At 53.5% G+C, this 57,671-nt stretch carries 54 protein-coding genes (2 of these 54 cut by a window edge); 22 read left to right on the forward strand and 32 right to left on the reverse strand.

Annotated features, from left to right (window positions below; genetic code table 11):
- The 3 genes from ACHZCX_RS05880 to ACHZCX_RS05890 all read right to left on the reverse strand — a co-directional run.
- On the reverse strand, positions 1 to 278 hold the start of the coding sequence (locus ACHZCX_RS05880; protein ID WP_319586307.1) for a DUF4382 domain-containing protein. The gene continues 559 nt to the left of window position 1, outside the view; 278 of the gene's 837 nt are visible here — the first part of the coding sequence; the start codon lies at positions 276 to 278; the stop codon falls past the left edge of the window.
- 189 nt (positions 279 to 467) lie between these two features.
- Positions 468 to 893: a hypothetical protein gene (locus ACHZCX_RS05885; RefSeq protein ID WP_319586308.1), complete on the reverse strand. Its 426-nt coding sequence runs from the start codon at positions 891 to 893 to the stop codon at positions 468 to 470.
- A 76-nt stretch (positions 894 to 969) separates the two neighbouring features.
- Entirely contained in the window at positions 970 to 1,407 is a 438-nt protein-coding gene (locus ACHZCX_RS05890) for a hypothetical protein (RefSeq protein ID WP_319586309.1), read from the reverse strand.
- Between the two features lie 237 nt (positions 1,408 to 1,644).
- On the opposite strand from ACHZCX_RS05890, the gene ACHZCX_RS05895 reads away from it, so the two are divergent.
- Together ACHZCX_RS05895 and ACHZCX_RS05900 are read left to right on the forward strand one after the other, a co-directional pair.
- On the forward strand, positions 1,645 to 2,028 hold the full coding sequence (locus ACHZCX_RS05895) for a HEPN domain-containing protein (RefSeq protein ID WP_319586310.1): 384 nt from the start codon (positions 1,645 to 1,647) through the stop codon (positions 2,026 to 2,028).
- A complete protein-coding gene (locus tag ACHZCX_RS05900; RefSeq protein ID WP_319586311.1) occupies positions 2,007 to 2,324 on the forward strand; it encodes a nucleotidyltransferase domain-containing protein in 318 nt (105 codons plus the stop codon). Before ACHZCX_RS05895 ends, ACHZCX_RS05900 begins: the two co-directional genes overlap by 22 nt.
- A gap of 12 nt (positions 2,325 to 2,336) precedes the next feature.
- On the opposite strand, the gene ACHZCX_RS05905 is transcribed toward ACHZCX_RS05900, so the two are convergent.
- The gene (locus ACHZCX_RS05905) at positions 2,337 to 3,269 is read right to left on the reverse strand and encodes a hypothetical protein (RefSeq protein WP_319586312.1); all 933 of its coding nucleotides are present in this window, start codon (positions 3,267 to 3,269) and stop codon (positions 2,337 to 2,339) included.
- A 438-nt stretch (positions 3,270 to 3,707) separates the two neighbouring features.
- Here ACHZCX_RS05905 and ACHZCX_RS05910 point away from each other — a divergent pair, with 438 nt between their 5' ends.
- Positions 3,708 to 5,249: a sulfatase gene (locus ACHZCX_RS05910; RefSeq protein WP_319586313.1), complete on the forward strand. Its 1,542-nt coding sequence runs from the start codon at positions 3,708 to 3,710 to the stop codon at positions 5,247 to 5,249.
- 99 nt (positions 5,250 to 5,348) lie between these two features.
- Positions 5,349 to 6,947: a hypothetical protein gene (locus tag ACHZCX_RS05915; RefSeq protein WP_319586314.1), complete on the forward strand. Its 1,599-nt coding sequence runs from the start codon at positions 5,349 to 5,351 to the stop codon at positions 6,945 to 6,947.
- A gap of 72 nt (positions 6,948 to 7,019) precedes the next feature.
- Here ACHZCX_RS05915 and ACHZCX_RS05920 read toward each other — a convergent pair whose 3' ends face one another.
- The 6 genes from ACHZCX_RS05920 to ACHZCX_RS05945 form a co-directional block, all read right to left on the reverse strand.
- Positions 7,020 to 8,204 (reverse strand): hybrid sensor histidine kinase/response regulator, encoded by a 1,185-nt coding sequence (locus tag ACHZCX_RS05920; protein ID WP_319586315.1) that lies wholly within the window; start codon positions 8,202 to 8,204, stop codon positions 7,020 to 7,022.
- Positions 8,204 to 8,947 carry a response regulator gene (locus tag ACHZCX_RS05925; RefSeq protein ID WP_319586316.1) on the reverse strand — a complete coding sequence of 248 codons (744 nt, stop codon included), beginning with the start codon at positions 8,945 to 8,947 and terminating at the stop codon, positions 8,204 to 8,206. The genes ACHZCX_RS05920 and ACHZCX_RS05925 overlap by 1 nt, the downstream gene beginning before the upstream one ends.
- Positions 8,925 to 10,937 (reverse strand): PAS domain-containing sensor histidine kinase, encoded by a 2,013-nt coding sequence (locus ACHZCX_RS05930; protein WP_319586317.1) that lies wholly within the window; start codon positions 10,935 to 10,937, stop codon positions 8,925 to 8,927. The genes ACHZCX_RS05925 and ACHZCX_RS05930 overlap by 23 nt, the downstream gene beginning before the upstream one ends.
- Positions 10,934 to 12,649 (reverse strand): fumarate reductase/succinate dehydrogenase flavoprotein subunit, encoded by a 1,716-nt coding sequence (locus ACHZCX_RS05935; protein ID WP_319586318.1) that lies wholly within the window; start codon positions 12,647 to 12,649, stop codon positions 10,934 to 10,936. Before ACHZCX_RS05935 ends, ACHZCX_RS05930 begins: the two co-directional genes overlap by 4 nt.
- Before the next feature lie 116 nt (positions 12,650 to 12,765).
- Entirely contained in the window at positions 12,766 to 13,524 is a 759-nt protein-coding gene (locus ACHZCX_RS05940) for a succinate dehydrogenase cytochrome b subunit (RefSeq protein ID WP_319586319.1), read from the reverse strand.
- Positions 13,525 to 13,909: 385 nt separating this feature from the next.
- The gene (locus tag ACHZCX_RS05945) at positions 13,910 to 14,650 is read right to left on the reverse strand and encodes a cyclic nucleotide-binding domain-containing protein (RefSeq protein WP_319586320.1); all 741 of its coding nucleotides are present in this window, start codon (positions 14,648 to 14,650) and stop codon (positions 13,910 to 13,912) included.
- Between the two features lie 3 nt (positions 14,651 to 14,653).
- Here ACHZCX_RS05945 and ACHZCX_RS05950 point away from each other — a divergent pair, with 3 nt between their 5' ends.
- From ACHZCX_RS05950 to ACHZCX_RS05985, 8 genes are all read left to right on the forward strand, one after another.
- On the forward strand, positions 14,654 to 15,010 hold the full coding sequence (locus ACHZCX_RS05950) for a hypothetical protein (RefSeq protein WP_319586321.1): 357 nt from the start codon (positions 14,654 to 14,656) through the stop codon (positions 15,008 to 15,010).
- Positions 15,011 to 15,173: 163 nt separating this feature from the next.
- Positions 15,174 to 16,766, forward strand: a complete 1,593-nt coding sequence (locus tag ACHZCX_RS05955; protein WP_319586322.1) for a hypothetical protein — start codon at positions 15,174 to 15,176, stop codon at positions 16,764 to 16,766.
- Between the two features lie 156 nt (positions 16,767 to 16,922).
- The gene (gene trpB / locus ACHZCX_RS05960) at positions 16,923 to 18,155 is read left to right on the forward strand and encodes a tryptophan synthase subunit beta (RefSeq protein ID WP_319586323.1); all 1,233 of its coding nucleotides are present in this window, start codon (positions 16,923 to 16,925) and stop codon (positions 18,153 to 18,155) included.
- A 48-nt stretch (positions 18,156 to 18,203) separates the two neighbouring features.
- Positions 18,204 to 18,980, forward strand: a complete 777-nt coding sequence (gene trpA, locus ACHZCX_RS05965; protein ID WP_319586324.1) for a tryptophan synthase subunit alpha — start codon at positions 18,204 to 18,206, stop codon at positions 18,978 to 18,980.
- Positions 18,981 to 19,151: 171 nt separating this feature from the next.
- The gene (locus ACHZCX_RS05970) at positions 19,152 to 19,316 is read left to right on the forward strand and encodes a hypothetical protein (protein ID WP_319586325.1); all 165 of its coding nucleotides are present in this window, start codon (positions 19,152 to 19,154) and stop codon (positions 19,314 to 19,316) included.
- Positions 19,317 to 19,577: 261 nt separating this feature from the next.
- Entirely contained in the window at positions 19,578 to 19,985 is a 408-nt protein-coding gene (locus tag ACHZCX_RS05975; RefSeq protein ID WP_319586326.1) for a hotdog fold thioesterase, read from the forward strand.
- Between the two features lie 95 nt (positions 19,986 to 20,080).
- Positions 20,081 to 21,259 (forward strand): PLP-dependent aminotransferase family protein, encoded by a 1,179-nt coding sequence (locus ACHZCX_RS05980; RefSeq protein ID WP_319586327.1) that lies wholly within the window; start codon positions 20,081 to 20,083, stop codon positions 21,257 to 21,259.
- A 17-nt stretch (positions 21,260 to 21,276) separates the two neighbouring features.
- Positions 21,277 to 21,570 (forward strand): hypothetical protein, encoded by a 294-nt coding sequence (locus ACHZCX_RS05985; protein ID WP_319586328.1) that lies wholly within the window; start codon positions 21,277 to 21,279, stop codon positions 21,568 to 21,570.
- Between the two features lie 85 nt (positions 21,571 to 21,655).
- Here ACHZCX_RS05985 and ACHZCX_RS05990 read toward each other — a convergent pair whose 3' ends face one another.
- The 4 genes from ACHZCX_RS05990 to ACHZCX_RS06005 all read right to left on the reverse strand — a co-directional run bounded on the left by ACHZCX_RS05990 (position 21,656) and on the right by ACHZCX_RS06005 (position 28,050).
- Positions 21,656 to 22,603: a J domain-containing protein gene (locus ACHZCX_RS05990; RefSeq protein ID WP_319586329.1), complete on the reverse strand. Its 948-nt coding sequence runs from the start codon at positions 22,601 to 22,603 to the stop codon at positions 21,656 to 21,658.
- A 103-nt stretch (positions 22,604 to 22,706) separates the two neighbouring features.
- Positions 22,707 to 24,041 carry a D-alanyl-D-alanine carboxypeptidase gene (locus ACHZCX_RS05995; RefSeq protein ID WP_319586330.1) on the reverse strand — a complete coding sequence of 445 codons (1,335 nt, stop codon included), beginning with the start codon at positions 24,039 to 24,041 and terminating at the stop codon, positions 22,707 to 22,709.
- A complete protein-coding gene (locus tag ACHZCX_RS06000; RefSeq protein WP_319586331.1) occupies positions 24,007 to 25,350 on the reverse strand; it encodes a TrpB-like pyridoxal phosphate-dependent enzyme in 1,344 nt (447 codons plus the stop codon). The genes ACHZCX_RS05995 and ACHZCX_RS06000 overlap by 35 nt, the downstream gene beginning before the upstream one ends.
- Before the next feature lie 156 nt (positions 25,351 to 25,506).
- Positions 25,507 to 28,050, reverse strand: coding sequence for a TIGR03960 family B12-binding radical SAM protein (locus ACHZCX_RS06005; protein ID WP_319586332.1), 2,544 nt, complete (start codon positions 28,048 to 28,050; stop codon positions 25,507 to 25,509).
- 243 nt (positions 28,051 to 28,293) lie between these two features.
- Between ACHZCX_RS06005 and ACHZCX_RS06010 the strand changes: the two genes are divergently transcribed.
- Complete coding sequence (locus ACHZCX_RS06010) at positions 28,294 to 29,688, forward strand: AMIN domain-containing protein (RefSeq protein WP_319586333.1); 1,395 nt, start codon at positions 28,294 to 28,296, stop codon at positions 29,686 to 29,688.
- Between the two features lie 3 nt (positions 29,689 to 29,691).
- Here the strand turns inward: ACHZCX_RS06010 and ACHZCX_RS06015 are convergent, their stop codons facing one another.
- The 16 genes from ACHZCX_RS06015 to ileS all read right to left on the reverse strand — a co-directional run bounded on the left by ACHZCX_RS06015 (position 29,692) and on the right by ileS (position 43,935).
- Complete coding sequence (locus ACHZCX_RS06015) at positions 29,692 to 30,501, reverse strand: hypothetical protein (RefSeq protein WP_319586334.1); 810 nt, start codon at positions 30,499 to 30,501, stop codon at positions 29,692 to 29,694.
- Positions 30,501 to 32,159 carry a tetratricopeptide repeat protein gene (locus ACHZCX_RS06020; RefSeq protein ID WP_319586335.1) on the reverse strand — a complete coding sequence of 553 codons (1,659 nt, stop codon included), beginning with the start codon at positions 32,157 to 32,159 and terminating at the stop codon, positions 30,501 to 30,503. The genes ACHZCX_RS06015 and ACHZCX_RS06020 overlap by 1 nt, the downstream gene beginning before the upstream one ends.
- An 89-nt stretch (positions 32,160 to 32,248) precedes the next feature.
- Positions 32,249 to 32,866 (reverse strand): dTMP kinase, encoded by a 618-nt coding sequence (gene tmk, locus ACHZCX_RS06025; protein WP_319586336.1) that lies wholly within the window; start codon positions 32,864 to 32,866, stop codon positions 32,249 to 32,251.
- A complete protein-coding gene (pdxA, locus tag ACHZCX_RS06030; protein WP_319586337.1) occupies positions 32,863 to 33,885 on the reverse strand; it encodes a 4-hydroxythreonine-4-phosphate dehydrogenase PdxA in 1,023 nt (340 codons plus the stop codon). The genes tmk and pdxA overlap by 4 nt, the downstream gene beginning before the upstream one ends.
- 9 nt (positions 33,886 to 33,894) lie before the next feature.
- The gene (locus ACHZCX_RS06035; RefSeq protein WP_394708768.1) at positions 33,895 to 34,281 is read right to left on the reverse strand and encodes a YraN family protein; all 387 of its coding nucleotides are present in this window, start codon (positions 34,279 to 34,281) and stop codon (positions 33,895 to 33,897) included.
- Between the two features lie 53 nt (positions 34,282 to 34,334).
- Positions 34,335 to 34,955 (reverse strand): ribonuclease HII, encoded by a 621-nt coding sequence (locus ACHZCX_RS06040; protein ID WP_394708769.1) that lies wholly within the window; start codon positions 34,953 to 34,955, stop codon positions 34,335 to 34,337.
- A gap of 260 nt (positions 34,956 to 35,215) precedes the next feature.
- Positions 35,216 to 35,563, reverse strand: a complete 348-nt coding sequence (rplS, locus tag ACHZCX_RS06045) for a 50S ribosomal protein L19 (protein ID WP_319588720.1) — start codon at positions 35,561 to 35,563, stop codon at positions 35,216 to 35,218.
- A gap of 138 nt (positions 35,564 to 35,701) precedes the next feature.
- A complete protein-coding gene (locus tag ACHZCX_RS06050; RefSeq protein ID WP_319586340.1) occupies positions 35,702 to 36,298 on the reverse strand; it encodes an RNA methyltransferase in 597 nt (198 codons plus the stop codon).
- The gene (gene trmD, locus ACHZCX_RS06055) at positions 36,261 to 37,040 is read right to left on the reverse strand and encodes a tRNA (guanosine(37)-N1)-methyltransferase TrmD (RefSeq protein ID WP_319586341.1); all 780 of its coding nucleotides are present in this window, start codon (positions 37,038 to 37,040) and stop codon (positions 36,261 to 36,263) included. The genes ACHZCX_RS06050 and trmD overlap by 38 nt, the downstream gene beginning before the upstream one ends.
- A 17-nt stretch (positions 37,041 to 37,057) precedes the next feature.
- Positions 37,058 to 37,594 carry a ribosome maturation factor RimM gene (gene rimM / locus ACHZCX_RS06060; protein WP_319586342.1) on the reverse strand — a complete coding sequence of 179 codons (537 nt, stop codon included), beginning with the start codon at positions 37,592 to 37,594 and terminating at the stop codon, positions 37,058 to 37,060.
- Positions 37,594 to 37,824: a KH domain-containing protein gene (locus tag ACHZCX_RS06065; protein WP_319586343.1), complete on the reverse strand. Its 231-nt coding sequence runs from the start codon at positions 37,822 to 37,824 to the stop codon at positions 37,594 to 37,596. The genes rimM and ACHZCX_RS06065 overlap by 1 nt, the downstream gene beginning before the upstream one ends.
- Positions 37,825 to 38,082 (reverse strand): 30S ribosomal protein S16, encoded by a 258-nt coding sequence (gene rpsP / locus ACHZCX_RS06070; RefSeq protein ID WP_319586344.1) that lies wholly within the window; start codon positions 38,080 to 38,082, stop codon positions 37,825 to 37,827.
- Between the two features lie 74 nt (positions 38,083 to 38,156).
- Positions 38,157 to 39,506: a signal recognition particle protein gene (gene ffh / locus ACHZCX_RS06075; protein WP_319586345.1), complete on the reverse strand. Its 1,350-nt coding sequence runs from the start codon at positions 39,504 to 39,506 to the stop codon at positions 38,157 to 38,159.
- A 149-nt stretch (positions 39,507 to 39,655) separates the two neighbouring features.
- Positions 39,656 to 40,603 carry an ACP S-malonyltransferase gene (locus ACHZCX_RS06080; protein ID WP_319586346.1) on the reverse strand — a complete coding sequence of 316 codons (948 nt, stop codon included), beginning with the start codon at positions 40,601 to 40,603 and terminating at the stop codon, positions 39,656 to 39,658.
- Between the two features lie 18 nt (positions 40,604 to 40,621).
- The gene (lspA, locus tag ACHZCX_RS06085; RefSeq protein WP_319586347.1) at positions 40,622 to 41,125 is read right to left on the reverse strand and encodes a signal peptidase II; all 504 of its coding nucleotides are present in this window, start codon (positions 41,123 to 41,125) and stop codon (positions 40,622 to 40,624) included.
- The gene (gene ileS, locus ACHZCX_RS06090; RefSeq protein WP_319586348.1) at positions 41,122 to 43,935 is read right to left on the reverse strand and encodes an isoleucine--tRNA ligase; all 2,814 of its coding nucleotides are present in this window, start codon (positions 43,933 to 43,935) and stop codon (positions 41,122 to 41,124) included. The genes lspA and ileS overlap by 4 nt, the downstream gene beginning before the upstream one ends.
- Before the next feature lie 310 nt (positions 43,936 to 44,245).
- Here ileS and ACHZCX_RS06095 point away from each other — a divergent pair, with 310 nt between their 5' ends.
- On the forward strand, positions 44,246 to 44,782 hold the full coding sequence (locus tag ACHZCX_RS06095) for a hypothetical protein (protein ID WP_319586349.1): 537 nt from the start codon (positions 44,246 to 44,248) through the stop codon (positions 44,780 to 44,782).
- Between the two features lie 32 nt (positions 44,783 to 44,814).
- Here ACHZCX_RS06095 and ACHZCX_RS06100 read toward each other — a convergent pair whose 3' ends face one another.
- Together ACHZCX_RS06100 and ACHZCX_RS06105 are read right to left on the reverse strand one after the other, a co-directional pair.
- On the reverse strand, positions 44,815 to 45,195 hold the full coding sequence (locus ACHZCX_RS06100) for a thioesterase family protein (RefSeq protein ID WP_319586350.1): 381 nt from the start codon (positions 45,193 to 45,195) through the stop codon (positions 44,815 to 44,817).
- A gap of 175 nt (positions 45,196 to 45,370) precedes the next feature.
- Positions 45,371 to 46,453, reverse strand: a complete 1,083-nt coding sequence (locus tag ACHZCX_RS06105) for a hypothetical protein (RefSeq protein WP_319586351.1) — start codon at positions 46,451 to 46,453, stop codon at positions 45,371 to 45,373.
- Positions 46,454 to 46,773: 320 nt separating this feature from the next.
- Here ACHZCX_RS06105 and ACHZCX_RS06110 point away from each other — a divergent pair, with 320 nt between their 5' ends.
- The 8 genes from ACHZCX_RS06110 to dnaE all read left to right on the forward strand — a co-directional run.
- Positions 46,774 to 47,376, forward strand: coding sequence for a molecular chaperone TorD family protein (locus ACHZCX_RS06110; protein ID WP_319586352.1), 603 nt, complete (start codon positions 46,774 to 46,776; stop codon positions 47,374 to 47,376).
- Positions 47,377 to 49,587: a molybdopterin-dependent oxidoreductase gene (locus tag ACHZCX_RS06115; RefSeq protein ID WP_319586353.1), complete on the forward strand. Its 2,211-nt coding sequence runs from the start codon at positions 47,377 to 47,379 to the stop codon at positions 49,585 to 49,587.
- Between the two features lie 58 nt (positions 49,588 to 49,645).
- Positions 49,646 to 50,446, forward strand: a complete 801-nt coding sequence (locus ACHZCX_RS06120; RefSeq protein ID WP_319586354.1) for a 4Fe-4S dicluster domain-containing protein — start codon at positions 49,646 to 49,648, stop codon at positions 50,444 to 50,446.
- 210 nt (positions 50,447 to 50,656) lie between these two features.
- The gene (locus ACHZCX_RS06125) at positions 50,657 to 51,751 is read left to right on the forward strand and encodes an OmpA family protein (protein WP_319586355.1); all 1,095 of its coding nucleotides are present in this window, start codon (positions 50,657 to 50,659) and stop codon (positions 51,749 to 51,751) included.
- A gap of 15 nt (positions 51,752 to 51,766) precedes the next feature.
- Positions 51,767 to 52,618: a MotA/TolQ/ExbB proton channel family protein gene (locus ACHZCX_RS06130; protein WP_319586356.1), complete on the forward strand. Its 852-nt coding sequence runs from the start codon at positions 51,767 to 51,769 to the stop codon at positions 52,616 to 52,618.
- Between the two features lie 153 nt (positions 52,619 to 52,771).
- Positions 52,772 to 53,692 carry a pentapeptide repeat-containing protein gene (locus tag ACHZCX_RS06135; protein ID WP_319586357.1) on the forward strand — a complete coding sequence of 307 codons (921 nt, stop codon included), beginning with the start codon at positions 52,772 to 52,774 and terminating at the stop codon, positions 53,690 to 53,692.
- A gap of 274 nt (positions 53,693 to 53,966) precedes the next feature.
- Positions 53,967 to 54,479: a hypothetical protein gene (locus tag ACHZCX_RS06140; RefSeq protein ID WP_319586358.1), complete on the forward strand. Its 513-nt coding sequence runs from the start codon at positions 53,967 to 53,969 to the stop codon at positions 54,477 to 54,479.
- A gap of 205 nt (positions 54,480 to 54,684) precedes the next feature.
- Positions 54,685 to 57,671 carry the 5' portion of a DNA polymerase III subunit alpha gene (gene dnaE, locus ACHZCX_RS06145; protein WP_319586359.1) on the forward strand. Its footprint extends 532 nt past the window's final position, so 2,987 of the gene's 3,519 nt are visible here — the first part of the coding sequence; it begins with the start codon at positions 54,685 to 54,687; its stop codon lies beyond the right edge, outside the window.

A 57,671-nucleotide genomic window follows, 5' to 3' on the forward strand; every position in this document is an offset into this window, starting at 1 on the left:
AGTGAATTTCCGCCGGTACTGTAGTCAAGCAGATTGACATGTTTCGCTGGGGTGAAAGTTTCAACTGTTTTCCAAGCTCCACCTGTACTGTGTACCTGCACAGAGGTTATATCGACATTTACTTCGCTTGCATTTAATGGAGCATCTATAAGGGCTACCCGCAAGGTTCCTGTGCCGTTACTTGCCGAACCACCGCCGCCTCCGCAGCCTGTGATCGTCCACAGAGAGACTGCAAGAACTGCCATTACGAGAATCATTAAAAATCTGTTTTTCTTCATTCTGATACTTCGACCTTCTATAACTCGTCTGGAAATAATACGCTTACATGATATTACTCATATGGTTATTGAGCTTCTTTGTAATCCATTTATCTCTCAGCTATTTGAGTTGCTTGTATGACTATTGTACCATATACAGCCGATAGCCAAACATATGATCGTTTGTTTCTTGTATCAGTCTGTTTTCGGTCATGCAAACTCTCTGATGTGCTGGATCAATTCCGGATAGTTTCTCATGTTGTCTGAGCTAATGCAGAAACTTTTCTTGTCTGTCTGGATCATATATCGTTCAGGATTCTTTCCTGCCGGAATGATCTCCATTTTAGTGATATCTTCAGGGTGAACGTCACTGTACCAGATTGAGCTGCGGACTATCTGCATCTTGTTAGGGTAAAATGTGATAAGTGTTACCCGCTTAGTAGATTCTCTGGCATTCACCACCAGTGCCCAGACGATTATCGCGTTTATCCCCCATGCGATCCATAATGCCGGTGAATTGCTATGTCCTTTCATCACCAGTTGAATTGTTAATGTGATGCATATTACTAAAACTGTAGCAGCGATAAAAACAAGTATCATCAGTCCGGGTTCTATATTGTGGATTGAAGCGCTCATCCATTCAGGATCTTTATGTGGTGGTCGAAGGCTGGGGGATTGATTGAGTAGTTTCAGGATGAACTCTGAGTATCCTTCAAGATAAGGTAGAACATAGATGTGGTCTATTCCCTGAATCGGAGTTTTTAATGTCAGTTGAGAGGCATTTATCTGATTCCACGGCATTGATATCAAGAGTGGTGTCCTTCAATGATGCGATCTGATCAATCGGAATCTCTGCATACTTTTGCTGCCCATGGAAGAGACGCAGAACCCCGGTATCGGTGATCTCAATGGCAGATGGTAGATCAGGGCAGTTCTTTGGCCGATAATATCGGATGACGCGGACTATCAGCCAGATGAGAGCTACAACCCACGTTACAGTAGTGATAGGTTCTATCCATGCAAGCTCAGGTAACTTAAAACTTTTAAATAAATCACGTATGATATGAGGAATGAATATGATCAGAATCAGCCAGTTAGTCGTGATAGGTTTTCCAAGCGAATATCTTCGGTTGCCGTATGAATATTTCATAACTACATCTCCTAAATGGATCTTCTTGGTTTTTGAATATATCTATTTATTCAATAAGAGTCGTGTCATTTCCTTCTCTGGCATCGAATAATATGATGTCATTTTCTAGCTTGCAGTGATGATTAACTATTGGCTGTGTTCCAATCTTGATTCACCCTAAATCGTAATAAAAAATGTTATAATATTTTACATAATAGAATATAATATGAATATCACTTTGAGTTAAGGTGGATTTTAGTGACCAACAAGACTTTATATTGGATAGAAATGGCAGAATATGACCTTGAGACTGCACGGGCTATGCTTCAGACTGGACGTTATCTGTATGTCGGGTTCATGTGTCATCAAGTTATCGAAAAAACGCTTAAGGCTGTGGTTGCAAACAATAATAAAATTCCACCATACATCCATAACCTTAGCAGACTTGCGGAAATATCTGGAATTTATATACAACTTGATGGCATCCAAAAAGACTTGCTTGATAGCTTGGAACCCTTAAACATTCAAGCGAGATATCCCGAAGATAAAGAGCGTCTTTTCCAGATGCTTGATTTTAAACGCTGCAGCGAGCTACTTACTCAAACTGAGGAATTATATCAATGGATAAAAGCTACGTTATAGAATGTGTTCGGTTATTTGCTGAGAAAGCCAGGCAGAATATGGATGTTCGGCAGGTGATCTTGTTTGGTTCATATGCCAGGGGTACCGCAACAGATTTGAGTGATATCGATGTTGCTGTAGTCACGAACACACCCGTTGATGACTGGCTGGAAGCCTCAACTAGTTTATTCAAGCTGCGCCGAGATATTAATCTATCAATTGAGCCGGTGTTGATAGAGCCATCTTCAGATCGAAGTGGTTTCCTTGCCGAAATTCAAAAAACCGGTGAATTGGTGTATGACTGCGAAACTCTTTAGCATTTTTCACATCTACTTGCGCATAGAAAAACTTGATGATTTGATGCCTGATTTCACTGATGGAAGATTGATCATAACCCGCGCATAAGGACCGACATTTGGCGCGACGTTTGCCGGTGATATCTTCTGAAGCCTTATGAACGATCTGCCATGCGGCATTACGATGACATTTGCTGATCGGAAGCTTGGTTTCTTACCGGCATATGCTCGAACCACTTTAGGCGTGAATGATGACTTTTGTATAGAGGCGTTTAATGGCGGCGTTGAGGGATCAACCAGTTCCCCGTAACGCATCAGAAAATTGTCGAACTCTACCTCTACCGGTTCGTGGGAGAATGCATAATTGTGGCTCCATGCGGTAAATGCGAAGTAGTAGTCGTCTGTGCTGAACTCGGCTGAGTATATCTCCACCCACTCGCTATCGACCAGAACTCCGGCTGTGAGCATGTTGCCCACTCTTGCAAACCTTAGACTGCCTGAGATATGGTTCGTTGGTACGCCTCCGCCGCCGATACCCCCATAGTCAGTGGCGTATGCCTCAATTGGACCGCTCTCAACTTGGCCGAAAGAACTCCTCTGTACGTTGGCAAGGCTGCCGGTATGTGCCGGAAAGAGTCCCATCCCAACGCGCACTCCGCTCCCCGAAGGCCATTCTGTGAGTGTGTAATCTATCTGGATATCAAAGTCACCTCTGAGGCACTTAGCTGATTTGAAACCGCCTCCAAAGGAATGCGGATCATCGGCTTCATGAGCGTCTGCCGGAATTGTAACTACTACACAGCCTGGAACCTCAGTTGCTGATGGTCCAATCCCGTCGATGAAAGTTGTCCAGAGGGTTGTATTCATCGCCCCGTCGTTGAAATCATCGACGATGGAACAGTGCCCTGTAACGGCTGCTGCGAATATCGAAAATGCTATTATGGCATACCGGATTACTCTATACATGATACATCCCCCTTGAACTAGTCTTCAGGTATATTGTGAAATGATGTTGATTTGCGGTTATTGTAAGCCGTATTATCAGAAATGTCAACATGTTTTTGTGGGAATAGCTTATAATCAGCATTTGCCGGTATTCAAAAGGTAGGTCCGAGATTTGTAGGTAAAATCTCTTCATGTTTCCAAGCCGTGTACCCTGAGTGATCTGCCCGCAGGCAGATTGTATCGAAAGGCACACGCGGGTTAGGTGACTGGATATCATCCTTCGATACATTCCCTGCGGCGAACACTCAAGATTAAACGGGTGATTGATATCTCTACTGATAGTAATTACCCACTTTATTGAAATACATTCAAATTCAAGTTATCAGAGAACGTAGACAAGCGGGATGAAGTAGAGTAAAATTGAGGAAAATATTTCCTCAATCCGTAAAGGAGACGAACATGAGCAGCGCATCTGCCGTACCGAATAATGGAACACCACAAACAAATGTCATACTAATCCTGGTGGATAGCTGCAACAGACACTATCTTTCTCCTTACGGTTGTAAAACAGTCAACACGCCTAACATCCAGCATCTGGCAGATAAGGGTGTGACATTCACGAATCATGTCATCGGATCGGCTCCATGTATGCCCGCTCGGAGAGAGATCATGACAGGGCGTCAAGAGTTCCTTTACAGAGGTTGGGGGCATCTGGAACCATATGATGCTCCGATTGCTCTGAGATGTCGTCAATCAGGCGCGGTAACTCAGATAGTGACTGACCACTATCACTACTGGGAGAACAGCGCGCATGGTTATCTTGAGCACTTCAACGGCTGTGAGATGATCCGTGGTCACGAGCTGGACTACTGGAAGACTGAGCTTCAACCCAGTGAACCTGAATGGGTGAAATCGATAAATGAATATCGTCCAGGATGGGGAAGCCAGTATTATCGAAATGTTGCCAAGTTTACAAGTGAAGAAGATTTCTTCTCGCCGAAGGTCTTTCGAAAAGCTGCGGAATGGCTGGATGCAAATCACAACCAGGATCGTTTCTTCCTTCACATAGAGAGTTTTGATGCGCATGAACCTTTCCATGTGCCGGAACCATATCGCTCGATGTATACCAACGACCTCAATCCTGAATATACATGCTGGCCGCCTTATCAGGATACAGACCAGCGCCTAAAGTTTTTGCAAAGCACATCGATGGCTGAGTTAGACTACATCCGAGCGCAGTACCAGGGCAAACTCACGATGGTTGACAAGGCTCTGTGTCAGGTTTGGGCGATGATGGACAAACACAATCTGTGGGATAATACTACCGTTATCTTCACCACCGACCACGGGCATGAGTTGGCAGAGGCGGTTCTGGATATCAATGAGTTTGATGATGATGCGCGCGATCATACGCTCCGAAATCCATTTGGGAAACAGCACCCTCATTATCTGAGTCATGCCAACATCCCTCTGTTGATCTGGCATCCGCACCTTATGAACGGCGGGAAGTCGGTAGATGCTCAGACATGCACAGTCGATATCTACAACACCGTGCTTGATGCCATCGGCTCAGGAGCATCTGCCGATGTCCACAGCCGTTCGATTCTTCCGCTCATGGCAGGTGAAAAGCAGATCAGAGATCTGACATACTGGGGTACATTCGGAGAGGGTATCTGCTGTACAGACGGAGAGGATGTTCTGCTACAGGGATGCAACTCCAATGCGCCGCTCAATCAATATTCCACAATTATGTCCTGGCCTTGCGTAGATGCCAAAGCCGGGACGTTCATTCCCGGCGTCGACTGCCCGGGGTGGCAGATTCCGATCAACTATCGGCATGATTTCCCGTCGATTCTGTATAAGCGTAACGACCCATTGTTCAACGAAACCAACATCATTGATGCTGAACCCGAAACCGCTGCCAGCCTGCGAAGACGTCTCAAAGATCGCATTACTGAGGATGGTTGTCCGCCTGAACAGTTCGATCGACTGGGCCTCTGAGTTATGCAGAGATCAATTGTGCTTGATTAGTCTGATTTCCATAATTATGCCATCACCTTATTTATTAAACTCAAAAATATCAATTATAAAGGCTTATGTATGCATTCATGTGATTCGAAAAAAGAGGAGTTGCCGCTTCTAACTCAAGAACAAACGCATAATCGAACTAACGCAGTGCCTTGGATTATCCTGGCGTGTGGAGCACTTCTCTGGGGTGTTATTGTTTACTTCACTCGTTTTCAACTCGAAGATGCGTTGATTACCTATAGATATTCAGCGAACCTTATCAGCCATAAAGGGTTTGTCTTTAATGCTGGTGAGCATGTTTTAGGAACAACCACTCCTCTTGCGACCCTCATTCTTGCCATGCTATCTACTCCCTTCGGACCGCGTTCTATCGTACAAGTTGCAACTGTGGTCATGCCGATTTTCGGCCTCATGTCTGGACTAACCGCCTACTTTGTGCTGAAAGATCGTTGTATCTCTGTCGCAGCCGCAGGTACAGCGATGTGTTTCCTCTATATGCACCTGGCTATGATACGAACAGGAATTGGAGGAATGGAAACGCCTCTTGTATTGCTCCTGATGGGATTGAGTTTATGGGCATTGGGTCGGGAGAAGTATGCTGCAATGGGAGTGTTTTGCGGATTGCTAATGCTTTGTCGGATTGATGGCGCTATCTGGACATCGATTATAGTGTTAGCAGGATTACTGAAATCTCGGCGTAAGATTGCTATCTCAATAGGAACAGCATTCATTGTTGTGCTTCCATGGATTGTCTTTGCTACGATATACTTCGGTACATTCTTACCAAATTCAATGCTAGCAAAGGCTGCAATACGTCCGGGAAGAGAACATCAACTGTTGAATAGCCAATACATACTCACAAATGTGCTTTGGTATGTAAAAGGAACAAGATATTACGGCAGTATGTGGCTTCTACCTCTATGGCTTGGACTCTTTGCAGTCGGTACACGTAGATTATTCAAAGAGAGTCCGCATGAATTATGGCCGATTGCAATATTTCCGATTTTTTATACATTGGTGATGTATGCAGGCCGCGCTCCAAGGTTTGAGTGGTACCTTCTCCCAATTACTTATTGCTGTATGATACTTGCAGGTGTAGGCATAGTTGAGATATTTCAATGGATCAAAAGATGGCTTCCTGTTCGTACCAGGATTATGGTTTCTGCGGCGCTTATCGGAGTTGTGGTTGTTACATACTGCTCTTGCATCGTTCCATCAATAATCAGACAGATGTCGATCTCTCAGCGCAGGGAGGACAGCGCAAGAAAAGGGATTGGTTTGTGGCTGAGAGATAATACTCCTGAAGATGCGGCTGTTGCGATGGAAGCGATTGGTTATCAGGGATATTATTCTGAGAGAAAAGTCATAGATTTTGCGGGGCTCGTAACCCCCAAGACCGTCGAGTTTAAGAAGCAAACCGCGATGAATGGAGAAGTTTTCGACTCAGTATTGCAGTTCTTCAAGCCCGACTATATTGTGCTTCGCTCATTCGAAGTTGATACCAACAAGCACTTTAATGGCGGACCTCTTTTCCTGACGCACGGTAAAGAGCAGGAGTTTCATCAGATATACCGCGAAGTAAAACGATATACCGGTGTCAGTAATAATCCGATGAGTCTATCTAATCTTACGGTTTTCAAGCGTGTTACAGATAAAAGATACAAGCTCTAATGTGTAAATTAATTTCATACTGCTCTGTAATTCTAAGCAATTGTGCTGATAGATTCTGTTTGATTATAAGCTTTATGATTTTACCGCACAAACATTGGCTGTACTTGAATCAACCGGTAATGCTTCCGCAGGACCGTTGACAGGTATGCTAAACCAGAACGAGCTCCCTTTGCCGACTTCACTATCTACACCGATGGTACCGCCGTGTGTTTCAACTGCCAGCTTGCAGAAAGTTAGTCCTAGTCCGGTTGAGTATTGCCGTTGATTCTGCTGCGATTTTACTTGTCCGAATTTCTCAAAGATTCTTCCCAGGCTTTCTTGCGGGATTCCCGGGCCGTTATCCTGGACATATACACGCACACATGTCTCTCCTGCTTCTATTCCAATGGAAATGCTGCCGTCATCCGGGGTGAACTTCAATGCATTGCCCATCAAATTCTGTATAACTCGAGCGAGTAGTTTAGCATCGCCTTGTATAAAAATCGGATCTTTTGGCTCTTCGAAAATGAATTGCCGGTCTCCGCGCAGGGATTCAACTTTACCCATCACCTCTCGGATGATCTCAATCATATTGCATTCACCCAGATCGAGAGTCATCTCTCCGGCTTCCATTTTGCTGACATCCAGTAATGAGCTGGCAAGTTCGATTAGACTCTCAGTGGCATCTGTCAGGATGTTGATATACTCTTTGCCATCCTTTGACATTGTTTCTCCTTCTACCATGTCCAGCAATTGTAAAAAGCCTTTCATGCTTGTTAAAGGAGTGCGCATATCATGTACGACCATATGTACCAGATTATCTCTAAGTTCCTCAAGCTGATGAAGTTGATCGTAGCTTTCTTGTATCACTTTCTTTTGTCTGTGTAGCTCCAAATGGGCTGCCACCCGTGCTTGGACTTCTCTCAATTGAAATGGTTTGGTTACATAATCAACCCCGCCTGCTTCGAACGCTTTTACCTTATCCGCAGTTTCGTTCAACGCGCTGAGGAATATCACCGGGATTTCTGACAATTCGTCATCCATCTTCAAGCGCTTACATACTTCATATCCATTCATACCCGGCATCATGACATCAAGCAGGATCAGATCAGGCAGGTCGTGCCTGGCTGTCTGTATTGCGAACTCTCCGTCAGAAACTGACCTCACTTTATATCCCAATCCCTTTAGCATTCCTGTTAGAAGGAGCAGGTTTGCTGGAGTATCATCAACAACGAGAATACTGGGTATAGGCTGTGAATTCATTAACGTGGTTTCCATTATATTGTAACTCCTGCTTTAAGTGCATTCAGTAAACTTTGATAATCAAATGCCTCTAGATAGTGTTTGAGTTGCTGTGATTTTTGCCTGTTATATTGTCTGACTTCTTCAACCAGCAACAGCAATTGGTCATGGTCTGCGTCGATTGCTGCTTCCTGGAGACGGTAGATCAAATCACTTGGTATATCCGTCATGACTTCCGGAGCGACTTCTGAAGCAACCTGTTTCTGGATATTCGATGTTCCTGTTGGTGCATCATTTGTTGTAAGTGCTAGAGCTTCGTTTAGTGTCTCCATAAATTCATTCACTTTTATTGGTTTAGTGAGATATCTGAAGAATCCGGCTTCGAGGCCTTTTTCAATATCCCGCGGCATTGCATTGGCGCTGAGGGCAACGATAGGGATGTGTGCTGTTGCTGGGTCATTGTGTAGAATTTTCAGGACTTCAATTCCGCTGATGTCCGGCAGATTAATGTCCATTAGGATCATCTCCGGCATAGATGTGCGGGCAATCTCGATACCAAGATACCCGGTTACCGCAGTCATCAGGTGAAGATCAGAACGGCGTCCGATAAGTTGCTCAACCAGCTTCATATTGGCAGGATTGTCTTCTACATAAAGCAGATTGTGTTTCTCAGTGCCATTTAACGATTGTTGTTGGTCGGTTGAAGTGGTTTCATCTTCACCCGCTGCTAATCGAGGAGCCACATCTGCAGCCAGCTCAAACCAGAATTCGCTTCCCACCCCCTACAGTGCTTTCCGCACCGATTGTACCACCCATCAGTTCTATTAATCGTTTAGCAACTACGAGGCCGATACCAGTGCCTTCCTCGCTTCCGCCTTCCTGTCCAAGACGATTGAACGGTTGGAACAACTGATCCAGCATTTCCGGAGTCAATCCTTCGCCTGTGTCTTTGACGCTTACACGTATGCGTTCCGGTGCGCTGGTAAAACAATCTACGACGATACTACCATTCTCCCGGTTGTATTTAATCGCGTTTGAAAGAAGGTTAATGAGTACTTGTTTTACTCGGGTCAGATCGGCATGTACAAAGTAAGGGATATCAAGCGGCGGGAACATCATGCTGATTCCGCGTTCTTGCGCTTTTGGTTCTATCATGCCACGGCATTCGAACATGACTTCGGCGAGTGATACCGGCTCTCGCGACATCGGTACCTGTCCTGACTCGACTTTCGCGAGATCGAGGATCTCATTTATCAGTTTCAACAGATGCCATCCAGCCTGAAGGATTTGAGATATGCTTTCCTTTTGAGAAATTGTTGGCTCAGGTGAATCGGATTCCATCAATTGAGCAAAACCCAGAATTGCATTTAACGGACTTCGCAGCTCATGGCTCATACTGGATAGAAAATCTGATTTCGCTAGATTTGCTTTCTCTGCCGCAGTTTTAGCACTCTCCAGCTCCACATTGTTCTCTTTTAGTGTTTGCTCAAACCGTTTCAACTCTGTAACATCACGAGCGGCGGCAAATACCCCTTGCAGTTTTCGATCGCGGTCATAGAAGGTGGTTGCATTATATGATACTACTGTCTCTTTACCATCCCAGGCACGTACGGTGAGTTCGTAATTTGTAACCTTTTTTTCGCTTAATACCAGTTTGATGCTTGCCTCTGCTCTTGCTGGATCAGTGAAGTAGTTCTTAAATGGCGCCCCTATCAGTTCATCACGGGTGAAACCGGTGAGAGTCTCCATCTGTTTGTTGACATCAGTTATAATACCGGATGGATCTGTAGTCATAATCGCATCAATGTTCGATTCAAATAATGAACGGGTATAGAATTGTTGATCACGAAGGCGTTGATCGAGTAGCTTCTGTTCTGCCTCTACTTGCTTGCGTACGGTATTGTCGGTGCCAATCAACAGATAACCGATGATTCCACCCTGGTCATCGCGTAATGCTGTAACTGATACAACTGCCGGGAAACGGCTGCCGTCTTTGCGGATATATGTTAATTCGTAGATGTCTTCAATCTCACGTGAAGCCTTAAATACAAGCGCTTCAAAACCCGGCGCAATTGGAGTATTAAATTCTATACTAAGTTCTTTGGCTCGCGATATTACTTCCTGGGAATCGGAAATGTCGGCAGGGGTGATTTTATCTACTACTTCGCTGGCTGTATATCCGAGCATACACTCAGCGCCGACATTGAATATCTGTATAACGCCTTTCTCATCGGTTGCAATACTTGAGAAGTTGGCACTGTTGAAAATCGCGTTTTGCAGAGCGCCTGCTTGAAGGAGCGCCGCTTCTGCCTGCTTGCGTGCAGTATTGTCGGTGCCAATCAACAGATAACCGATGATTCCACCCTGGTCATCCCGCAATGCCGTAACAGATACCACTGCCGGAAAACGGCTGCCATCTTTGCGGATATATGTTAACTCGTAAATGTCTTCAATCTCGCGGGAAGCTTTGAACACCAGAGCTTCAAAACCCGGTGCTATTGGAGTATTAAAATCAAGACTCAGTTCTTTAGCCCGTGTTATTACTTCTTGCGAATCTGAAATATCGGCAGGGGTGATTTTGTCTACAACTTCGATAGCCGTGTAACCCAGCATGCGTTCGGCACCGACATTGAATATCTGTATTACGCCTTTTTCATCAGTGGCAATACTTGAGAAGTTGGCACTGTTGAAAATCGCATTTTGCAGAGCACCTGCTTGAAGCAGCGCCGCTTCTGCCTGCTTACGAGCAGTATTATCGGTGCCAATCAATAGATACCCGATGAAAAGTCGGCGACACGTCCAGCACGCTCGAGTGACTGGTTGAGTTCCTGTCCGGAGCCAGGCACGATGACGTTTTCCCAGAATTCAGCCCGAATCTCTGGGATTCTCTTCAGAGCCAGTTCCAAGCCTTCCTTGTTTCGTGCCATACCGCAGTTGTCCCACATAACCTTACCCAGTTCTTTGTGGAAATGATCAACTGTCTGGCCGCCCTTACCACTCTTGGTATTTTTCAACAGCTTGGCGGTTTGATCCTTTACTTCGTTGACAGAAACATCAAACGCTGGATCGTTGGTACTGGTCGGTACCGGTGGGACGGTAGCTAGGTAATTCCCGATAGTGTACGGGATAACGAAATAGCCGTCGGCCAGGCCCTGCATCAATGCGGAAGCGCCCAAGCGGTTAGCACCGTGATCAGAGAAGTTGCATTCACCCATGGCATAACAACCCTTGACGGTGGTCATCAGCTCATAATCAACCCACAATCCACCCATGGTGTAATGAATCGCCGGGTAGATCATCATTGGTTCCTTGGTGGGGTCACTGTCGGTGATTTTCTGATACATGTGGAAAAGATTGCCATATTTCCGCATGATCACATCGAGACCGTCACGCTTGATTGCATCGGAAAAGTCCAGATAGACGCCGAGTTTGGTTTCGCCGACACCCTTACCTTCGTCGCAAGCTTCCTTGGCGTTGCGACTGGCCACATCGCGGGGCACGAGGTTACCAAAGGAGGGATATTTGCGCTCCAGGTAATAATCACGCTCGTCCATCGGAATATCGGCAGCTTTTCTAGTGTCGCCCACTTTCTTTGGAACCCAGACGCGTCCATCGTTCCGCAGACTCTCGCTCATGAGGGTCAATTTGGATTGAAATTCGCCATGAACCGGGATGCAGGTTGGGTGGATCTGGACGAAAGAGGGGTTAGCGAATCCAGCTCCTTTTTTGTAGGCACGCCAAGCGGCGGTGACATTACATGCCATGGCGTTGGTGGACAGGAAGTAGACGTTGCCGTAACCGCCGGTCGCAAGAACAACCGCATGCGCTGAATATTTTTCGATCTCACCGGTTATCAAGTTGCGGCAGACGATGCCCTTGGCTACGCCGTCGACGACAACGAGGTCCATCATTTCCCGGCGGGTGTACAATTTCACCTTGCCGGTGGATACTTGTCGCATCATGGCGGTATAAGCACCGAGCAACAACTGCTGTCCTGTCTGGCCCCTGGCATAGAACGTACGGGAAACCTGGGCACCGCCGAAGGAGCGATTGGCCAAGGTACCGCCGTATTCACGGGCAAAGGGAACGCCCTGAGCTACACACTGGTCAATAATATTGTTGGCGACCTGGGCAAGACGATAGACGTTTGCCTCACGGGCGCGGAAGTCGCCACCCTTGATGGTATCATAGAACAGACGGAAAATGGAGTCGCCGTCATTCTGGTAATTTTTGGCGGCATTAATGCCACCCTGGGCAGCAATGGAGTGGGCGCGGCGGGGGCTGTCATTAATGCAGAACGATTTAACATTGTACCCCAGTTCGCCCAAGGAGGCGGCTGCTGAAGCGCCTGCCAGACCGGTTCCTACGATGATAACTTCGTATTTCCGTTTATTGGCAGGGTTGACGAGTTTGTTGGAAAAACGGCATTTGTCCCATTTTTCGGCCAGCGGTCCTTCAGGTATCTTTGAGTCAAGCTGCATAGTCGTTTCTTTTTGCTGTAGGTGAATAGGAATAAAGCTTGTTAAGAAGATTCTTGCCCGAGCAGTGCTGACACATTGCGAGAACCTTCAATCGTCTCTTGTAGAACGTTACCGTATCAGAGCAATTGATTCCGAGAGATGACCATGAGGAAGGTGATCAACAGAAATACTCCGCCCATGATACCTGCCAGTGCCCAGGTAACCACGCGCAGCGGATAATCGTATTTCGGATGGCTGATTCCAAAGGTCTGAAGCAGTGACCAAAAACCATGGCTGACGTGGATGAAAAGAAGACAGATGCCCGCACCGTAAATCAAGGTAAAGAACGGGTTGTTCAACACCTGGGTAACAAAATCAGAAATCGTTTTTACCGCAGTTTTTTCAACAAAGTGAAAGTTGGCGAGGTGAATGAGGATGAAGAGAAAAATAGCGGCACCGGTGTACGGCATGGTTTTGGAAGCCAAGGTGCGGCCGCCTGCACTGGTCTCGACGGCATATTTTCCACCTCTGGCCTTGCGGTTCTCAAGGAAAAGAATAACGCCGGTGATGACGTGGAGAAAGAAGATTGAGTAGAGCCCGATTTCAAAAATGGGGACGAAAACGCCTAAGGAGTGCAGATGATGCGCGTAGGCATTAAACGCGCTTCTCCCCCAGAAAATTGTACTGTTGCCTATGGTATGGACGAGCAAGAACCCGCCCAGCATAAACCCAGTAAAAGCCATGATGTACTTTTTGCCCAACGAAGATCGAAAAGTTTGAATGAACCACGACATAATTACCATTCCTGAATGAGAGTTAAAAAGAGTGAAACAGTTGATACGACTGGTAAAACTATAATCAGATTCAAAAAATGTTCGAACTGAACGGTCATTCATTAACAGTCTGTTGTCTCTCCTGTCAAGGAAAAAAAGTCCTTGCAGACAAGGTCATTTCCCCCTCGCCGAAGCACCATTTCACCACGACTTGTTCCTGTTGTGCAAGATAGGCAACAAACGGCTCGATTTACCTGAACCGCAGGGGCTCTGTCAAAAATAGCTCCCAATAAAAGCGTGATTGAAAGCGCTCCTTGAGCATCTACTATAGCAATCCTTTCCAAACGGGCACAAGTTGCATAACAACACTGTGCCGCTTGTAAGAAATCTTGTCAGCACCAAAAGGACACCATAGGGGTTGCCGCCGCTTTCTCTCAGGAAAAAGCGGCAGGGACGTCAGGATAAAAATATGTGGCGCGCGGAAAGGATAAGGGCAAGAATGCCCCTATCAACTGACCTGGGAAGCGGGTCGTTCGTCGATGCGCTGGAGCCCTTCCATGAGCAATTTCATGAAGTACCCGATCTCGGGGGCATCGAAATCTTCGGGAGGAAGCCCGGGGGTGAATTTAAATCGTCCGTTTTTCTCCCGGAGCACCTCAAAAAAAGCCGACTCGCCCTTGCTGCCGGCGTAACTTGCCTTGATCAAGGCGCCTTGACGCAACGAAAAACGAGCCGTGCCCTTCTGGAGTTGGGTGATCGTAAGAATACCGGTCTTGTGGTTGCTATTAAGGGTTTGAAAAAGCGCTTCCGGGGGAATCTCTTCCAGTTTACCGATCATACCCGAAGCGTAGTCGTCCGACCGCACCCTGTTTGAGTCGGTCAACCGTTTGGCCATCAACCGGGTAAAATAGGACTGGAGCGAAGGATACTTATGTAAAATCGTCTTGAAATGCTTATTTCCGATATATATGAGTTGGCAATCGGTGCTCGCCTGAACAGTAGCGCCGACATTTTCCTCGCAGATCAGACTCATTTCCCCGAACACCTCGCCTCGCTTGAGGGTGGAGATGGGGATGCCGGCATCGTTGAGGATATCGACCTGCCCGGTGACGACAATATAAAAGTGGCCACCAGGATCGCCCCGGCGGAGAATGATATCATTTTTTTTGCAGTCCCGCAGATTGAAGTACTTAATAACGTTATTGAGATTGTTCTGATCGATGTTGCGGAAAAAAGCAAAATTGCTCAAGAGATGAAAGATACCACCCAGATGGTTGCCGATGTTATCGGGTTCATCCTCTTCATGCATGGCTCGGAAATGTTCCAGCCGGATAGAGCCTGTGCAACCGGAGCAAGAAAGCATGCAGTCGGGAATCTGGTCGGCCCGTTCGTATTCAATGATAATTTTGGTCAGATCACCGTTGAGTATTTTGCAACTGCCACGGTTGGGGGGAGAATGAACCATCGTGGTGTTGATAAAGGAGTTTTCCCCGTTGCTTTCCATACTGATGGCGATTCCGGAAATTTGAAAAACATCACCATACCGGAAGAGCGGACAGTGCCTGGTTTCACAAACGCGGAAGCTTATTTTGGGAAAACCCATCAATAACTCCTGAAGATCATACCTGAAAAGATTTTAAACATTGATTGTTCGTCGCATAGTTTATTGAGTATTATGCTCGAAATGCGCCGGGGAGACAAGGTATTCCTGCCGGTCATCATTCGAGCGCCGCAACGCTGCTTCAAGAGCACTCTTGCCAAGGAATCAACCCATGTTACACACATCGATAACCCCGGAAGGCCGGTTTCGCGTCGGCCTGCATACGCCCTCGTATACAGTCGCAAATCTGCGCGAGCACGATCATCCTTGCGCCCTTGGATGTCTTGTCGATGGCACTGCCATAGACAACCGAGACAATTTCCCCATAGAAGATATCACCATTGGGACGGGCCGGCCGATCTATGAGATCTGTAACCCCTTCCCTTTTCGCGGGTGCACCTTTATCGATTCCGGCTGGGCCAACGCCAGAGCAGCCAAACCGGGCTTGATACGAATACATCCGCCCCAGGCTGTTTCCTTGCGGTCTACACTCGGCCCTCACTGCCCGCCAGCTGCCGTACGCGAGATCATCACCCGCTTGCCGCTACCCCTGCGCTATGAATTGGCGGCGACCTCCACTGATCCCGAGGAGTTGGTCTGGCTGGCCCAATCCTGCTGCCGGATGCTGCCAAATGAAGACGGCGCTCCCACCGGACTGCAATACATCGAAACAAACGGTCAATACCGTGCGGACATCGACGATTTCGAGTTGTTTGAAACCATTGCCAACAACCCGCACCTGCCCGATGCCTATAAAGAGGTCATGGTATTGCGCCCCGGAGTGCAGGGCAACAGCGAAATCGTTGGCGATTATCAAAGGGCCGACACCGAGGTGCTCGAGTATCTGCGCGGCAACTCCTATATCCCCTGGGGCCACTATGCCGCCAATTTTGCCCATACCAGTATCCGCTACCGGATTGCCGATTTATCGGCAGAGGATATGACGGGCTTGCGGCATCTCTTTTATCAGCGCATCTTTTTCACAGTCGCTGAACACTTGGGGATACCTCCTGCCATTCGTCGCCGACGGCTCTCTGGGGAAGAACTGGAAACCCTTCGCCAGGGTATCCTCAAAAAAATGGCTGAAGATAACACCGGCCTGGAATTCTTGGCCACTCTCTGGGGCTGGAATTTCGGCTATGATTTTTCCGGATCCGGCTACCGCCTGCATGCTTCTCACCAGATGATCCACCAGCAATACGCCATGGTGCCGCAATGGGTGAATGATGTCCAGGACGGCCGGATCCCGGCCTATTGCTGCGGCGACCTGGTGGCGGATGTGCTAGAGCGTTACCACCACGAGTACCATTCCGACTTCTTTACCGATTACCTGCGGGCCATTGCCAACAACACTCGGACCGACAGTGGCGCGGGCGAGCGGTCGCTGGTCATTTGGCGGGATGCCAACGTGCTGCTCTTTGTCCCCAAAGCCCAGGTCTCCCAGTGGGAAATCCAACTGATGGTCACCGCCGATAGCGACACCGGGCCAGTGGGCAACGTGCTCGAGGCAGATGCGACGGTACGGAAGTCGCTCGACACCGGCATCCTCAAGGCACAGCAGGTATTAGCAAGGTTAGGGGCCACAATGGTCACCTCAATCGAATACTCCAAACGCATTGGCGTGGCCAACGGTCAGCGGCTCTTGTATGCCTTTCTCCCCAAATTGCCCTGGTCAATGGGAGCCTTCAGCGAGGCACAGGGACGGTTTATCCTGGGGCATTATCCCGAGGATTTTGCCGAAGCCTGCCGCCGGCAACTGGTTTGAGGCGGCTTTCCCGAGGGCCTTTCAAGAAAAGAACTGAAGAATGGCCGCCGACGTGCTACTATATGCCGGTTGTTTTCCCAAAGGTAAGCGAGGCCGTCGTCGCCTTGCGCCGGGATAATTCGAGGTACGAACGATCACTCAACGGACAGAACAAAGATGAACAAAGGATATTACGGACAATGGGGCGGGGCTTTCATCCCGGAAGTTCTTTATGCAACTTTTGCCGACTTAAACCGTGCCTATGAGGCTGCCCGCGCAGATGCCTCATTCTGGCAGGAGTATGTCGATCTCATGGGCAATTATTCCTGCCGGCCCACGCCACTGACCTATGCGGAAAACCTGACTCGTCATCTGGGTGGCGCTAAGATCTACATCAAACGCGAGGATCTCAACCACACCGGCGCCCACAAGGCCAATAACGTTATGGGCCAGGGACTGCTCGTTAAACGAATGGGCAAAAAACGGGTGATCGCTGAGACCGGCGCCGGCCAGCATGGCGTAGCTACCGCCACCATGGCTGCCCGTTTTGGCTTTGCCTGCACCATCTACATGGGCGAGGAGGATGTCGCCCGCCAACGTCCTAATGTCTTCTGGATGGAGAAGCTCGGGGCCACGGTCGTGCCAGTCACTGACGGCTCACGCACCCTTAAGGATGCCATGAACGAGGCCTTCCGCGATTGGGTCACCTCCATGGACGACACCCATTACGTCATTGGTACAGTCTGCGGTCCGCATCCCTTTCCGGAGATGGTGGCCTGGTTCCAGTCGATCATCGGCATTGAGGCCAAAAAACAGATCCTCACGCAGCACGGCCGCATGCCGGACCGCGTCTACGCCTGCGTCGGCGGCGGCTCCAACGCCATGGGCATCTTCCAGGGTTTTCTCGATGAGCCGCAGGTAGAACTGATCGGTGTCGAGGCCGGCGGCGAGGGCATTGCCACCGGCAAACACGCCTCCCGCATGGTCGAGGGCAGCGGGGCAACCGCCGGCGTGGCTCAAGGGTACAAAACCAAATTTCTCCAAAGTCCGGAAGGGCAGATGCGCGACACCCATTCCATTGCGGCGGGTCTCGATTACGTCGGCGTTTCGCCGATCCTCGCCGACCTGGGAGAAAAAGGCAGGGTCCGCTTTGCATCCGCCACCGACCACGAGGTCATAGAGGCCTTAAGCCTGGCCATGCGCACCGAGGGCCTCATCCCGGCTATGGAATCCGCGCACGCCTTTGTTCAGGCGTTCAAGGAGGCACCGGCCATGAGCAAGGATCAGGCAATCATCATCAACATGTCCGGCCGGGGCGACAAAGATATCTTCACCATTGCCCATGCCTTTGACGATCCCTCCTGGAAGGAGTTCATCGTCAAGCGGGCGGATCAGTACAGAGAAAAATGATCGGTCCGCCGTTGGGCGAACCGTTTTTTATCGAGGGGCAATACGTTCATGGATCTGGCAAAAGAACTGAAAAACCGGCTAAAAACCAAACCTATCCTGCTGATGACCCATCTGGTTTTGGGTTATCCTTCGCTGGCGGTCAACCGAGAGGTCATCCGGCAGATGACAACCAACGGGGTGGACTGCATCGAATTGCAGATTCCCTTTTCCGAGCCCATCGCCGACGGCCCGGTCATCCTCAAGGCCAATCAGCAGAGCCTAGAGAGCGGCATCAGCGTCGAGGAATGCTTTAGCTTCGGTCAAGAGATGGCGGCGGCATTCCCCCAGGTTCGTTTTTTATTTATGACCTATTACAATATCGTCTTCAAATACGGCGAAGAGGCATTTCTTCACCGGACCAAGGCTATTGGTTTTTGCGGCACGATTGTCCCAGATCTGCCGCCCGAGGAAGGGCAGAGCTACCTGGCCACCAGCAAGGAACTGGGACTGGCGCCGGTGCAGTTTTTCACCCCCACCTCCACCGATGAGCGGATGCGGGCGGTGGCAGCCCAGGGTGCCGGCTTTGTTTACTGCGTCGCCCGCCGAGGCGTCACCGGCAAACAGACAGCCTTTGACCACACGCTCGATCAGTACCTGAGTCGTTGCCGCCAGGCCACTGATCTGCCGCTGGCGGTCGGGTTCGGTATCAGCAGCCGCGAGGATGTAGCTCTCCTCACCGGCAAGGCCGACATGGCGGTGATCGGCACTGCCACCATTAAATTGGTCGACGCCCAGGGACCCGAGGCTGTGGGCCCTTTCATCGCCGGCTTGCTTGCCGGGGACTGAGGCTGGACATTATCGCTGTTAGCCATAAATAAATGATAAAATGTGGCTGTCGATACTGCAAAAAAGACCTCCTCGCTCCAATTTTATGGTTATTGATTTATTGCCTTCACTCATCATACAGGCGTTCAACTCACTACTGTGAAATGTACATTTACTCCTAGGAGAATGGAGATGGAAGACAAAGCGATTCAAGTGACCTGTCCCAAATGCGGCATAAAAATCAACAACACCGCAGGCTGGTTTAAGAAGCCGGGCAACTGCTGCCCCGGTTGCCAACTGCGTTTTAGTACCGAGCGGTTCAAAAAAGCAATCGACGCCGCAGAAAACCAGCCCTGAATATCAGGGTAACAAGCTAATTTTGTTGATAATTTAAAAAAATAGGCTTGCCATTGCACTTGACCGCTTGTCTTTGGCCTGCAAGCATCCTCGTTTAAGTTCGGCAGCAGGTGAGCTCAACCGTCGTGTGAACTCCTCAAGGTTGGTGTTTCACCAGCGAGCCAACCTCAGGAGGGTAATGGCACCTTATCGCTTCTCTTGTTTTTTTCATTGCCGCGTCTCCTTGGATCATTGACCACCAAACCTGGATATCCTCACACCATGACCAGCCCCGACATCGCTGCCCATATCCGCAAGGATTCTTTTGCCAACTGGCTTGGCGCCACCATTGAAACCATTGAACCGGGATACAGCCGGGTCTCGCTGGTGGTGACCGCATCGATGCTCAACTTTCACGGCATGACCCATGGCGGGTTAGTGTTCAGCCTCGGCGATATCGCCTTTGCCGCCGCAAGCAATTCCCACGGACAGACAGCGCTGGCCCTCAACGTGGCAGTGAGTTTTCTTCGGCCCACAGGTGTTGGCGATCATCTGGTTGCGGAAGCGAAAGAGATCCACCTGGGAGGGGCCACGGCGCTCTACGATATTGTGGTCACCGAACAGAACAGCCGGCAGTTGGTCGCCAAGAGCCAGGCCACCGTTTATCGCAAACGCGAATCTTTTGTTTGAAAGGTCAAGCCGGGCAACCTTAGGGTAACCGGTTTTTTCTCATCCAACCGTTCAACCTTGTACTGCCCGGTTTATCCGAGCCGTGAGGCAATCCCATGGAAAACGCCTTCTCCGACCGCATCACCGATGTTCCCAAGTCCTTTATCCGCGAAATTCTCAAGGTCACCATCGATCCCTCGATCATCTCCTTTGCCGGCGGCTTGCCCAACCGGCTCTTCTTTCCGGTCAAAGCCCTACAGCAGGCTGCCCATGACGTTTTCGAAGAGGCGGGCGACGAGATTCTCCAGTACGCGAACTCCGAAGGCTATCTAGGTTTGCGCCAGTTCATTGCCGACAGATACCGGCAGCAGGAGGGCCTGGATATCCCGGTGGACGACATCCTGATTACCACCGGCTCGCAGCAGGGGCTGGATTTACTGGGCAAGACCTTTCTCAACGAGGGAAACGACCTGATCATCGAGGAGCCCGGCTACCTTGGCGCCATCCAGGCCTTTGCCATGTACCGGCCCCGCTTCCACCCGGTCACGGTCAGCGAGGGCGGCATGGACATCACCGCACTCGGTCAGGTCCTTGGTGAACGGCAACCGAAATTACTCTACACTGTGACCAACTTTCAGAATCCCAGCGGCATCAGCTACAGCGACGAGAACCGGCGGGCGGTGGCCGATTTGGTGCGCGGCAGCTCCTGCCTGATCATCCAGGACGATCCCTACGGGGATCTCCGCTTTTCGGGAACCCGCAAGGTTTCGTTCAAGCGTATCCTGCCGGCGAACACGGTTCTGCTCGGCTCTTTCTCCAAAACCGTGGCCCCGGCCCTGCGCCTTGGCTGGCTGGTGGCACCGCATCCGATCATGGACAAGCTCATCATCGCCAAACAGGCCGCAGATCTGCACACCGACTCTCTGGCCCAGCGCATCCTCTACCGCTACCTCTGCGATAATGATCTCGACCTGCACATCGCTACCATCATCCATCAATACGGCAAGCAAAAGGAAGCGATGATCGGCGCGATCCAGCAATTTTTCCCGCCTGAGGTGCGGTACACTAATCCGGCGGGAGGGATGTTTCTCTGGGTGACCTTGCCTGAGGGGATGTCGTCGATGGCGCTTTTTGAAGCAGCCATCAAGAAAAAGGTGGCCTTTGTTCCTGGGACACCCTTTTATGTAGACCGCAAAGACAGTAACACCCTGCGCCTCAACTTTTCCTGCTCGGATGAGCCGACTATCGTCGAAGGAATCAAACGCTTGGGTGATTCAATCAAAAAACTCTATTAACCACAGGAGATACACAGATGCGCACTATCCAAAAAATAGCCTACACCTTCACAGGCATGGCCCTTTGTTCCATGATGTTTTGGGGATGTTCGGGAGATCAGGGGAAAAAGGAGGAGAAAAAAACAGTGACCGCGCAGGAGCAGATGGGCAAGGATGCCGCGCAAGCCGTGCAAAAACCGCTGGAGGAAGCCCGCAAGGCAGCCCAAGCGGAAACAGGAGCCGCCCAGGCCTTGAAAGATACGGCCCGTGACGCGCAGCCAGCTGCCCAGAACACCGGCGGCAAAGAAAAAAAGAAACTGGAAGGATGCTGATTTTCGCATAAACCGCACACGAGAAGCACGACGTTTCTCGTGTGCGTTCAGGAATCTCCAGGCTTACCGCCTTAACGATCTTCTTTCACAGCTCGACCGCAGTCAGCGCTTTGACCACCTCCTCCTGCTCCGGCGTCAGAGCCTTGGGAATTCGGACCGCAACCTTGACCAACAAATCGCCACGGTGACCGATGGGACCTGCGGGCAGACCGTGCCCCTTGATACGGAGTTTGGCCTCCTGCTGCACCCCGGCAGGCACCTTGACGTTGAATTTCTTGCCGTCCAGGGTGACCACTTCCAGAGTTGTACCGAGACAGGCCTCGCTGAAGGGAATACGATGCTCAACCACCAGATCATCTTCCACCCGTGTAAACACCGGGTGCTCAGCCACCTGCACCTTCAAGTACAAATCCCCGGCTGGGCCGCCCGATGAGGACACCCCGCCTTTTCCCGACAACCGCAACCGCTTGCCATCCTCGATGCCTTTGGGAATTTTAACCGAGACGTTCTGCGTCTGTCCATTCTGCCGCAGGCTGATGGTTTTTTCAGACCCGTGCAGCACATCCTCCAAGGAAACCGTCATCTCGTAGGTGAGATCGTTGCCCTTGACTGGTTGCGGTCCACAGCCGCCGCAGCCACCGCCACCGCGCATCCCGGCCTGACCAAAAATATTGTCAAAGGGTGAACCGCCGCCGGTGGACCGAAAACCGCTGGTGTGGAAGCCACCGTTGCCGCGTGCACTCCCGCCGAAGCCGAATCCGCGAAGGATATCGTTGAGATCGAAATTGCGGAAGATGTCCTCCTGGGAATAGCGCTGGCGGAAGCCGGCCGAACCGAAGGTATCGTATTGCTGCCTTTTTTCCGCATCCGAGAGCACGGCGTAGGCCTCGCTGATCTCCTTGAATTTTTCCTCGGCCTCTTTATTGTCCGGATTCTTGTCCGGATGATATTTGAGGGCCAATTTGCGATAGGCTTTCTTGATCTCATCGGCGGTGGCAGTCTTGGCGACGCCGAGAATTTGGTAGTACTCCATAATGGGCTGATTCACAAAAAGAAGGGTTGCTGGAAGGAAATCCCTGGTGCAGAGGACTATAAGATCTAAGTAGGCATTGTCTATTGACTCTGCGTTCGGACGGTCATTTTTCCGGCCTTATGCCGGATTTGACACTGACAGTTTGCTGACCGGGCGGGGGAGTTCGGGAAACGACTTGCCGCTTGAGTCGATCAAGCACAGCTGCCCGCTGATTGACCTGCTGATTGAGAAGGATAACAAAAGCCTGACCGTCGGGGAGATAACCGGCCAGGTTATAGACGCCGGTGAGTGTACCGGTTTTGACGGCCACATCGCGTTCCTTTTTCAAGAGTTCGGCTTGCGGCCGAAAGTGGGTCAGCAATTGAAGCATGGCCCGAACAGTGACACGGTTATCCCGTGACAGTCCAGCCCCCTCCACTTGAACGATGGCATCGGCGGCGGTGCTGCCGAGTTGCCGCATCAGTTCCTGGTGCACTGCTTGTTCGGCTTTTTTCCAGGTGGCCGGATAGCCAAACTGCTGGGCGCCGCAGGTCAAAAAGACCAGATTAGCCATAAAATTCGAGGAATAGTGGAGGGTGGAGCGGCTGATATCGGTCAATGTCTGGGAGCTGTGATGCGCGTACAAGAGCGATGCTCCCTGTGTGGGCACCGAGCGGATCCCGCCAAGAGCCGCCACCGGCACCCCGCCTTGTTGCAACAGGGCTCGAAAAAGTTCACCGGCGTATTGGGCCATGCGACTCTCGGCATTGCACCCTTGGGCACAGATGTTGACCCGATAGCGGCCAACCGGTCGTTGTCGCCCAAGTTCCTGCATAATCGGCAGGGTCGGGGTCAGGGGCTCGTCGGAGACAATGCGGCCGGCGGCGTCTTTTTTAATCGGCACGGAATTAAAATTGACGGACAACGGACCGACCGGAGCATCATAGGGGTTGTCGCTGTCTTCTTGACCGGGCACCTGCATGGTCAGGGCAAAGGTCGAAGTGTCGACATAGAGCGTCTGCACCCGCCGCAATCCCTTGTGCCGTAACTGCTCGACAATACCGCTGACCTCCTCGGAAAACAGGGTGGGATCACCAAACCCCTTGACGTACAGGTTATCGTGGCCGTCGAGATAAAATTCCGTGAGAAAGCGGTAATCCTGGCCGAGGATTGCCAGTGCCGCCGAGACGGTGGCAATCTTGAGTACGCTGGCCGGCACCAAGGCGCGGTCGGAATTGCAGGAATCGACGACCCGGCCGCTGGTATCGGCAACCCCATAGGCGCCCTGTGCGGCCAGATCGGCAATGGTGCGGCAGGTTGCACCAACCCGCCGCTCAACGGAGAACAGTACTGTCAAGAGCACAAGAGACCAGAGGAGGATGTGGCGCATCCTCCTCATCATCCCTGCCGTTGCCGCTTGGGTCTCAACCAACCTTGGGCAGGCGGGCAAGCGCGGCATCTATCTGTTCCTGCGGATAGGCGTAATCACTGAGTTTGCCGCTCAGATAGTTGTCATAGGAGGGCATGTCGATCAGACCGGTGCCGGAGAAATTAAAAAGAATGGTCTTCGGTTCATTGGGATCTTTCATGGCCTCGATGATCGCCCCGCGGATAGCGTGGGTAGTTTCCGGGGCGGGAATTATGCCTTCGGTTCGCGCAAAGAGGATACCTGCCTCGAAACACTCCATCTGGTGCACAGCTTTAGGGGTAACGATACCGTCACGGACCAGAGCCGAGATAATCGGCGCCATACCGTGGTACCGCAGTCCGCCAGCATGAATACCGGGTGGGACAAAATCATGCCCAAGGGTGTACATATAGAGCAGCGGGGTCATCATGGCCACGTCGCCGCAATCGTAGGCCAGCTTGCCGCCGGTCATCGAGGGGCAGGAGGCGGGTTCATAACCGATAAATTCTATTTTTTTGCCGTCAAGATAGTCGGGGACAAAGGGGGCTATCAGTCCAGCAAAGTTGGAACCGCCGCCGCAGCAACCGATGACCACATCGGGATATTCCCCGGCAATCTCCATCTGCTTTTTGGCCTCCAGCCCGATGATGGACTGGTGCAACACCACGTGGTTAAGCACCGAACCCAGCGCGTAGTTGGTATCATCGCGGCTGGATGCATCCTCCAGGGCCTCGGAAATGGCCATGCCGAGGGCTCCGGGGGTGTTGGGGTCACGGGCGAGGATCTCGCGGCCGGTCTTGGTGTCCATGCTCGGGCTGGCGACGACCTCGCCGCCGTAAGCTTGCATGATGAATTTGCGGTAGGGTTTTTGGTCGTAGGAGACTCGGACCATATAGACCTTGCATTCCAGGCCGAACTTGGAGGTGGCGAGGGCCAAGGCCGAACCCCACTGCCCCGCGCCGGTTTCGGTGGTCAGCCGTTTCACCCCTTCCCGCTTGTTGTAATAGGCCTGGGGTACGGCGGAGTTGGGCTTATGACTGCCCACCGGGCTCACACCTTCATTCTTGAAAAAGATCTTTGCCTTGGTGCCGAGGGCCTCTTCCAGCTTGTTGGCCCGCACCAGAGGAGAAGGCCGCCAAATCTTGTAGACTTCCATCACTTCCTGCGGGATCTCGATAAACCTTTCCTGGCTCATCTCCTGCTCAAGCAAGGCCATGGGAAAAACAGCGGCCAGCTTTTCCGGTCCCATGGGCTGAAGGGTCTCCGGATCGAGCGGTGGCTGCAGACCACCTGGGATATCGGGAACTACATTGTACCAGCTTGTCGGCATCTGATCTTCACGCAGAACGATCTTCTTCATGATTTCTCCTTTCTTGGCAAATGGTTAAAGGAGCGACCGCGTTTCTCTGGGCAAACGCCGGCACTCCTTGCAATCGTTAGAACCTGAGCTTTCCGGAATCGAACCGCCACCGGACAGGCATCAATCGGCATTATCTACAGTAATCGTGTAAAATTATCAAGATGGGGACACCATTTCCTTAACGCCGGTCTTCATTATCCGGACCAGCAAGGCCTCGCGCTCTCCAAAACCAAGGACCTTCTGCAGAATTTCCCGGGGATTGGCCCCCGGCTGCCCCTGATGACCGAGCAGCTCCAGCCGCAACAGCTTGCCATCAAACTCCATACCGGTTACCAAGGGCCGCAGATCCAAATCCTTGTGTCGATTCTTGCGAAATCGATCGATGACAAAGGATTCCCGCGTAAGAAAATCGGTTATTTTCTGCTGCACATCCTCCGGGTAGGATGGGGATTGAATCTCATAGCAGATGGCACTACTCATGGCTACAGAACGCGACGCGAGTGTGATACCGGTCACCCGGATGGTCGGGGGCATCTGACTATTAAGCAGGACAACGGCTTCTTCCACTGAAGCCAAGGGCCGAGCCAGGTCTATGGTCAAGGATTCCACCAGACTCTCGACCCCAACCGGCAGGGCCTGACTGAAGGAAACCCGAGGGGTCGGATTGAAGCCGCTGGAGAACAGCAGCGGCAGACCGGTGCGCTGCAGAACGCGGAACACCAGTTGCAGTAGTTCCAGATGGCCATAAAAGCGGCTGTCGCCCAAACGTGAATACTGGACCCGGTAGGTATATCCCGGCTGAGGCTGCTTCTTTTCCGGTTTCAGCGACGCCACCGGCCGCACCTCCTGCGGTGCAGCGGGTCGCTCATGGACCACCGGCCGAATGGTCTTAAAATCACAGAGACCGCAGCCCTGGCACCCGTGATTGCGGCAGTCCGGGGTATATTCCTGCTGCAGGGCCTTGGCATATTCAGCTTCCAGGAAGGAACGATCAACGCCGCTGTGCAGGTGCTCCCAAGGCAGGACTTCATTCACCTCCCGCCGGCGCAGATAGTCTTCCAGGTTGAGGTCGCATTCGGCAGCCGCCCGTCGCCATTGCTCGAGGTTAAAATGTTCGGACCAACTGTCCAGCCGGGCGCCGTTGCTCCACGCTGTTTCCAGCAAGCGCGACAACCTGCGGTCGCCTCGGGAAAACACGCCTTCCAGCAACGATTGTTCCGGATCGTGCCATTTGATCTTAAATCCCTGGCGGGGCAGCATCTGCTTCAACCGGTTGATCCGCCGTGTGGATTCTTCCAGGCTGATTTGCGGCTCCCATTGAAAAGGGGTATGCGGCTTGGGAATGAACGTCGCCACGCCGAGGTTAACCTGCACCGGCCGCCCCTTGCCCTGCCCTCCCCGATTACGGGCCTTCTTCGCCAAATCGACAATCGCCTCGACATCTGCTTCTGTTTCAGTCGGCAAGCCCACCATAAAATAGAGCTTAATCAGCTTCCACCCCAAGGAAAAAGCGTCGCGGCAGGTGTCGAGCAGGTCTTCCTCGGTGATGCCTTTGTTGATGACCTGACGCAACCGGTCGGTCCCGGCCTCTGGGGCAATGGTAAAACCGGTTTTCCTGACACGCTTGATCTGCTCCATGATTTCCGGTGTCAAAGTTCCGACCCTCATGGACGGCATGGAAACCGAGACAAAGTCATCGGCAAAACGATCCATGAGAGCGGCCATCAACTCACCCAGACAGGAAAAATCACCGGTGGAGAGCGAGAGCAGGGCCAGTTCCTCAAAGCCAGAGTGGGCGATCCCCTGATTGGCTAGCTCCATGATCTCGTCCAGGGTCCGCTCCCGGACGGGGCGGTAGGTTATCCCGGCCTGACAAAAGCGGCAGCCCCGGGTGCAGCCCCGCGCAATTTCAACTCCGAGCCGATCATGCACCGGTGCGACCACCGGCACCAGGGGGTGATACAGGTAGGGGGCGGCAGGCAGCTCCGGCAGCACCCTCTTGCTGACCGATTGGTACTCAGGTGACAGGGCATCGATGGCGGTGAGCCGACCGTGCTCGTAACGTGGCTGGAAACGCGAAGGGACATAAATTCCCGAAATTTGGGCCAACCGTTCAAGAACTGTCTCCCTCCCCCACTGCTCATCCTTGGCCTGCAAAACCAGATCAGCAATTTCAACGATAATCTCCTCGCCGTCACCAAGGACAATAGCGTCGAAAAATTCAGCCACCGGTTCAGGATTGAGCGAGCAGGACCCACCGCCTAGCACAAGAGGATGGTTCTCCGTACGCGCTTCGGCCCGCAGAGGCAAACCCGCCAGATCAAGGACAGTGAGAATGTTGGTGTAGCAGAGTTCATACGGCAAGGTGATGCCGAGGATATCATAGGCGGCCAGACTGACCTTGGCCTCCAGGGAAAAAAGCGGCAATCCCTGGGAGCGCAACTCCTGTTCCATATCGACATCCGGAACGTAAGCGCGATGAGCCGCCATCCGGTCCTGGCTATTGAGGATATGATAGAGGATCTGCAAGCCCTGGTGGGACATGCCGATTTCGTAAAGGTCAGGAAAAATCAGACAAATGTTCAGATCATCCGTGTCGAATCGGCTGCTAACCGCATGCAGTTCACCGCCGACATATTGACCCGGCTTGCGCACCAGAGGGAGAATCCGGCCAATATCGAGGGGAGTTGGTATAACCATAGCAAAAAGAATGACCTACGTTTAAAATAAGAGAAAAAGGGAATATCAGTTGTAACAATCTTAAATTCTTTATCTAATAACCGTACTATAAAAAATGGCTCGCCCGGATTGGGAGCCGGCGGATGGAAAGTGGTTTCTGGCCCGAGAGGCACAAAATACCGGCTCGATTTTTGCTAATTTCAAAAAAGTCCACAAAAAACTCAACCACACTCTCGTTCTCTCACCAAAATACCGGAAAGAAAAATGAAGAAAAAAATCATTGCCCTCGTCTCGCGCTCCTTGCTCACCCTGCTGTTGACCTGCGGTCTGGCAGCAGCCGACGACGCACCGCAGTTGCAGAAAGTCAAGCATACCATTCTCTCGCCTACGACCGAACAGGTGGTTCTGCAACTCAACGGCTCCTATAGTCCAAAAGTATTCACATTGAAAGATGAAACACCCCGGGTCATTTTTGATTTTGCCAACATGACCTATGGCCTGGAGGTCAAAAGTATCACCACAACCAACGGTTCGATCGTCAAACGGGTGCGGGTGGGCATGCATACCGACGACTCGCCGAAAACACGCGTCGTCTTTGATGTCGCCACCTTGCAAGGAGTAACCTATACCCAGAAATTCGACGAAAAGACCTCGTCCCTGGTCATCCAATTCACCGGACCGGAAAAGGTGGCCACCCAACGCAAGCCGCAAGCGCAGCTCACCGAGAAGGCCACCGAGAAAACGACCGAAACCCAACCGACTGCGGTTGTTGAGCCCCCGCAAGCACCAAGCGAAGTGGCACAGATCGACAAGAGTGTGCCGTCGCAGCCATCGGCTCAGCAAAGCGAGCCTCCCAACATTCTCACAGAACCAACCAAACAAGAACCGCTCCCGGGAACTGACCAACAGCCTGCACCAGCCGTTGAAGCAGCCGCGTCGGCAAAGCCCGATAGCCAAAAGACCGTGAAGAAAGAGGCTCCTGCTCCACAAAAGGAAGCGGAGAAGATCACTGCTGAAAAGAAAGCGGCGGAAAAACCCCTGCCCCCTCCGCCGGTTGAGGTAAAACCGCCAGAGAAAGCGGAGACCCCGCAAACTGCGGGCGATGCCAAACCTGCAGAAGCAGTCAAGGAAACCGCGACAGTCCCTGCAACAGATAAGAAGGGCGAGCAGAAAAAAGCCGAGACGGCGGCCAAGGAACCGGCGCGTCCCGAGGCGGCAGTGGAGCCCCAGGCAACAGCCAAGACGGAAACAACGCCGGCTGACAGCAAGAATAAAACCGAGACGGCAAAGACTGCCATCCCCGCGAAAACAGCAGAGGGACCACAGCTTGAATACGTCAAATTCGACGCCACCTCATCCAAAGGCGAGATGGTGGTGTTCAAGCTCAACGGTTTTCATCCTCCCACCGTGCATGGCGTCGAGGAAGGTATCCCCCGGGTTATTTGTGATTTCAACAACACCAAACTGATCGACTCGACCAAAAACCTGATCAAGACGGACGGTAAATTCGTCAAGATCATCCGCACCTCGAAAACCAAGAAACCAGAAAAGATCCGGGTGGTGATCGATCTTGAGCCGAACCGCAGCTATGACTTGCAGCAGGTTTTTTTCAAAGAGGACAATCTCTTCGTCATCATTGTCAATACGGTAAAAAAATAACCCTTAAGGAACCTGTTCGACCGTGAAGTGGGGAGGCGGCACCAGACGAAAGGCTGCCGCCCCTTGGGGGGTGTGAGAATAAATCTTTTCAACTTGGACGGTGAGTGTTCCGGTGATTGCCTCGCCGGTAATTCGCAAATGCCCCGGCCAGACATATCCGCTGGCAGGGTCTCTCCGGTAATCAGAATAGCGCAGCTCCAGGACCGTATCCCCCCGGGCATCAAAGAGTAAGCGCTGTTGCAGCTCTCCGCTGCGCCTGTCCAGAAAAGCATAATGACGCATCGATTGTTTGTCCTGCCAGTGGTACCAGAATCCCTTCCTTTCCACATCCTGCTCCAGCGTCACCTGTTGCGCCTCACCTTCCGGAATACATCCGCCCAAGAAACAAAAGAGACCTTCAGGCCCGACCGACTCTGGCACGTAGGAGTGCCAAAATTTTGAATCAGTCCCGCCCCGGTAGACGTGACCGATCCTGTTGTCAACCATGGTGAAGGACGTTGCGTCGGCAACGGCTAAAATGAGGGAGCGGCCCAATGGGTCGTTAGCGGCAAAGCGTAGCAGAGCGGGCCGCTGCAGCTGCACAGTTGCACTCACACTCCCTTTACTGCCCAGCACGTCCCAACCGAGACGGATGTCGGCATCGAGAGCTGGCGGTCGTTTGCTTGCAAGGAAGCCAGACCACAGGACTCCAGCCTCCTGCTCCTCGACCGGGCCGAGTGGCAAGGTTTTCGGCTGCTTGCCCGCACAGCCAGAGAGAACCAGCAGACAGCAGAGCGCCGGGAGCCAGAGACGGGCGATGATTCTCGTCCGCATCAATGGGTACCCTGCTTGTCCAGTATCTGAATTTTTTCCAAGATCCTTTTCTTTTCCTGCTCGTCCTCGTTAGAGAACTTGACCGCTTTTTTATACGTCTGCAGGGCTTCCCGCACCCGGCCACTTTCCAGGTAAACATCACCAAGATGCTCAAGGATGGCGGCATCGTTGGGAGAAAGTCTCGCGGCCGTTTCCAGCTCTTTAATGGCCTGTTCGATCTTACCGAGGCGGTAATAGATCCAGCCCAGACTGTCGCGGATATAGCCGTTATCAGGTTTGAGCTCGATCGCCCGTTGAATGTAGTCCAAGGCCTGATCGAGGTTGATTTTTTTCTCAGCCCAACTGAAACCGACAAAATTCAACGCCGCGGCATTGTCGGGTTTGAGTTCAATAATCTTCTCCATAATAGCCAGAGCCGCGCCGTGCTCGCCGCCGTTTTCGAGGATCAGGCCGTATTCATAGAGCAGATCTTCATCATCGGGAAAAAATTCAAGCCCCTGGAGCAGCACCTTCTTGCTCAGGTCCTCTCTTCCCTCCAATTGGTGCAGGGCGGCAAGCATGATGTACATCTCGGCATTGCTGCTCTCACCTGCACCGATATGCTTTTCCAGCAACAGCTTTGCCTCCTCCAACTTATTCTGCTCACGAAGAATGCGGACTTGCAGGAAGAGCGCGTCCGGATATTCGGGAGCCTTGCGATCGATCTGCCGCACCTGCTTCAACGCCCGGTTGTACTTTTCCTGTTGGACAAGGATCACTGCAAGAAAATACCTGGCCTCGGGCAGGTTTTCCTTTTCCAAGATTTTTTCGATAATGGCAATGGCCTTGTCGTAATGTTTCTGCTTGGCGTACAGTCGGGCAATGGTCAAATCAACCCGCCGGGGCTGATCGGCAAAAGACTTGAGGTTGTTCAGCTCTGCCAGGGCCTGGGCGTCTTTCTTCTGCAGCAGATACACGTGAATCAAGGCAACGCGGGCGCTCTCATTCTGCTCATCACGCTCGATGAGTGCTCCATAAAGGGCAGCCGCCTCGTCATAGCGCCCGACTTTTATATATAACTCACCCAATTCCATTTGCAGCTCACTCGACCAGTTGCGCTCCAAGGCCTTCTGGTAATGTCCCACAGCCTCATCGACCCGCTCCTGCACCTGGCAGAGTCGGGCCATGAGAATATGTCCAGGGTAGGAAGTTGGGTCCTGGGAGAGTATCCGATCCAGGAGCGGTCCGGCTTTGTGCGGCTGATCGGCAGCCAGATACATCTCGGCGAGCAGCAACAAAATAGCCGGATCGTCCGGATGCTGGTCACTCATCAATTGGTATTGGTTCATCGCCTCTGTATTCTTTTTCTGACGGAGGAGTACCTTGGCATACAACATTCGCATCCCGGTCTTGTCAGGGTGAACAGCCAGATAGTTGTGCAGCCAAATGGAGGCCTCGTCGGTCCGTTCCAACCGCAACAACAGAATCGGCACCTTCTCGCTGATTATTTCCGCTTTTTCATCACAGACCAAGGCCTTCTGATAAAACTCAAGCGCTTCTTCAAAACGGAGCAGCAACTCAGCGTGCCGGCCCCAGAGAAAATAAAAATAGGAACAGCCGTAATCGGCCTCGCTCTCTGAAGAGGGGGATACGGGCTTCTTCCGGAGCTGGTCAGTCACGGATGTATCGATTTTCGGTTGGCACCCGCAGAGCACGAGGGCACAACACCCCAAAGCAACGAGCAGCCGTTGACGGCAAAAGAAAGTCATCAAGAACATCGCACACCTTTGGTCACGAGCAGTTGCAAAATCGCCTCACGGATGGAGGAGTGCACCTCCGCCACCGGTCGAGCGGCATGAATGCGCACTATACAACCGTGAGGAAAGGATGCAAAGAGGGCAGCCACTTTTTCCAGTTGCTCCTGCTGCTCAAAATCATTGAGCTTCTCACCACGCAGGTCCCGGATCCGGGCCACGCTCTCCACCGGGGTTTGCGTAAGCAGCAGCACCAAATCCGGCTCAGGAGCAAAATCGTGCCGGGCGAAGATAGTTGCAGGGTCACAGCCGGCAGCCCCCTGGTAGGCTGCGGTGGAAAAATAGTAGCGGTCAGTGAGGACTATCGCCCCTTGGGCGAGGGCCGGGAGGATGCATTCCGCAACATGCTGCCGACGGTCCAGCAAAAACAGATCTAATTCCTGTTCCGGCGAGACCTGATTCCGGTTCTGGTAGAGAGCGCGGATCTGCTGACCATAGGGACCACTGGTCGGCTCCCTGGTTTCGACCACGACGCATCCCTGACGACGTAAATAAGCAGCCAGCAACGGCAGCTGCGTCGATTTCCCGGTACCGTCGATGCCTTCAAAGGCAATCAACAATCCTGTGTTCATAAAGCGCTCCAATGATCTCGATTGGCGACTATGGTTTGCGCCATGGACAGTGCGGCAGCCAAGCTTGAAGGGTCGGCCAGGTTTTTTCCGGCGATATCATAGGCCGTGCCATGATCGACGGAGGTGCGGACCAGAGGCAGCCCAAGGGTGACATTGACGCCGTCCTGAAAATGAAGGAGCTTAAAGGGAATGAGTCCCTGGTCGTGATACATGGCGATGACCGCGTCGTATTGCCCGGCGGCTGCCTTGTGAAAAATTGTATCCGGGGGCCAGGGGCCACTGATCTCCCCCTGACCGGAGGATGCCGCTATGGCGGGGGCGATGATCCGGGCCTCTTCATCGCCAAAGAGGCCCTCTTCACCACCATGGGGGTTGAAACCGGCCACTGCTATCCGGGGCGCGGCAATGGCAAAATCACGCTGCAGAGCGGCCCTAGTCATGGCAATACAATCCACAACCTCCTCTTTCGTCAGGAGATCGCTAACCTGGCGCACGGCTACATGAATGGTGACCAGCACTACCTTTAGGCGAGGACCGGCCATCATCATCCGCACCCTGGCGGTTTGGGTAAGGGCTGCCAGCATTTCGGTATGGCCCGGATACGGATAGCCAGCCAGCTGCAGGCTCTTTTTGCTGATCGGACAGGTAGTCAAGGCGCTGCAGTAACCGGATCGGATAAGCCTGACCGCCTCCTCTATGTACCGGCCCATGGCCCGACCGGTTGCCATATCAGGCTGGCCCCAGCGCACCGGCTCGGTCCAGGGAGCCCCCACCTGAAGAACCGGCAGCGTCCCTCTAGCAATAGGTTGACCAGGTTGCCAGGAGACAATATCCGTGGAACAACCGAGGCGTTCGGCTGCCTGACGCAGGACATTGCCGTCACCAACCACGACATACTGGCTTACTCGGGCTCTGGAGTCCCGGCAAAAAAGCCGACAGATGATCTCCGGGCCGATGCCCGCAGGACATCCCATAGTCACAGTCACTGGGGCCAAATTCTTCTTTGCTGGGCTCGTCATGACTCTTCCTTACAGTACAAAATCAAAAGCATTTTTCATGTGATCGATCACCGCCGGCCGATTGCCCCGATCAAGCAGGACCGCGATCACATCAAACCTGGCTGACGCTTCGCCTAATTGGTGAGTTTGGAGATATTCCTGGGCAATTTTTGAGAGTTGCCGCTGTTTGCGCGCATCAACCGCTTCAAAAGGCGTACCAAAAATCGTGGAATGACGGGTCTTGACCTCGACAAACACCAGCGTAGCCCCATCCCGGGCAATAATATCAACCTCACCGTATTTTTTTCGATAGTTTTTTTCAACAATTGCATAGCGTTTGCCGATCAGAAACTGAAGAGCAAGAGATTCACCGAGGCGGGCAGTGGTGGCTGTTTCATTTTTTTTCTTCAACAACACGGCGTTGCCTCCCTGCCCATTCAGTTCTTAAAAAGACGGTACCAGCGAGTCATTTACCACAATCCATGCTGGGTTGGTGCAGGGACTGGCATCTTAGCAGCGAAAAATTCAGCAACACCCCGAAAGGTCCGACGATGGAAAGGACATGGCCCGTGGCAACTGATCGCCTGCCGATGTTCCTTGGTGGGATAGCCCTGATGGCGATTGAAACCATACTGAGGGTAGTGGCGATGAGCCTCTGCCATGAGTCTGTCCCGGGTCACCTTGGCGATAATCGAGGCAGCGGCAATAGAGGCACTTTTGGATTCCCCTTTGACCAGGGGCAATTGATTGACCGCTACCGGGATCGTAAAAGTTCCGTCCACCAAGACGTACGAAGGCGGGCAGCCGTTGTTGGCGGCGGTGCAGTCGGCCAAGGCTCTTTTCATCGCCAGGAGGGATGCCTGAAGAATATTGAGTTCTTCAATTTCCCGAGGTCCGGCCTGGCCGACGCCGATCTGTGCACCATTGTGTTGGAGGACCTCAAAGAGCTGATCACGTTGCCGGCTAGTCAATTTTTTGGAATCCCGAAAGACCTGATAGGCGCAATTTTGGGGCAAAATGACGCAAGCAGCCACCACCGGACCGGCAAGCGGCCCCCGGCCAGCCTCATCAACACCGGCGACGAGAGTCAATCCTTGACGGTATAATTCGCGTTCGAAAAAAAAAGTATCAGACGGAGAGGATGATACACGGGTGAAAAGAGAAGAAACGCATGGAATCATAGCTCTAGCCCATGCTTCCAAAAGGACAACGGACAGAGAGGAAAAAAGGACCGCTGTGGAGTACCCGGAGTCACCTGGCGATAACCGTGATGATTATCGCCAGGCGCTGCCTGGTAAAATCATTAGTCCGTCCCCACGACATAAAACGTAAACAGGGACGAGAAACTCTCTTAAATAATGCCGCGCTCACGGATACGTGCTGCTTTACCACGACGCTCGCGCAGATAGAACAGACGCGACCGGCGGACACGACCAAGAGTAACCACCTCGATTTTCTCTATCCTCGGCGAATGCAGGGCGAAGGTTTTTTCCACACCGACTCCGTGGGAAATTTTACGCACCGTAAAAGTGGCATTCATTTTACCACGTTTCCGCTTAATGACCACGCCGTGAAACACCTGCACCCGCTCCTTGTTCCCCTCCATGATCCGGATGTGCACCTTAACGGTGTCGCCGGGACGGAACTCGGGTAGATCAAAGCGCATTTGTTCCATATCGATCTTGTCCAATAGATTCATTGCCATATTCGCTCATTTACGGCTGGTCACCGGTAACGGTTTACCCGCCGAAGGATGCCTCCAAATCATCCAGAAAAAACTACTTACTCCGTTTATATCGTTTCAACCACACCGGCTTGGGGGTGATTGTCTATCTCCTCAACTTTCCACACTGTCGTGCACACCAAGAAGTCTGTCGAGGATGATCGATGCCGCCGACCGTACTGACAGATGATTGAACCCGGTAGATCCGCAAAGTGGCGGCAACACGCCATCCACTGTTGCCAGCATATCGGAACTCAAGCCCCAAGCTGTGCCGAAGAGTAACAGCACGGGTTCCCCATACCAAATTCTTTCGCGAATCTTGGCATATTCTAAAGTATTGTCCTGCATGTTGGCACAGGTGGCGAGTACCAACGGTTTCTCTCCGAATTTTTTCGTTGCCCCGGACAAGGCATCTGCATAACTTGCGCAGACAGAAATGATCGACAGGGCACTGCTTCGGTCGGGGTTGACGACGGCACCGTAACCGTGTGTCCAGTGGCCGACGATCTGCCCGGCCAGTTCCTGCTGTTCTTTGAAGGGCGTAATGACCCAATACGTGCCGACCCCGTAGGTTTTCCCAGCTCTGGCAATATCATGCAGATCAAGGTTGGTCACGGCGGAGCCAATGGTTTCACCGTTGCGATTGTTGACCGGATAATGAACCAGGGCGACATCAACCTGAACTCCGGGATTCTCTGTTTTCCTTAACAATGGTTTCAATCCGGCTGTACAGCCCTTCCCGCTTTAAAATTTTCTTTTCGGCCGGCGTGAATTGTGTTGCTGCTAAAAGCTCCGGTCGACGCTCCAAGGTCAGCCGCACTGACTCGACCAACCGGAAGCGGTCAATGGCCGCATGATCACCGGAGAGCAAAACATCCGGAACCGCAGCCCCTTCAAAAATCCGTGGACGGGTGTATTGCCCGTGTTTCAGTAAACCGCAGCTAAAACTGTCATTAAGCGCCGAAGCTTCGCACCCGAGTACACCAGGAAGAAGACGGCAGACCGCATCCACGACAACAAGCGCGGCCAGTTCGCCACCGGTCAAAACATAATCGCCGATGGACAGTTCCTCATCGACATATTTGTGGCGGAAACGCTCATCGACCCCTTCATAGCGGCCACAAATAAAAGCCAGATGATCGTATCGGGCCAACCGCTGTGCCTGTTGCTGGCTGAAGCGTTCTCCTTTGGGCGACAACAGGATCACCCGAGAAGAGCATTCTTCGCGACTCACAGCTTTCAGGCAGGCTGCCAGAGGTTCAGGCTTCATCACCATGCCTTCTCCGCCGCCAAAGGGTCGATCATCGGTCATGTGATGCCTATCCAGGGCATAGTCCCGGATATTATAGATACCGACCTGAATTTTCCCTTCGTTCAAGGCCCGTCGGACGATTCCCTCCTGCAGGGGGGAAACAAAAAAATCAGGGAAAATCGTCAGGACAGAAAAAATCATCAACCGGTTATCTGCTCTTATCTGTTGATCTCGAGTAAACCCGGGGGGAGATCAAACACGATTTCAGTCTCGTCGACAGCGGCAATGAATTCCCGTACGGCCGGAATCAAATATTCGAGTTCGCCATCTCGGATAACGAACACATCCTGCACACTGTTGAGCAGACCACTGACCGTACCGAGCACCTGGCCAGCAGTGGTTTTTGCCCGCTTGCCTTCCAGGGTGTGCAGATAAAATTCATCAGCCCCGACAGGCGGTAAATCGCAGCTTGCCAGCAAAACCTGCATGCCTACGAACTGTTCCGCCCCGTTTCTGTCTGTGCACTCATCCAGCTTGAGAATAACGGTTTTGCCGTTAACTCGCGCATGAACATTGGTGCATTCAACTTTATTCTGCCCGTCTTCGGAGGCCAAAAACAACCGCCGGTACCGGCAAAGATTGCTCGGGTTGTCCGTAACCGGTCGAACCTTCAGTTCACCGCGAATGCCATGCGGCTTGCTCACAGTGCCGAGCAGGACAAAAGTATTTTCCGGTCCAGGAACGCTCGAAGTCACTATTCGATGATTTCAAGCCGGGTGCGCTTACCGTCACCGGCCAGTGAAGCGGCCAGCACCGCCCGCATCGCTCTGGCAGTCCGCCCCTGTTTACCGATCACTTTGCCCAAGTCTTCCTGGGCGACCCGCAATTCAATGGTGACATTCTCGTCTTCTTCATGCAGGTTCACCTCAATCCGGTCAGGATGGTCAACCAGCTTGCCGGCAACAAACTCAATCAGTTCTTTCATTTATGCCGCAACAACCACTCCGGGAACATATTTCCGGATCAGGCTCTCAACGGTTTCCGTTGGTTTGGCGCCCTTTTTCATCCAGCTGTCAAGTTTCTCGTTGTCGATTTTGACAACCGCCGGATTCTGCATCGGGTCATAGGTGCCGACGATATCAAGAAATTTGCCGTCACGAGGTGCCTGGCTGTCGGCGACGATAATACGGTAAAACGGTTGTTTTTTTCTACCTTTTCTGGTCAAACGAATACGAACTGCCATTGTTCTCTATCCTCCGGTGGATATCGCCCTAGCAGCACAGACTGCCGGACGTTGTTGAGTAAATACAATCGAATTTATCGAGTAAGCCCCTTGGGGCGCTTGCGGTGTTTGCCGCTGGTCATAATGCCTTTGCCTTTCATATTCTTCATCATTTTCAGCATCATGGCATAACTTTTCAGAACCCGGTTCACTTCGGCGACCGAAGTCCCCGACCCTTTGGCAATACGCACCCGCCGGCTGGCATCGATAATTCTATGGTTGCGGCGCTCTTTCAGGGTCATGGAGCGGATGATGGCCTCTGTCTTAACCAATTCCTTCTGGTCGGGCTTGGGCGCATCCTTAATCTGCTTGAGCTTGTTGATCCCGGGGATCATCCCCATGATCTGCTCCAAGCTGCCCATCTTCTTGATCTGTTGGATCTGATCGAGAAAATCCTCCAAGGTGAAGGCGTTCCTCTGAATTTTTCTGGCCAGTTGCTCGGCGTTCTTCTGATCGACGACCGCCTCGGCCTTTTCAATGAGCGACAGGACATCGCCCATACCGAGAATACGGGAAGCAGCACGATCGGGATGAAAGACTTCCAGAGCTTCGACCGATTCGCCGACACCGACGAACTTGATCGGTTTGCCGGTCACCTTTTTCACCGACAGGGCCGCCCCGCCACGGGCATCGCCTTCCATCTTGGTGAGGATGACACCTGTAATCTCGAGATCGGTGTTGAACTTGTCGGCAACGGTGACAGCGTCCTGCCCGGTCATCGCGTCAGCGACAAACAACACCTCGGAAAGGGGAACCGCCCGACTGATCTCCTGCAACTCTGCCATCAGCGCTTGGTCGACATGAAGCCGACCCGCTGTATCGATGATGACGGTGTCGTACTGTTTGGCGTTGGCCTCAGCCAGTGCCAGACGGGCAATGTCCACCGGTTTCTGTTCGGTGGTTGAGGCAAAAACCGGAACTCCAACCTGTTGGCCAAGCACCTGCAGCTGCTCGATGGCCGCTGGCCGGTAGACGTCCGCAGGAACCAGCAGAGGCGACCGTCCTTTTTCCTTAAGCTGCCTGGCCAGTTTGGCAGCGGTGGTGGTCTTTCCCGAACCCTGGAGACCGGCCAGCAGAATAACCACCGGCTGTCGGCCGTCAAGCTTTAGGGGCTGCGCCTGGCTACCGAGCAGTTCGACCAACTCGTCGTGGACTATCTTGACCACCTGCTGGCCTGGGGACAGACTGGTCAGCACTTCCCGGCCGATGGCCTTTTCGGTGACCGCGGCGATGAATTCCTTAACGACACCAAAGTTAACATCCGCCTCGAGCAACGCTGTGCGGACCTCGCCCATGGCCTCCTGAATATTCTCTTCAGTCAGCCTGCCGTGGCCGCGTAACTTCTTAAACGCGCTTTCTAAACGGTCGGTTAAATTCTCAAACATGTTTCTCTTGAGTGTTCAATACGCAATGACTTCAGACAAAAAGTTGAAACACGCCCCGCCTCGGTTCTGCCTACGAGAAAAAGGCGATTAATACCCGACATGCCAGCTCTTGTCAAGCGAGAAGAAAACCATGGTGGTCCAGGTGCTTATCACCCAGCCAATAGCTCAGCCACCTTGGCCAGGCTTTCCGGTGTGTCGGCCTGCATGCAGGTAATTGGCGAATTTTTCGGTAAAATTTTCTTCATCATTCCCGTCAGAACATTTTTCGGGCCTAACTCGACGATCACCTCGACACCTTCGGCTATCATCCGCTCAATGATCGGCAGCCAGCGCACCCTGGAGGCTATTTGCCGGGCCATGATGGCCTTGATTTCGGCAGGATCTGTTTCGTCCCCACCGGTGACATTGAACAGCACCGGAATCTCAGGTCGGTGGAAGGTGACACCCTGCATATAAGCGGCAAAGTCCTCGACCGCACCGGCAACCAGCGGGCTGTGATTGGCCACGCTCACCTTGAGCGGAATCACCTTGGCCCCATGAGACGCGCACTGTTCGCCAACAGCGTCCAACCCAACCATGTCACCGGAGAGCACGATCTGGGAGGCGGTGTTATGGTTGGCCACCACCGCCACACCGGGACCGGAAAAGCCGGCCAAGATGCCCTCGACCTCTTCGATGCCCAGTCCAACCACCGCCCGCATGCCGCCGGGATGCAGCGCGCCCTCCCGCTCCATCAGTTCGCCACGCTTGGTGACCAAAGCCAGGGTGTCCTCCAGGGTCAACACCCCGGCACCATGGAGGGCGGAATACTCGCCCAGGCTATGCCCGGCAAAAAAGGCCGGCCGAAAGCCCGGCAGCAAGGTGAGCAACTGCTGCCAGCAGATAAGATTAATCACCGTCAGGGCTGGTTGCAGATAGAGTACCCGGGTCATGTCTTCCAGCGGTCCATCAAAACAGAGGGTGCGAATCGGGAAACCGGAGATTTTTTCGGCCAGATCCATCAGGGCCGAGGCCTCCGGATCCTGATGAACGAACGTCTGCCCCATACCAATAAACTGGGACCCTTGTCCCGGAAAGAGAATAGCTGTTTTCTTCATGTGTTGATGACAAAAAAGTTACGAACCCTGGCCTGGCTGCTGCCGATCGAACAGGAGATTCTTAAGAATAAAGAGGGTGACGCCAATGGTGATCGCGGAATCGGCGATATTAAAGGCCGGCCAATGATGACGGCCGATATAGAAATCGAGGAAATCGACCACAAAACCGAGGCGGATCCGATCAATGAGATTGCCGATGGCCCCACCCGCAATCAGGGCAAGGGCCACGGAGTACACACCGCTGCGGCGGCCGAAACTCCGCTGGGCAATCCAGATAAAAACCAGGGCCGCGCAGGCAGCGCCGACAAAAAAGATTTGACGCCAGAGAGCTGGTTGCCCGGCCAGAATACTGAAGGCAGCACCGTTATTGGTCAGATAGGTCAGATTGAAGAGATCGGGCAGGATCATTTTGCTCTCAAAGAGGGCAAAATGATCCATAATCCAAATCTTGGCCGCCTGATCGATACAGATAACCGCTGCGATGACGGAAAAAAAGGAGAGCATCCGAGTACGGTGCTTCATCCGGCCAACTGCCGAACCACAGCGGCACAGCGTGCGCAGAGAGCAGGATGCTCTTGATCTTCGCCGACCGTGGTGGCGATTGTCCAGCAACGTTCACACTTGACTCCGGGTGCCGGCCGGACGGCTATCTGGATACCGGGCAGGGCCTCCGCCTCGACAAAGGTCAGCCCGCCATCGTCTGCTGCCTCCTCGGCCAGACGCAAACTGGAAACAATGCAGAGTTCACGCAACTGATCCAGGCTGTCTGCAAGAAAACCGGCCCATTCGCCGCTCACTTTCAGCACCACCTCCGCATCCAGGGAAAGACCTATCACCTTGTCCCGCCGCGCCCCTTCCAGAACCCGAGTAATGGCACCCCGTAAGGTCAGCAGTTTATCCCAACGCTCGTCAAAGGCTTCATTTTTCTCAATATCATCGACGCTGGCGAAATCAGCAAAGAAAATCGAACGCTCCAACGAAGCCTCTTGACCCAAATCATGGAGATGTTCCCAAGCCTCGGCTGTGGTGAAACAGAGGATCGGCGACATCAAACGCAAGAGCCCATCAAGGATCCGGTAGATCACGGTCTGCGCCGCCCGCCGCTCCGGGCCGTCCGGTGTCGAACAGTAGAGCCGGTCCTTGAGCACATCCATATAGAGACTGGAGATCGTGGTGCCGCAGAAATTGTGCAGCCCGTGATAAACCGCATGGAATTCGTAGCGCTCGTAGGCCAGTGTGATGCGTTTGTTCAACTCGGCAAACTTGGTCAGAGCCCAGCGATCGATCTCCTGCATGGCCGACGGGGCCACCGAGTCCTTGTCCGGATCAAAATCATAGAGGTTGCTCAGCAAAAAACGCAGGGTGTTGCGCATCTTGCGGTAGGCGTCGGAGACATGCTTGAGGATTTCGTCGGATACCTTGACATCATCCTGATAATTTTCGCTGGCCACCCAGAGACGCAGCACCTCGGCCCCGTACTGGTCGATCACCTCCTGCGGCGCCACGACATTGCCCACGGATTTGGACATCTTCTTGCCCTGGCCATCGACTACGTAACCGTGGGTGAGCACGCTTTTATAAGGAGCCCGCCCCCTGGTGCCCACCGAGGTGAGCAGGGAAGATTGAAACCAGCCGCGGTGCTGGTCGCTACCCTCCAGATAGAGATCCGCCGGTGAGCGCAGTTCCGTTCGCTCTTCCAGGACCGCCGCATGACTGGTGCCAGAATCGAACCAGACATCGAGAATATCGGATTCCTTCTTGAATGCACGGCTGCCACAGGAGCACGTAACGCCTTCGGGGACAAAATCACCGGCCTCGTATTTAAACCAGGCGTCGGCCCCTTCTTTGCCAAAAAGTGCATCGATCCGTGCGCAGACCGCCTCGTTTTTCAGAATCTCGCCACAGTCAACACAACTCAGCACCGTCACCGGCACACCCCAAGTCCGCTGCCGGGACAGACACCAGTCGGGCCGGGACTCGACCATGCCATAGATTCGTTGTTGCCCCCAGTACGGGGTCCAGCTCACCTCCTTGATCGCCTGCAGGGCCTTGTCGCGCAGGTGCAGATTCTCCATGGAGATGAACCACTGGGCTGTGGCCCGGTACATCACAGGCTCCTTGCAGCGCCAGCAATGCGGGTAGCTGTGCCTGATCGCCATATCCTTGACCAGCGAACCCTCGGCGGCCATGTCAGCGATGATTTGCCGGTTGACCTGCGGAACCTGCTGGCCCTCGTACCTGCCGGCATCCGCCGTGAACCGCCCCTCGTCGTTCACCGGCGACATTACCTCCAGGCCGTAGCGCAGGCCGGTGAGATAGTCGTCGGCGCCGTGACCGGGAGCGGTATGGACACAACCGGTTCCCGAATCAGCAGTGACATAATCAGCCAGGACCATCAACGAGTCGCGCTCCATGAAGGGATGACGACAACGCTTCCTCTCCAGGCCGGTGGCGGAGAAGGTGGCGAGGATGGTATACGCATCGATAGCGAACAGCTGCATGCACGACGGAACCAGCTCCTTGGCCAGAATCCAGACCTCATCACCCACGGCAACAGCGGCATATTCAAAATCAGGATGAAAGGCGACCGCCATGTTGGCCGGCAAAGTCCAGGGCGTGGTGGTCCAGATGAGCACCGAGACCTTGCGGCCCGCCAGTTCCGGAGCCACTGTCCCGAGATCATCGCTCACCGGAAATTTGACATAGACTGAGGGCGAAGTGTGATCGGCGTAGTCGACCTCGGCCTCGGCCAAAGCAGTGCCGCAGGTGGCACACCAGTAGACTGGTTTTTTTGAACGAACGACCGCGCCGGAAAGAAGAAACTTGTTAAATTCCCGGGCGATGACCGCCTCATAAGAAAAACTCATGGTTAAATAGGGGTTGCCCCAATCACCAAGCACCCCCAACCGCTTGAACTGCTCGCGCTGGGTTTTGATCCATTTTTCGGCATAGCTGCGGCAGGCGGCGCGTTTGCCAAGGATAGAGATGGTCTGTTTTTTGGCGCCCAGCTCCAGATCGACATTATGCTCGATGGGCAGGCCGTGGCAGTCCCAGCCGGGGATGTATGGGGCCTTGAAACCGGCCATCCGCTTGGAGCGAAGAATGATATCCTTCAGCACCTTGTTGAAGGCGGTGCCAAGGTGGATGTTGCCGTTGGCATAAGGAGGGCCGTCATGGAGGACAAACAGTGGCCGATCAGCGGCCGCCTGCTGCAGCTTCTCATAGAGTTTTTCCTTCTCCCAGCGTTTGAGCACCATCGGCTCCCGCTGGGTCAGATTAGCCTTCATCTTAAACTTGGTCTGCGGCAGGTTCAGTGATTCCCTGTAATCCATCGTTCTTCTCGATCTGTCAAAATAGAAATTAAACTGGCCGGGCTGTACGCGAAATGGCAGATTTTACCAAGCCCGCTTGAATGTGCAAGGGAAAAGGCGGAAGGACCGGCTCCGGCCCGCCATGAAGATCGGGCGAGACAGGGGATAGAGGTGGGAGGGGAGCCGACAACCTGGCGGGGAATAATCCCAAGGGGCAACTGGAGCGTCGCGACATCACTGCTTGTCTTTTTTTACCGTCGTTGTATTTTGACAGGCGACAAGGGGCATGATCGTCCCGGCAACCGACCCTCAATCTCTGTGGAGCCGCATCGTGAAATCCGAGCCATCCCGTCCCCTCTGTACGATCTGCGACCGCCAGCACGACCAACCCCAGCAAACGGATCAACTCTGTCACTACTGCGAGGTTCTTGCCCGGGCCGTGCAAGAACAGCCCGAGGTGGTCAAACAGTTGTGGCTGCGCTACCGCAACGAACCGATACTGCCGGAAGCGGTCCACCGATCAATTGAAAGCGAGGCGGAATTGCCTGAGGTGCTCGACGGCAAGCGCTACCGAACCATCGACCGCGACCGCAACAAATGGTATCTCTCGGTGAGCGAGGTCAACGGCAAACCCGTGGAGATCTTTGCATCGACTGCCTTTGACCGCGATCACGAACTGCAGTCACGCATCTCCAACCTAACCACCATCACCCGCCTGATCTCGCTCATCCTCAGGCACATTTTCCTCGGCGAACCCCTCACCTTTGAAAAATGCCTCAAGCAGATTCAGCGCAGTTCCCGACAGAAAAACGACCTGCCCGACATGATTTGCGGTGTACTGAGCCGCTACAACACCCCGCCGGAGTAAATATCCGGCTCTGACCGGAAACAGGATGCTCCTTACAGTTTTTCCATAAATTTGCGGGTATCGATAACGAAGCGCTCGTGCCGCCCACGACCGATTTCGCCTTTCTCGTCGGAGGCCAGCAGCTCGAACACCAACCGGCGGCGATCAACCTCGACCAAGGTCGATTCGCAGGTCACCTTCATGCCGACCGGGGTTGCCTTGCTATGGGTAATATCCACTTTAACACCGACCGTGCCAAAGCCTTCGGGCAGAAAGGGCAGCACCGAGGTGAGACAGGTTTTTTCCATAAGGGCAACCATTGCCGGGGTTGCATACACCTCGACCAGGCCGCTACCGTAGCGGGCGGCAGTATCTTCAAATGCAACCACCAACTCTTCCTTGCCTTTGATTCCCGTGGGGATCTGTATTTCCATATCTGTTTTTCTCCCTTCCGCTCCAGTAAACGCATTGTGATCGGCCTTCCCTGTCACTGCCCTGAGGACCGCGAGCTGAAAACCTAAAAATGTTCGTGAATTTGGGCTTATAACAACAGTAAACCGGCCCGTCAAGAGACAAAAAAATCGCCAAAAGTCCTGCCGGGGTTCAATCTCAAGCGACCAGATCCAGCTGCTGCATAGTGCCCACCCCACCCTCTTCTAAGAGAAAAAGGCCGGTGGCGCGGACCTGTCCCTGCAAGACATTACTGTCGTCCTTGACGCTGAAGGGGGTATCAATCCTGCCAAGATAGAGGGCGCCGACGCCCTTTTCTCCCAACGCCAGCAGCTGATCCTCGCCGGAAGGGGTTTTCATCCAGACCCGCAGGCGGGAATACATGTCGTCGTTCTCATCGATCCAACCATTGTTGTCGCCGTCATAGGCGGCCAGATCGGCAAAGCCGTCGCCACTTTGGGCGCCGAACAACTCGCTACCATCGTTGACCGTGCCGTCGTTGTTGGCGTCCAGAGCAAGAAATCCTGAACCAGGCCCGACAAAAGCAATCTGGTCCTCGGTGCCGTCGGCGTCGATGTCAAAACTGAAGGTGTTTTGAGTCAATTGAGCCGCCGTTCCGTCAAAGTTGATCACCAACGGATCCTTGAGGGCCGCGTCACCGAGCAGCAGAGTCTCGTCCAATGTACTGGTGAAACTGCGGCTCATATTCAGCGCCACCCCGATTTCGATCTGCTGGCCATCGGCGGTGACCACGACCCCTTGGGCACTGAACTGCGTGGTCTCAGCTTCATGGTAGGTTTCATGGCGCTCGTAACGCACCCCCCATCCCTGAACGGCCTGTGTCGGCGCTCCCTCGGCCGGAACCGGCGTCGATGAAGTGGCCTGCTGGGCCGTAGGAGGGGTATACATTTTAAACTTCCGGCCGGTGAGTTTCTCGAATAAGGCCTTGAGAATGCGCATGTTGAGATCCGTCATCACCTCCTCTTCTCCCGAGGCATCGGTCTCGGCTGCTTCCGGGACTTCGGCCACCCGCTGCTTAGCCGCCTCGGACAGGGAGACCTTGGCCGCCTCCTTGGCAAGTTTGTCAGCCTGGTGCTTGAGCGTCTCGTCCTTGGCGTTTTTTCGTTCGGTGCGGACCGGCTCCTTGCCCTGCCGCCACACGGCGAGCAATTCCTGGCGTTCGTGATATTCGACGGCGGTGCGGGAACTGGCGAGTTGGATGGTGGATTCTGCAATTTTCATGATGTCCCTTCCCTGGTTATCATTATGGGGTGAGTCTGCGGAGGCGCTGTTTCATCCGTGAACAAACATCTCTGCCTTATCGTCTGATCGGTTGGGGTGAATGAAACCTTTAGCAGGAAGTACAGGTATCTTGTGGAATTAGAGATTCTATGCTACAGTGTGCCAATTTTTGGAGAAACGCAGGCGGCAATCCAGCCGATGGAAAAACCACAATGTTTCGGTATCATTTATAATCCGCGCAAATACCTGCCAACGGTCTTCCTTGATTACCCGAAAAGGTCACGCTGATTTCCCGTCACTGATTCCCAGAAAAAACTCCCATGCCAGCTCACAGTCCAACTCTCGACCAGGAAGACGCCTCAGCGACCCAAGCTGCCACCCTCAGTTCCCTCTACTCTTTTTTAGCGCTGACTATGCGCTACCCCGAACTGGCCTTCTGTAACGACCAGTTGTTCGACACTGCCGAATCGATCCTCGAATCACTCGACTGGCGGGAAGAACTCACTGAATTTCGCCGGTGGCGCGCACAAACCCCCAATCATCTTGACGATCTACGGACCGAATATACCGGTCTGTTCATCACCGCCGCGCCGCGAGCAACCATACCGCCCTACGCCTCGGTCTACCTTGACGGTGACGGCACCTTGTATGGCCGGACCACCGAACGAACCAGAGATTTCTATCGCGAACGGGGTTATGATCTGGCCGACGAGACCGAACCCGCCGATCACATCCGTTTTGAACTCGATTTTTTGGCTGCACTGGCCGGTGAAGCCAAGTTTGACGACGAAGAACTTTTTCTGCAAACCCTTTTTCGGCCGTGGTTTGAACGATTTCAAGAAAAAAGTATGAAAGAAGCTCGACATCCTTTTTACAAAGTGTCGATACAGTTAATTGATTTTTTTACCAAGGAGGAACAGTAAATGGCAATGAACCTTACCAGGCGGAATTTCCTCAAAGCCGCCTCGATTGCCGCTGCGTCCGTGCCGCTGTCCAGGGTGGCGGCAAAAGCAGAATCAGGAGTGATTAAAACTCCCCTGGCGGCTCCAGGGACTTTCAAGGATACCCAGACGGCGGTCGGCGGCGTCTGCGAAATGTGTTTCTGGCGGTGCCAACTGGTCGGAAAAATCCGCGACGGCCGCCTGATCAAGCTGGAGGGAAATCCTAAATCCATCGACAACGGCGTTTCGATCTGCGCTCGCGGCAATGCCGGCGTCAAGCTGCTCTACGATCCAGATCGTCTTAAATACCCGTTGAAAAACGTCGGCAAACGCGGCGCACCCAAGTGGCAACGCATTTCCTGGGAAGAGGCGCTCGACACCTGCGGCAGCAAACTGAAGGCAATCGTTGACCAGCACGGCGCTAAAGGGATTGCTATGTTTCCGCACGGCTCCACAGCCACCTATCCCATGGGTTTCCTCGAGAATGTCGTAGGGACTCACAATGTCTCCGAGGCCTCGTTCTTCCAGTGCCGCGGCATCCGCGACACCGCTTATATGGCTACCATTGGCCTGCCGCCCAATGAGGACGTGGACATGGCCAACACCAAGGTCATGTTTTTCATCGGGAATCACTTGGGCGAGAATGTTCATGTCTCCCACCTCAAGCGCTACCTCAAAGGACTGGAGAATGGCGCTAAGCTGGTGGTGGTCGACCCCCGCTATTCGGCCTCGGCGGCCAAGTCGGACATCTGGGTGCAGATCCGGCCCGGCACCGACACCGCCTTCATGCTGGCGATCATGAACTACTTGATCCAGAACAAGAAGTACAACGCCGAATACGTTGAAAAACACGGCGAGGGCTTTGAGAAAATGGCCGAGGGCATCAAGGGCTGGACGCTGGAGAAAGCGGCCCAGGAATGTGATGTTCCTGCTGCCCAGATCAAAGAAGTGGCCGAACTGCTGGCCGCCAATATGCCCAATGTTTCTATTCACCCTGGCCGCCACGTCTCCTGGAACGGCAACGACTTCCAACGTCAACGGGCTTTGGCCTGCCTCACCGGCGTCCTCGGCGCTTTTGGTGTCAAGGGCGGCTTTGTTCAGCCCAAGGGCCCCAAAGGCTTAGGCAAAGTCGGCTGGCCAAAAGGTGAATCGCACGAGAAGAGTCTTCGGGAAATGAAGGGCGTCCATCACTACTCCCCGCCCGGCACCCCGACCGACCTGATCCGCGACACCGCCATCACCGGTAAGCCTTACCCAATCAAGGGTTGTGTCATCTGGGGACAGAACCCGATCCAGACCATCCCTAGCCAGGAAAAGACCATCAAGATGCTTGAGCAGATGGACTTTGTTATGTGCGTTGACGTCATGCCCACTGACATCACTATGTACGCCGACATCCTCCTGCCCGACACCTCCTATCTTGAACGGTATGACATGATCAAAACGGGTACCCAGTGGGATTTTGCCGAGGAGCACAAGCAGTACATTGCCCCCCGCATGCCGCTGGTGGCCCCCGGTTTCGAGCGCAAAGAAAGCATCTGGATCACCAACGAGATCGCCAAGCGTATGGGCTACGGTGACAAAATCCCGGTGCAGTCCCAGGAAGAAGCCATCAATAAGATGCTGGCCGGCGTCGAGTTGTCCATTGACAAGATCAAAGCCGAGGACGGCATCCACATCCAACCCGGCAAAGACCCGTATGGCGAGATGGAACTGACGGTGCTGTTCCACAACCCGGAACTGGAGGAGAACGGCTATCCGCCCATCCCCACCTACATCCCGGTGGAACGTGCCCCCGAGGGCTACATGCGTCTGCTCTACGGTCGTTCGCCGGTCCACACCTTCAACCGCAGCCAGAACAACGCCTGGCTGATGGCGGAGAATGACAGCAACCCTGTCTGGGTCAACGACAAATTGGCTGCCAAGTTGGGGCTTAAGGAAGGCGACACCGTGTCGCTGATCAACCAAGACGGCGTCAAATCGCGCACCACTACCACGGTCAAGGTGACCCCCGGTATCCGTCAGGATTCGGTGTACATGTACCACGGTTTCGGCTCGATGAATCCGGAATTGACCCTGGGCGTGGGCAAGGGCGTCGACGACTGCAGCCTGATCACCAAAATAGCGGTTGATCCGGAAACCGGAGCCCACGGCATGCGCAACAACTTTGTCAAACTCGTGAAAGTCAGCTGATGATGGGGCCGCACATCCTGCAACCATCAGCCACGACCACCTCTGAAGGAGAGTACCTATGCAATATGGCATGATTATCGATATCGACAGGTGCGTGGGCTGCCATGCCTGCGTCATCGCCTGCAAAGCCGAGTGGGAGGTTCCTGCTCAATACAACCGCAATTGGGTTCACCGCCTGGGGCCGAGCATCACCGCAACCGGCATGGCCGCCACCTACTATCCCGGTCTCTGCAACCACTGTAAAAACCCGCCCTGCGTCCCCGTCTGCCCGGCCGATCAGGTCAGCATGACCTTCAAGGACGTCAAGAGCGGCAAAACGGTCACCATGGACGTGGCCGCCACTTGGAAGGACCCGTTCAACGGCACCGTTCAGGTTGACCGCGAACGCTGCATCGGTTGTGGCGCCTGCCGTGACGCCTGCCCCTACGGTGCTCGTTATGTCGATGAAGGACTCAAAGATGACAACAGCCTTGGCAAAGTCGACAAATGCACCTACTGCATGCCACGCGTTGCTGAAGGCCTGGAGCCCGCCTGTGTCCAAACCTGCCTGGCCCGCGCCCGCATCTTTGGCGATCTCGACGATCCCCAGTCAGCAGTGGCGCAGTATGTGAAGAAAGGTGCGGTCGGCCTGACTTCCAAAGCCGTGCAGATCGGCCCTAACGGCATGTATTTCGGCAGCAAGAAGGGTGACATGGAACTATTGATGAAGGCCGCTCCGCAGGAGCTGCCGAAGGTTTCGCTGCGCCGCAGCCTGCTGTCCAAAATGTCGCTCACCGCCAAGAACCAGATCAAGGATCTCGGTCTCCTCGGTTTGGCTGGCGGTCTCTTGGTCAAATCTCTGCAGGACGAAGAAAAGTAAGATTCTCCACAAAATTCTTCTCGTTACCTATCCCCTGTCGCTCGTTTGAGCGGCAGGGGATTTTTTTTGGGCTGCATTGCCCTCTTACCAGGGGAAGCAGGACGTTTCAGGGTATGACTTTTTGACATAATCCTGCTAGAATGAGTCATTCTTTTGTAATCTATCGGATAATCCGCTTTTGTTCCGGCCGCAACCGGCCGAAGAAAGGTTATGGACAACGAACCCATCGAAACCAACACCCCTGCCGAAGAGGAAAAACCCGCAGCAACCGCTCCGGTGCAGCCGGAACCGAAGCCGCCTGCCCTTTCCGCGAACTGGCAGCACACCACCCAGCCGGTTTTTGTGGTCGAGGATTCCTTTTACCGCTCGCGGACCCCGCCTCGGCCGGTGCACTGGTCCATCGCCTGGTCAGACCTGATGATGACCATGTTCATCCTCTTCCTCACCCTTTTTGCCCATCTCCGCACCCACCAGGAGATCCTCGCCCACGGAAAACCCAACAAAATCGCGGACGAGACCATCCCCGTTCGGTCGGACGACGCCAAGCCATCGTTGATTTTCCATCCGATATCTCAAGATATTTCGCTCAAAACAGCAGACAACCTGCAAGAGACCGCACCGCCCAAGCAGGAACAATTGGGAACAGATGTGCTCATCCGTCACCAGGCAATGGAAGAAAAACCACAGGCCGAACCCCTGACCCCTATCCCGGAGTTAGCCAAGGAAAAGCCCCCTCCAAAGGCCCAGGTCCCCGCCGAAGCTTCACCACCCCCACCCGAAACCACTCCCACCCCCCAGGAAAAAAAGCAAGAGGAGGTGATTACCAAAATCTACGATCTTTCCAAGCTCACCCTGGCCAACGAAAAGCTGGAACGTTTTGCCTCGGTGGAATTGGTTCCGGACAAAACCATGCGCATCATCCTCACCGGCGATCTGCTCTTTGCCTCCGGCCAGGCAGAGCTGACTCCCAATGCGATGGATTCGCTCAAAAAGCTCTCCAGCGTCATCAAGAAAACGCCCTACATGATCAACGTTATCGGTCACACCGACGACCGGCCGGTCAAGACCTCCCGTTTTCCCTCCAACTGGGAGCTGTCGCTGGCCCGGGCAGGACGGGTTGCCCGTTTCCTTATCGACGACACCCAGCTACCGGCCACCCAGTTCAGCGTCTCCGGCTACAGTTCCTTTCGGCCGGTGCAACCCAATACCAGCGACGAAAATCGCAAGACCAACCGCCGGGTGGAAATCGTTCTTTCCAAGGAGTTGCCGCAGGTGGAAGCGGCCTCACCTGCAAATCTTCAATAACGGAATTGTTGCACAATGAAACGACAAAACCTGATTGGCCTCGTGCTCTGCGGCCTCATCTTTTTCGGCGGCTTTCTCATCAAGGGGCAACTCACCTTCTACTTCAATATCGCCAGCCTGATGATCGTGGCCGGCGGCAGCGCCACCGCCGCCCTGCTCAGTTTTCAGCTCGAACGGCTGCGCATCGTCCAGCGGGTCGTCCGGGCGTCCTACCGCAACCGGTTGAAATCCGAGGCCGAGATCGTCGACATTCTCATCGACCTATCGATCAAATCGAGGATGGAGGGCATCCTCTCCTTGCAGAAGGACGAAAACGAGACCTCCGTACTTTTCCTCCGCCGGGGACTGGGCTGCCTGGTCGACAACTATGAACCGCAGCAGATCCGCGACATCCTCAACACCGAAATGTACTTTTTCAAGCTGCGACGGGAGGACAGTGAGCGGGTGCTGCGTACCATTGCCGATTTCTGCCCGGCTTTCGGCATTGTCGGCTCGGTGGCCGGCCTGATTCCGATGCTGGCAGGTATCGACGACACCGGCATCATTCTCAAGACCGTGCCGCTGGCCCTAACCTCAATTCTTTACGGCCTTATCTTTGCTAATTTCTTCTTTATTCCCTTTGCCGCTAACCTGCGCGAGCGCACCAACCATGAACTGCTCCTGCAAAAAATCATTATGGAGGGCATCATCTCCATAAAATGCGAACTGAACCCCACCGTGCTCCGGACCAAACTTCTCTCCTTCCTCACCCCCTCGGACCGCAAGGCCGATCTGGTGCCCCTTTCCCTGATCCAGGAACGCTTTCACATTCGGGTCGATGAGAATCAAGACGACCACCTGGATCGTCCGGGACCTGCTGTCTTTTAGTCCTCTTCCTGCCGGGAACCATTCCCGAAAAACAAGGGTGCAAATAGTCGCTGACCGTGTAATATACGAGGCACCCTGCGTGCTGACTGTTTTGACGAAAAGCAGTCCATCAACCTGTTGTTTTCCCTCATAAAAGAAAAGAAGAGGTTCTCCATGCGATACTCTGCTCTCCCGGCCCTGTTCTGTTGCCTCCTGCTCTGCGGCTGCGGCCCGACCACTGTCAATTCTCTGGTCAAAGAACAAGGTGCCCGTCAGATGGCCGCCCGTGACGTGCTGAGCCTGGTCAAGGGTAACACCCTCTCTCTTCACTCTTTCAATGAGGACGCCCTGCTCTATTTCGATCCCTCGGGTAAAATCTTTGCCAAGGGCATCTCCACTGACAAGGACAAGGGCAGATGGGATGTCAGTGAGGGCAGCGAACTCTGTCTCCGCATGGAGAAATGGTGGTACGGCGATCTACGCTGCTTCACGGTTTATCACATTGGCGACAAGGACAAGGTCCGCTTGGCCAACAGCAGCGGTGTGCTCCAGTATTCGGCGGAACAGGCAGAAGGCGACAGCAAAGGCCTCTACAGCGACAGCGACCAGAAGAAAAAAAGCCTGCGCCGCTCGATCAGCAAACAGGAGAGCGGCCAAGAATCGGCGACAGCGAGCACAACAACCTGGGAAGAGAAGCAGGCACCGGTGCTGACTGAGGAACGGCCGTCCGGAGACCATGCGGGCAAGGACACCGGAGCCACGATCGAGTACATGGCCAAAGACTGTCCAGGCTGCAACCTGGCAGGAGTTGACCTGGGCAAGGCGGAATTGATTGAGGCCAAGTTGGCCGGAGCTGATTTGCACGGCGCCAACCTGAGCATGGCCAACCTCCGCCGGGCCGATTTGCAAAAGGCCAATCTACAGAAGACTGTCCTGACCTACGCCAATCTGCCTGGCGCCGACCTCCGGGGAGCCGACCTGCGCGGAGCCTCGCTCAAGGGGGCCAACCTGATCAAGGCCGATCTCACCGGAGCCAAGCTCGAAGGAGCCGACCTGACCGAGGTACTGAAAGAAGGGGCGAAGGGGCTTAAGTAGGGATTTAGGTTGGGAGGTTTTTAGACTGAAGGTTCGGCAGGTTGCAGGTTGCAGCCCGGATAAGGTGCTACGGAATCCGAGAGTTCATTTTTCCGCGCCTGCTTTTGTCCCGGATTACGCTTTGGCTTCATCCGGGCTACCTGCTGAAAATAATGAAACAGAAAACGCATCGAGTAACAATGTCGTGCATCCACGGAGGGTGCTCTTCCCGACAACAATCTGCTTGTTGCATTGACAGGTCGCCGCTCCCAGTGGCTAGACCGCAAGACTGCGTATGAGCACCGAAAACAGAGCTGAAAGCGAAATGGCGCCAATCTTCCTTGAGCTGGGTAAAGCAGTGTTTATCTGCCAATCCCTCGAAGTGAGCTTGCGTTTTCTCAATGCCCAGCTGGCACAAGATGACGCCCTGGAAGAAGAAGGCACCTTTGGCTCCTCATTAGACTATTATTCGAACGAGACCTTGGGTCAGTCGATCAACAACCTTCGCAAGCGAATCGACATTCCGGCGGACCTGAGTGACTATCTTGAGTCCGGTCTTACAATTCGCAACGAAATCGTGCATGATTCTGTGACCAAGAATATTCAAAGATTCGCTCATCCCAAAGGCCGGCTGGAAGTGGAAGCTGAACTCGCTTTCATGAAACAGGAGGTGAAGAAGCGAAACGTCCTGGTCAACAAGTTACTCGGCACTCTTTCTGCCAAAAATGGCTGTTCAAACTCAGAGCTCAAAAGAAACGCCGACGAACTCTGGGCCTTTATAAATCAGGCTCCAGAGGCAACACCCTAACTTCACGACCAAATCAATCACTAAACCGAACTTGGAAATAACCGCGTTCTTTCAAGAGCAGGACCTCGGGCAACCGGTTCTTTTAAACGGTGCAGGGAATGCCCCTTGTCCCTCTGGTTTTCCACGACCTCTTTTTTCCCGGATAACGGTTAAGCTTCCCCCAGGCTACCCACTAAATCCATAAAAACATTCATATCCAAACACCATGCCCACTCCCTTTGTCCATCTCCACGTCCACACCCAGTACTCCATGCTCGACGGGGCCATCCGCGTCTCCGACCTGATCCAGACCGCCAAGGATTTTGGCATGGGAGCGGTGGCGATGACCGACCACGGCGCCATGTACGGGGCGCTCGAGTTCTACGAAAAGTCGAAGAAGGCGGGAATCAAACCGCTGGTCGGATGTGAATTCTACATGGCGGAAAACGGCATGCATCTGCACGAACGGAGTGCTGGCCACAACTTCCACCTGGTCGCCCTGGCCATGAACGCCACCGGCTACGCCAATCTGCTGAAACTGGCCTCCCTGGCCCAGACCCAAGGGTTCTATTACCGGCCGCGGATCGACCGGCACACCCTTTATGAGCACCAGGAAGGGCTGATCGTGCTCACCGCCTGTCTCAAGGGCGAGATCCCCTGGCGCTTGACCCACAACGACCCCGCCGGTGCCCGCGCCCGTGCCCTTGAACTGCAAAAGGTCTTCGGCGACCGGTTGTATCTGGAGATCCAGGAGAACGGCATCCCCGAGCAGACCCTCGCCAACCAGGGACTGATGGCCCTTGCCGAGGAGTTGGGCATCAAACTGGTGGCCACCAACGACTGCCACTACCTCGGCAAAGAAGAATCCTACGCCCACGAGGTCCTGCTCTCCATCCAGACCGGCAAGACCATCAATGATCCCAACCGGTTCCGCTTCAATACCGACCAGTTGTATTTCAAATCCGGCGATGAGATGGCGGCCCAGTTTGCCTACTGCCCCCAGGCACTGAGCAACACCCTGGAGGTGGCCGAGCGGTGCGATCTGCAACTGGAATTCGGAGATAATCATTTCCCCATCTTTCCGCTCAACGAAGGCGAGACCCTGGACGCCGTCTTTGCCAAGGCCTGCTGGGACGGATTCAAAGTGCGGCTTGATCATATGCGCGAAATGGAGCCGGTCTCACCGGAGACCGAGTCCACCTACCGGGACCGGCTGACCTACGAAATCGAGGTCATTCAAAAGATGGGCTTCTCCGGCTACTTTCTCATCGTCGCCGACTTTATCAACTGGGCCAAGCAACAGAAGATTCCGGTCGGCCCGGGGCGCGGTTCCGGCGCCGGCAGTCTGGCGGCCTACTGCATGGCCATCACCGATATCGACCCCATTCCCTACGGCCTGCTCTTTGAGCGCTTCCTCAACATCGAGCGGGTCTCCATGCCCGACTTTGACATCGACTTCTGCAAGGAACGGCGCGACGAGGTGCTGCAATATGTCCGCCAACGGTACGGCGGCGATGCCCATGTCGCTCAGATCGTGGCCTACGGGTCGATGAAGGCCCGAGCGGTGCTCCGCGACGTCGGCCGGGTGCTGGATATCCCCCTGCCCGTGGTGGATCGGATCGCCAAGCTGGTACCCGAAGAATTGAAAATCACCCTAAAAAAGGCGATCGAAAAGGAACCCCGGCTGCGCGAGGCGATGAAAGAGCCCGAGGTCCGCGAACTGTTGACCATCTCGCAGACCCTGGAGGGCTTGGCCCGGCATAAATCGACCCATGCCGCCGGCGTGGTCATCTCGCCCAAGCCGATGGTCGAATATCTGCCGGTCTGCATCGGCCCGAACAAGGAGATCCTGACTCAGTACGACATGAAGTACACTGAGAAGACCGGACTGATCAAGTTCGACTTTCTCGGCCTCAAGACTCTGACCGTGATTGACCGGGCCTTGAAGCTGATTGCCTTTGACCTTGGCACCGAGGTTGATCTGCGCAAGATTCCGATGAATGATCCCAAGACCTTTGCCCTGCTCTGCCGGGGCAACAGCCTGGGAGTCTTTCAACTGGAAAGCGACGGCATGCGCGAGTTGTTGATCAAGATGCAGCCTGAGCAGTTCTCCGACCTCATCGCCCTGGTGGCCCTCTATCGGCCGGGCCCGCTGGATTCGGGCATGGTCGACACCTTTGTCGAGACCAAGCACGGCCGCAAGCCCGCCGATTACCCGCTGCCGCAGATCAAATCCGTGCTCCAGGAGACCTACGGGGTCATTGTCTACCAGGAGCAGGTCATGAAGATCTCCAACATCCTGGCCGGCTACAGCCTGGGTGATGCCGACATCCTTCGCCGGGCCATGGGCAAGAAGATCCCAGAGGTCATGGAAAAGGAGCGCGGCAAATTCATGGCCGGGGCCAAAGTCAACAACGTCCCGGAGGAAAAGGCCAAGTACATTTTTGATCTCATGGCCAAGTTTGCCGGCTACGGTTTCAACAAATCGCATTCGGCGGCCTACGCCCTGATCGCCTACCAAACTGCCTACCTCAAGGCCCATTATCCAGCCCAGTTCCTGGCGGCGCTGCTCTCCTGCGACGTGGAGAACACCGACAAGGTGGTCAAGTACATCAATGAATGCCGCCAGGAGAAGATCGAGGTCCTGCCACCGGATATCAACGAATCCTTCAGCGATTTCACGGTCATCAACGACCGCATCCGTTTCGGCATGGCGGCGGTGAAGAATGTCGGCGGCGCAGCGCTCGACTCAATCCTCGCCGAACGTGAGGCCGGCGGCTCCTACCAGTCGCTCAACGATTTCTGCGGCCGAATCGATTCCTCCAAGGTCAACCGCAAGGTGATCGAGAGCCTGATCAAGGCCGGGGCCTTTGATTCGCTCAACAAGAACAGGCGGCAGTACATTGAGCTCCTCGATCTGTGCATCGAACGGGCCAAGGCGGTGCAACGTGACCGGATGAGCGGCCAGATGAATCTCTTTGCCGTCGGTCAACCGGCCGCCAAGCCGACCGGAACTGCAGAGGTCGAACTACCCGAGGTCGAGGATTGGCCGGAGTTGGAGCGACTGGCCTTTGAGAAGGAGACCGTGGGATTTTTCCTCACCGGGCACCCGCTTGAAGGGATCATGGAGGATCTGCGGCGAGTGGTCGACACCGACATCGCCGGGGCTGAAAAGCTGCGTGATGGACAGGTGGCGCGAATCGGCGGCCTGCT

This window comes from uncultured Desulfobulbus sp. (assembly GCF_963662935.2).
Classification (GTDB): Bacteria; Desulfobacterota; Desulfobulbia; order Desulfobulbales; family Desulfobulbaceae; genus Desulfobulbus.

Bases quoted from the DNA above. Each gene is read 5' to 3' on its own strand.
- trpB (WP_319586323.1), top strand. From the start codon at position 16,923: ATGAACAAAGGATATTACGGACAATGGGGCGGGGCTTTCATCCCGGAA.
- ACHZCX_RS05990 (WP_319586329.1), bottom strand. From the start codon at position 22,603: ATGGAGTACTACCAAATTCTCGGCGTCGCCAAGACTGCCACCGCCGAT.
- ACHZCX_RS05905 (WP_319586312.1), bottom strand. From the start codon at position 3,269: ATGTATAGAGTAATCCGGTATGCCATAATAGCATTTTCGATATTCGCA.
- ACHZCX_RS06110 (WP_319586352.1), top strand. From the start codon at position 46,774: ATGCCAGCTCACAGTCCAACTCTCGACCAGGAAGACGCCTCAGCGACC.
- ACHZCX_RS05955 (WP_319586322.1), top strand. From the start codon at position 15,174: ATGTTACACACATCGATAACCCCGGAAGGCCGGTTTCGCGTCGGCCTG.
- ACHZCX_RS05980 (WP_319586327.1), top strand. From the start codon at position 20,081: ATGGAAAACGCCTTCTCCGACCGCATCACCGATGTTCCCAAGTCCTTT.
- ACHZCX_RS05910 (WP_319586313.1), top strand. From the start codon at position 3,708: ATGAGCAGCGCATCTGCCGTACCGAATAATGGAACACCACAAACAAAT.
- ACHZCX_RS06115 (WP_319586353.1), top strand. From the start codon at position 47,377: ATGGCAATGAACCTTACCAGGCGGAATTTCCTCAAAGCCGCCTCGATT.
- ACHZCX_RS05935 (WP_319586318.1), bottom strand. From the start codon at position 12,649: ATGCAGCTTGACTCAAAGATACCTGAAGGACCGCTGGCCGAAAAATGG.
- ACHZCX_RS06135 (WP_319586357.1), top strand. From the start codon at position 52,772: ATGCGATACTCTGCTCTCCCGGCCCTGTTCTGTTGCCTCCTGCTCTGC.
- lspA (WP_319586347.1), bottom strand. From the start codon at position 41,125: ATGAAGCACCGTACTCGGATGCTCTCCTTTTTTTCCGTCATCGCAGCG.
- rpsP (WP_319586344.1), bottom strand. From the start codon at position 38,082: ATGGCAGTTCGTATTCGTTTGACCAGAAAAGGTAGAAAAAAACAACCG.
- ACHZCX_RS05995 (WP_319586330.1), bottom strand. From the start codon at position 24,041: ATGCCGCGCTTGCCCGCCTGCCCAAGGTTGGTTGAGACCCAAGCGGCA.
- ACHZCX_RS06105 (WP_319586351.1), bottom strand. From the start codon at position 46,453: ATGAAAATTGCAGAATCCACCATCCAACTCGCCAGTTCCCGCACCGCC.
- ACHZCX_RS06005 (WP_319586332.1), bottom strand. From the start codon at position 28,050: ATGGTTATACCAACTCCCCTCGATATTGGCCGGATTCTCCCTCTGGTG.
- ACHZCX_RS05940 (WP_319586319.1), bottom strand. From the start codon at position 13,524: ATGAATGACCGTTCAGTTCGAACATTTTTTGAATCTGATTATAGTTTT.
- ffh (WP_319586345.1), bottom strand. From the start codon at position 39,506: ATGTTTGAGAATTTAACCGACCGTTTAGAAAGCGCGTTTAAGAAGTTA.
- ACHZCX_RS05950 (WP_319586321.1), top strand. From the start codon at position 14,654: ATGAAAGATACCACCCAGATGGTTGCCGATGTTATCGGGTTCATCCTC.
- ACHZCX_RS05985 (WP_319586328.1), top strand. From the start codon at position 21,277: ATGCGCACTATCCAAAAAATAGCCTACACCTTCACAGGCATGGCCCTT.
- ACHZCX_RS06000 (WP_319586331.1), bottom strand. From the start codon at position 25,350: ATGAAGAAGATCGTTCTGCGTGAAGATCAGATGCCGACAAGCTGGTAC.
- trmD (WP_319586341.1), bottom strand. From the start codon at position 37,040: ATGATTTTTTCTGTCCTGACGATTTTCCCTGATTTTTTTGTTTCCCCC.
- tmk (WP_319586336.1), bottom strand. From the start codon at position 32,866: ATGAACACAGGATTGTTGATTGCCTTTGAAGGCATCGACGGTACCGGG.
- trpA (WP_319586324.1), top strand. From the start codon at position 18,204: ATGGATCTGGCAAAAGAACTGAAAAACCGGCTAAAAACCAAACCTATC.
- ACHZCX_RS05885 (WP_319586308.1), bottom strand. From the start codon at position 893: ATGAGCGCTTCAATCCACAATATAGAACCCGGACTGATGATACTTGTT.
- pdxA (WP_319586337.1), bottom strand. From the start codon at position 33,885: ATGACGAGCCCAGCAAAGAAGAATTTGGCCCCAGTGACTGTGACTATG.
- ACHZCX_RS05920 (WP_319586315.1), bottom strand. From the start codon at position 8,204: ATGGAAACCACGTTAATGAATTCACAGCCTATACCCAGTATTCTCGTT.
- ACHZCX_RS05900 (WP_319586311.1), top strand. From the start codon at position 2,007: ATGGATAAAAGCTACGTTATAGAATGTGTTCGGTTATTTGCTGAGAAA.
- ACHZCX_RS06120 (WP_319586354.1), top strand. From the start codon at position 49,646: ATGCAATATGGCATGATTATCGATATCGACAGGTGCGTGGGCTGCCAT.
- ACHZCX_RS06010 (WP_319586333.1), top strand. From the start codon at position 28,294: ATGAAGAAAAAAATCATTGCCCTCGTCTCGCGCTCCTTGCTCACCCTG.
- ileS (WP_319586348.1), bottom strand. From the start codon at position 43,935: ATGGATTACAGGGAATCACTGAACCTGCCGCAGACCAAGTTTAAGATG.
- ACHZCX_RS06065 (WP_319586343.1), bottom strand. From the start codon at position 37,824: ATGAAAGAACTGATTGAGTTTGTTGCCGGCAAGCTGGTTGACCATCCT.
- ACHZCX_RS05975 (WP_319586326.1), top strand. From the start codon at position 19,578: ATGACCAGCCCCGACATCGCTGCCCATATCCGCAAGGATTCTTTTGCC.
- ACHZCX_RS06125 (WP_319586355.1), top strand. From the start codon at position 50,657: ATGGACAACGAACCCATCGAAACCAACACCCCTGCCGAAGAGGAAAAA.
- ACHZCX_RS06130 (WP_319586356.1), top strand. From the start codon at position 51,767: ATGAAACGACAAAACCTGATTGGCCTCGTGCTCTGCGGCCTCATCTTT.
- ACHZCX_RS05915 (WP_319586314.1), top strand. From the start codon at position 5,349: ATGCATTCATGTGATTCGAAAAAAGAGGAGTTGCCGCTTCTAACTCAA.
- ACHZCX_RS06015 (WP_319586334.1), bottom strand. From the start codon at position 30,501: ATGCGGACGAGAATCATCGCCCGTCTCTGGCTCCCGGCGCTCTGCTGT.
- ACHZCX_RS05970 (WP_319586325.1), top strand. From the start codon at position 19,152: ATGGAAGACAAAGCGATTCAAGTGACCTGTCCCAAATGCGGCATAAAA.
- ACHZCX_RS06140 (WP_319586358.1), top strand. From the start codon at position 53,967: ATGAGCACCGAAAACAGAGCTGAAAGCGAAATGGCGCCAATCTTCCTT.
- ACHZCX_RS05890 (WP_319586309.1), bottom strand. From the start codon at position 1,407: ATGAAATATTCATACGGCAACCGAAGATATTCGCTTGGAAAACCTATC.
- rplS (WP_319588720.1), bottom strand. From the start codon at position 35,563: ATGAATCTATTGGACAAGATCGATATGGAACAAATGCGCTTTGATCTA.
- ACHZCX_RS06080 (WP_319586346.1), bottom strand. From the start codon at position 40,603: ATGAAGAAAACAGCTATTCTCTTTCCGGGACAAGGGTCCCAGTTTATT.
- ACHZCX_RS06100 (WP_319586350.1), bottom strand. From the start codon at position 45,195: ATGGAAATACAGATCCCCACGGGAATCAAAGGCAAGGAAGAGTTGGTG.